Genomic DNA, 56,461 nt, shown 5'->3' on the forward strand with positions numbered 1-56,461 from the left:
CGTTGAAGGCCGGACTGGGGTCTCCCGAGATGGCCGCCGCCGCAGGCGATGTGCCCAACTTCGCCACCGGTGGGGTCACCATGTTCACCCACGCCGAGACCTCGGTGCGTCCGTGACGTCGGTTCCCGACGAGGTCACCGACCACGCGATCGCGCGGCGGATGTTCGCCGAGGACAACGCCTCTCGCGCGCTCGGCATCGAGCTCCTCGAGCTCGGTGCCGGGCGGGCGCGGATGTCGATGCGCATCGGAGCACAGATGGTCAATGGCCACGGCATCACCCACGGCGGTTACGTGTTCCTCCTCGCCGACACCGCGTTCGCACTCGCCTGCAACAGCGGTGACGACGCCGCGGTTGCCGCCCGCTGCGACATCCGCTTCCTACGTCCCACCCACGCCGGTGACCTGCTCGTCGCCGACGCCCGCGAGGTCGCGGGCTTCGGGCGCAACGGGATCTACGACGTCACCGTCACCAGCGGTGAGCAGGTGGTCGCCGAATTCCGCGGTGACAGCCGCACCATCGCCCGCCCCTGAGCCACGCGCCGGCCGGTCTCAGACGCGGACGACGATCTTCCCGCGCACGTGGCCGGACTCGCTGCGCTCGTGCGCGGCGGCGGCATCGGCCAGGTCGAACACCTCGGCGATCTCGGGAGTCAGGGCACCCGTCTCGCCGAGTCGGGCGAGTTCTGCGAGATCGGTGGCGTCGGGCCGCACCCAGACGTACTGGCCACCGAATTCGTCGCGCGCCCGCGCATCGGTGATGGAGGCGACGGTGCCGCCCGCGCGCAACACCTCCGGTACCGAGTCCAGCGCGTCACCGCCGACATAGTCGAGAACCGCGTCCACACCTCGGGGTTCGAGCGCGCGTACGCGCTCGGCCAGCCCGTCTCCGTAGGTCACGGGTTCGGCGCCGAGGCGTCGGAGGAAGTCGTGATTGGCGGCCGACGCCGTGCCGATCACCCTGGCGCCCATCGACCGCGCGATCTGCACGGCAAACGAGCCGACGCCACCGGCAGCGGCGTGGACGAGCACCGTGTGCCCCGATCGCACTCCCGCGCGCCGAATCGTCTGGTACGCGGTGAGCCCGGCGAGCGGAACGGCCGCGGCCTCCTCGAACGACCACCCGGCCGGCTTGCGGGCGAGGGTTCGAACCGGTGCCGCGACGAGTTCGGCGAGCGTTCCGCCCGCCACCTCCCCACCGACGACGTCTTTGCGGACGTAGCCGAACACCTCGTCGCCGACCTCGAATTCCGGTGTGTCCAAACCCACTTGCTCGACGACACCGGCGACATCCCATCCCGGGACGACCGGGAACACGGTGTCGAGCACCTCGGCGAGGTAACCCTGACGAACCTTCCAGTCCACGGGATTGACACTCGAGGCGCGCACGCGCACGAGAACGGAGTCGGGTCCGACGTGAGGTGTCGGCAGATCGCGCAGCGTCAGGACATCGGAGCCGCCGAAGCGGTCATAGGTGATTGCTCGCATGGTCGCTGCAACGGGCTCCCCGATCGATTGATTCCGTGGGTTGTCGACCGCTCTGACAGCATTCGGGAAAACCGATGCAATGCACCGATTAATACCGCTGTACAGATTCAACAGCTTCACGCGATCCTTGATCCGACGCACGAGACATTGGGCGAACGTTGGAGGTTGACAGTGGAGAACGAGCAGATCGACGTGGTCATCGTCGGTGCCGGGCAGGCCGGTATCGCCATGAGTGAACACCTCGGCGCGCAGGGAATCGAGCACCTGGTGCTCGAGCGTGATCGCGTCGCCGAGCGCTGGCGCTCGTGGCGGTGGGACTCCCTCGTCGCCAACGGGCCGGCGTGGCACGACCGCTTCCCGAACATGCAGTTCGATGCCGACCCCGATTCCTTCGTCGGAAAGGACGGCGTCGCCGACTATCTCGCAGCCTACGCCTCGATGATCTCCGCGCCCATCCGCACCGGTGTCGAGGTGATCTCGGTCCGACGACACAACGGCCGCTCGGGTTTTCGTGTCGAAACGAGCGAGGGCACCATCGACGCCCGCTTCGTCGTCTCGGCAACCGGGGCCTTCCAGAAGCCCGTCATCCCGCCGCTGGTACCCGCCGATTCGGCACTGCACCAGATCCATTCGAGTTCCTATCACCGGCCACAGCAGCTACCCGACGGCGCGGTACTCGTCGTCGGTGCCGGCTCGTCGGGTGTGCAGATCGCCGACGAGCTCCGCGAATCGGGGCGTACGGTTTATCTTGCGGTCGGACCGCACGACCGTCCCCCGCGCAACTATCGCGGCCGTGACTTCTGTTGGTGGCTCGGCGTTCTCGGCAAGTGGGACATGGCCGTTCCGCCCGCCGGGGCCGAGCATGTCACGATCGCCGTCAGCGGCGCTCACGGCGGACACACCGTCGATTTCCGCAGCCTCGCCGCCGATGGCATCACCCTGCTCGGACGTGCGGAGGCCGTCGTCGACGGAGTCATGACCTTTGCCGACGACCTGCGCGCCAACATCGAGGCCGGCGACGCCAATTACCTGTCGATGCTCGACGAGGCCGACGCCCACATCGCCCGTAACGGGCTCGATCTGCCCGAGGAACCGCAGGCCCGGGTCATCGGACCCGATCCGGCCTGCGTCACCACACCGGTCCGATCACTCGACCTGGCGGCCCATTCGGTGACCTCCATCGTGTGGGCCACCGGCTTCGCCTACGACTACGACTGGCTACAGGTCGCGGCCCTCGACGAACTTGGTCGGCCGCGGCATCAGCGCGGTGTCTCCAGCGAGCCCGGCGTGTATTTCCTCGGGCTGCCATGGCTGTCGCGACGCGGATCGAGCTTCATCTGGGGTGTCTGGCACGACGCCAAGTATCTCGCCGATCAGATCGCCATCCAGCGCGGTTACCTCGCCTACGAAGCGCCCGCTCTCGCCGCACGCTGAGCCCCGACACCTGACAGCCGAAAGGATTCCCTCCATGAGCGCCGCACCCTCCCGCGGGGTCACCCACACCCGGATCCGTCCGTTCAACACCCGCGACACCTATCCCGAGCAGAACCTCGACAACGATCTGTGCCAGGCCGTCGTCGCAGGCGGCGTGGTGTACCTGCGCGGTCAGATCGGACAAGACCTCGACACGCGCGAGTCGATCGGCATCGGCGATGTCGAGGCACAGGCCGACAAGGCCATGGCCAACATCGCGATGCTGCTCGACGAGTCGGGGAGTTCGCTGCGCGACATCGTCAAGGTCACCGTGTATCTCACCGACATCCGGTTTCGTGAGACCGTGTACCGCGTGATGGGCCGATGGCTCACGGGTGTCTTCCCCGTCTCCACCGGACTGGTCGTCGAGGCACTCGCCCGACCCGAGTGGCTCGTCGAGATCGATGCGACCGCCGTTGTCAGCGAACCCGTTCTCACCGAACCGAAGTCCGACGATCGATGACACTCTCACTGATCGCCCACGAACCGGCAACGGGTGCCTTCGGCATCGTGATCTGCTCGTCGAGCCCGGCAGTCGCCGCGCGCTGCGCGCACCTGCGGCCAGGTGTCGGTGTGGTCGCCTCGCAGAACATCACCAATCCGGCGCTGGGCACCGCCGTGCTCGACGAGATGGCTGTTGGCGCCAACGCGGCGGATGCTCTGGCAAATGCACTGTCGCGGGAGCGCTTTCCGGACCATCGACAGGTCACCGCGGTCGGGGCCGACGGCACGACAGCAGTGCACTCGGGCTCGCAGAGCCTCGGTGTGTACGGTCACATCGAGGCCGAGAACGTGGTCGCCGCCGGCAATCTCCTGGCCGACGAGAGCGTTCTCACCGAACTGGTGACCGGCTACACCCGCAGTAGGGCAGAACATCTCGAGGAGCGACTACTCGACGGGCTACGTGATGCGCTCGCTGCCGGCGGTGAGGCCGGCCCGGTACATTCGGCCGGACTGCTCGTCGTGGCCGACGTCGACTGGCCGGTCACCGATCTGCGGGTCGATTTCGCCGACGACCCAGTGGGCGAACTGAGTGCCCTCTGGCAGATCTGGGCACCACAGAAGGACGACTACCGGGTGCGCGGTATCGACCCGACGCGCGCCCCCTCGTACGGTGTTCCGGGGGATCTGTGAGCACCCTTGACTCGGCGCTCGCCGATAAGATCGCCGCCGACCACTCGCTGCTGACCACGCTGTCCCGGGAGCTGTACGATGATCCCGAGATTGCCTGGGAGGAAGTACGTTCGGCGCGGCGGGTGGCCGATCGCCTGTCCGACGCCGGCTTCGAGATCACGGAGAAATACTGCGGGCTCGACACCGCCTTTGCCGCGACGATCGGGACCGGCGACCTCCATTTCGCGCTGTGCGCCGAGTATGACGCACTTCCTGGCCTCGGTCACGCCTGCGGCCACAATCTGATCTCGGCGATCACCGTCGGTGCGGCGCTCGCTCTCGCGCCGCTCACCGACGATCTCGGGTTGCGTCTGACCGTCATCGGCACACCGGCCGAAGAGGGCGGCGGGGGCAAGATCGAGATGCTCGAACGCAATGGTTTCGATGGTCAACACGCTGCCGCAATGGTGCATCCAGGACCAGTCGATGTGGCGCGGGCCCGGCCATTTGCTGTGTCGCACAACCATATCGAGTATCACGGCAAGGCTGCGCACGCCGCCGCCTACCCCGAGCGTGGGGTCAACGCCGCCGATGCGTTCACTGTCGCGCAGGTTGCGATCGGGCTGCTTCGGCAACAGCTGCCGTCGTCGGTGCGCGTGCACGGGATGATGACCCGTGGCGGGGAGGCGCCCAACGCCATCGCCGAGCACACCGAGGGCCGCTGGTATGTGCGGGCCGAGACGCTCGCCGAACTCGCCGAGGTGACGCCCCGGGTACTGCGCTGCTTCGAGGCCGGCGCCCTGGCGTCCGGGGCTCGGCTCACTGTGACACCCGAATCCCGTCCGTACGCCGAATTCCGCACCGACGAGCAACTTCTCGGACTGTACGAACGTCGTGCCACCGCACTCGGCCGGCGTTTCGAGACCGGACCGGACTCGATGATGGCACGGGCATCGACCGACATGGGCAATGTGTCGCAGCTACTCCCCGCGATCCATCCCTACATCGGTATCGATTCGATGCCGGCGGTCAATCACCAGGCCGAGTTCGCCGCGGCCACCCTGAGCCCGGCCGCCGAGACTGCGATCGCGCACGGTGCGCTCGCGATGGCGGGAACCGTTGTCGACGCCGCGATGCAGTCGACTGTTCGGACTCGTCTGCTGGGCGCCCACTGACCCACCGTCCCCCACCGACCCAACGGAGGAGAACATCGTGTCCACCGAGCCTCATGCCGCCTTCCGTATCGAACACGACCTGCTCGGCGACCGGGAGATCCCCGCCGGGGCCTACTACGGTGTGCACACCGCCCGTGCACTCGAGAACTTCCCGATCAGCGGGGTTCCGATCGCCGTCCACCGCGATCTGGTGATTGCACTGGCCTCGGTCAAACAAGCAGCAGCGCAGACCAATCGCGAACTCGGGCTCCTCGACCCAGTCATCGCCGGGGCGATCACGGACGCCTGTACCGAGATTCGCGGGGGCGCGCTACACAATCAGTTCGTTGTCGACCAGATCCAGGGCGGCGCGGGAACGTCGACGAACATGAACGCCAACGAGGTCATCGCCAACCGTGCACTCGAGATCCTCGGTCACCCGCGAGGCACCTACACCGTCGTGCACCCGCTCGAGCACGTCAATCTCGGGCAGAGCACCAACGACGTCTACCCGACGGCGGTCAAGGTGGCCCTCGGATTCGCCGCTCGCGCCCTGGAGACCTCGCTGCGCGAACTGGCGGCGCGCTGTGTGGCCAAGTCGCAAGAATTCGGCGACATGCTCAAGCTCGGACGCACCCAATTGCAGGACGCGGTGCCGATGACCCTGGGCCAGGAGTTCGGCGCGTACGCGGTGGCCATCGTCGAGGACGCCGACCGGATCGCCGAGGCTGCCCTGCTGATCGCCGAGATCAACTTGGGCGGCACTGCCATCGGAACCGGTCTCAACACCGATCCGGAGTACGCCGCACGGGCCTGCGAACATCTGCGCACCATCACCGGTTTGCCGCTGAGCACCGCCGGCGATCTCGTGGAGGCAACCTCCGACGTCGGCGCATTCGTGCAGCTGTCCGGGGTCACCAAACGGACCGCGGTGAAGCTGTCCAAGATCTGTAATGATCTGCGGCTCTTGTCCTCCGGACCCCGCGCAGGCTTCAACGAGATCAATCTCCCGCCGGTGCAGGCGGGGTCGAGCATCATGCCGGGCAAGGTCAATCCGGTGATCCCGGAAGCGGTCAACCAGGTGGCCTTCGAGGTGGTCGGCAATGATCTGACGATCACCATGGCCGCCGAGGCCGGACAGTTACAGCTCAACGCATTCGAGCCCATCATGGCTCGTGCACTGCTGTCGTCGCTGACCCACCTGACCGCCGCCGTGGACGTTCTCGGCGAACGCTGCATCGCAGGCATCACCGCCAATCCCGATCGTATGCGCGAGGCCGTCATGGGATCGGCGAGCCTGGCCACTGTCCTGAATCCGCTGCTCGGTTACGAGGTGGCCACCGCCCTGGTGGCCGAGGCGATCGCCACCGGCGCTTCGATTCCCGATCTGGTCCGGCGCTCCCGACTCGTCGACGACGACGTCCTGGCACGCATATTCAGTCCTGCACTCCTGTCGCGTCCACACTCGGCGGTCGAGGTCGCGCGCGACCGCCGATGATGTCGGCGCAGGCGAGTACCGCAGCGAGGTAGCCACGGAGTGCGGTACGCGCGGCGTCGGCATCCACCTCGCGGTTACGGGCGACGAGGTGGATGCCGTAGCCATCCTCGAGAGCCACCGCCGTGGCCGCGATCCGTTCGGCGTCATCGCCGAGGTCGAAGACACCGGACTCCACCCCGGCGGAGATGACGTCGCGGTAGAGCGAGACCTCGAGTTCGAACAGTCTCGACATCAGTTCGGCATGACGCGGTTCGCGCGCGCTGTGCAGATGCAACTCGTACAGTGCGGGCCACATCGGATCGTCAGGGTCGCAGACACCGAGGTCCACCAGCATCCGCAACCGGCCCACCGGATTGTCCTGGGTGGTCATGGCCGTTCGCCGACCCCCGTGGAACCGTTCGACGGCCCGCTCGTGGACGGCGAGCAGGAGGTCGTCGAGTTCTGGGTAGTAATAGGCGACCGAGCCCGCCGACATCGCCGCGGCCTCGGCGATGTCCTTGAGCCGCAGCCCGATCAATCCTCGCTCGGCGATGGCAACCGTTGCGGCGGTGATGATCTCGGAGCGCCTGGCATCCTGTCTTCGAGGTCTGGCCATGTGTGCCGATCCTGCCTTGCACCGCCGGGTGATGCAACATGCCCCGGCTGCATCGATCCAGCCGATGTCACGGATCGGATCTTCGCACGACGAGATCCCGCTGACAGCTGTGCGCGGTGGCCGAGCTCGCGATACCGTCGATTCATTCTTTGAGATTGAACCCAAAGAATGAGGTGCTCCCTCACAGTCCAGCCCCCGGAGTGTTCCCATGCGCGATCCCCGCTACGACGTCCTCTTCGAACCGGTCACCATCGGACCGGTCACCGCCCGCAACCGCTTCTTCCAGGTGCCGCACTGCAACGGCATGGGGTACCGCGATCCCTCCGGCGAGGCCGCGATGCGCCGCACCAAGGCCGAGGGAGGCTGGGCCGTGGTCTGCACCGAGCAGGTGGAGATACACCCCACCTCCGACATCGGCCCGTTCATCGAGCTACGCCTCTGGGACGACAAGGACATGCCGGCGATCGCCCGCATCGCCGAGCAGATCCACGAGGGCGGCGCACTCGCCGGCATCGAGCTGGCACACAACGGCCTCAACAGCCCCAATCTCATCAGCCGCGAAACCCCCTTGGCGCCACAACATCTGCCCGTCGTCTCGTGGAACTTCGATCCGGTTCAGGCACGCGCGATGAGCAAGTCCGACATCGTCGACCTGCGCAAGTGGCACGCCGATTCGGTGCACCGATCACTGCGAGCGGGCTACGACATCGTCTACGTCTACGCCGGGCACGCCATCGGCGGCCTACACCACTTCCTCTCGCCCCGCTACAACAACCGCACCGACGAGTACGGCGGGAGCCTGGAGAATCGGGTGCGGTTGATCCGCGAGATCCTCGAGGACACCCGGGAGATCGCCGACGGCAAAGCGGCTGTCGCCTGCCGCATCTCGGTGGATGAACTCCTCGGTGACGACGGCATCACCCGCGCGGAGATGGAGGACGTGTTCGGCCTCATCGGCGAGCACCCCGACCTCTGGGACCTGGTGCTCGGCAGCTGGGAGGACGATTCGGTGACCTCGCGGTTCGGCCCCGAGGCCGAACAGGAACCGTTCGTCACCGGACTCAAGCAGCTCACCACGAAACCCGTTGTCGGCGTGGGCCGCTTCACCTCCCCGGACACCATGGTCCGCCACGTCCGCGGCGGCATCCTCGATCTCATCGGCGCCGCCCGGCCCTCCATCGCGGATCCGTTCATGCCCAACAAGATCGAACGTGGAGATCTCGCGGACATCCGCGAATGCATCGGCTGCAACATCTGCGTGTCCGGCGACTTCACCATGTCGCCCATCCGCTGCACCCAGAACCCGACCATGGGTGAGGAGTTCCGTCGCGGCTGGCATCCCGAACGCATCGCCCCGGCCACCTCGACGTCGTCGGTGCTCGTGGTCGGAGCCGGGCCGGCGGGCTTGGAAGCCGCGCGCTCGCTGGGCAACCGCGGCTATCCGGTGACCCTCACCGAGGCGAGCCGCGTACTCGGCGGGCGCGTGGCCAAGGAGTCCACGCTCCCCGGCCTGTCCGCATGGATTCGGGTCGTCGACTACCGGCTGCAACAGCTCGATCGTCTCGACAACGTGGAGGTCTATCGCGAGTCACCGATGACCGAGCAGGACATCCTCGAGTACGGCTTCGACCACGTGGTGGTCGCCACCGGCTCGTCGTGGCGTCGTGATGGGGTGGGCCGCTGGCACACCCACCCCATCGAGATCGCCCCCACCCCCGAAGTCCTCACCCCCGACGACATCATCGCCGGGCGTCGTCCCGCCGGAAAGCGCGTCGTGCTCTTCGACGACGACCACTACTACCTCGGCGCCGTCATCGCGGAGTTGCTCGCCAAGGAGGGGTATGCGGTCACCCTGGTCACCCCCGCGCCGCAGGTGTCGCAATGGACGGTGAACACCATGGAGGCCCACCGCATCCGGGCTCGGATCATCGAGGCCGGCGTGGAGGTCCGCACCGACACCGCGCTCACCGCGATCGGTGCCGGCGGCGTCGGCACCGCCTGCCGATTCACCGGGCGCACCGGAGAACTCGACGCCGACGCCGTCGTCCTCGTCACCGCCCGACTCCCCCACGACGAGCTGTACACGGCCCTGCACGCACGTGCCGACGAGTGGTCTGCCGCAGGCGTGCGCTCGGTACGCGGCATCGGCGACGCGTGGGCACCCTCGACGATCGCCGCCGCGGTGTGGGCGGGCCATCGGTACGCCGAGGAACTCGATGTCGAGAAGTCCGATGACCCGGTGCCGTTCCGGCGCGAGGTCACCCAGTTGTCCATCGAACCGGTGTTCCGGACACCGGTGACGGCCTCGTGACCAGCCCGAAGGAGTAACCATGTACGCCTCTCATGTCTTCACCAATGCCGCACTCTGGCGGCCGGATGACGTGAGCGGTGCCGATACCCTCGCCGTGGCCGACGGAGTGATCATCTCCGTCGGCCGCGGCGTCGATCGGGCACTGCTCGGACCTGCCACCGAGGTCCACGACCTCGGTGGCGCAAGCCTCCTGCCGGGCTTCATCGACGCCCACGTGCATCCGGTGGCCGGCGGGCTCGCCGCCCTCCGGTGCGACCTGTCCGAGCTGCCGCACACCCGACGCGGCTACCTCGACGCGATCGCCGCATATGCGCGCGCCCATCCGGACGAGCCGGTGATCAGTGGAAGCGGTTGGTACGGAGATGCTTTCGTCGGTGGTCTACCCACCTGCGGCGATCTCGACGAGGTCATCGCCGACCGCCCGGTGGTGCTCTCGAGCCATGACGGTCACGGCGTGTGGGTCAACAGCGAGGCTCTCCGCAGGGTCGGCATCGACGCGTCGACACCCGACCCCAGCGGCGGCCGCATCGAGCGGGACGCGCACGGCACACCGACCGGAATCCTCTTCGAGCGCGCCGGCGATCCGGCGAATGCGTTGATCCCCGACTACGACGAGGCCTTCCTACGGCGCGCACTGCTGATCGCACAGCAGCGCCTGCATGCGGCGGGTGTCACCGGCTGGCAAGATGCCGGCGTCGACATCCCGGCGTTCGGGCTGTCGGATACCCTCGCCACCTACCTCGCCGCCGATGCCGCGGGCGAGCTGACCGCCCGCGTCTGCGGCGCCCTGTGGTGGGCCGCCGACGAGGGCGTCGGGCAGCTCGACACCCTGCGGGAGCGTCGAGCACAGGGCCGGGGACACCGCTTTCACGTCGACACCGTGAAGGTGATGCAGGACGGCATCTGCGAGAACTGCACCGCCGCGATGTTGGCGCCGTACTCGGACCTGCCGGCCGGAGCATCTCCGACAGGACTGTCCTTCATCGATCCTGCCGAGCTCGCGCAGGTGTGTGCACTATTGGTGCGCAACGACTTTCACATCCACATGCACGCCGTCGGCGATCGGGCGGTCCGCGAATGCCTCGATGCGCTGGGCGCCGCGTGGTCGGCACGCCCCGGCTTCGATGCCCGGCATCAGATCGCTCACCTCGACGTGGTCGACCCGGCCGACATCCCGCGGTTCGCGCAACTCGGCGTCATCGCCAACATCCAGGCACTCTGGGCGCGACGCGATACCGAGATCGTCGAACGCAAGCTCCCGCTACTGGGACCCGATCGCGAACCCTTCCACTTCCCGTTCGGGTCGATCCGGGCCGAGGGCGGGGCGCTCGCAATGGGCAGCGACTGGCCGGTGACCGATCCTAATCCGTTGTGGGCCATCCACACCGCGGTGCACCGAACGGGGTCGATCGCCGATCCGCACGCCATCGGAGACGACGCCCGGACGGTACCGCTCGTCGCCGGGGAGGCCATCACCTTGCGCGCGGCCGTCGACGCCTACACGGTCGGCTCCGCCCGCGCCATGCACGCCGAGGATCGCGCGGGCTCGCTGTCCGTCGGCAAGGACGCCGACCTCGTCGTGCTCGATGAAGACATCCGCACGGCCGTCGACATCGGGGCTCTGACCTCGACGATGACGATGGTGGGCGGCACCGTGGTGCACGCCATCTGAGTGCCGTCGTCGGCGAGAGACATCTTCCGACGAGCACGAAACCCGGGGAGGAATGTTGCTCCCCGGGTTTCGGCAGTGGCCGGGCGCGGGCCGACGGCGTGACGCCGCGTCAGCCCAGATACAGCGCGAACTGCTTGAGCAGCGGCTGGGTCACGCGGTACTCGCCACGCCAGCCACGTCGCAGGGTGAACGCCTCGCCGGCGGAGATCGTATGCGCCACACCGTCGTCACCGGTGAGCGTGACCGATCCCTCGAGGACCCGCGCGTACTCGTCACCCGGATAGGACTCGATGAACTCGGTGTATGGCTGTGCCGACCACGAGCCGACGACGAATTTCTCGTCCGCGCTGACGAGGTGGGTGGCCTCGCGCTCGGCGGGGTCGCCGGCACGCAGGGTCTCCGAGGTGACGTAGGCGCTCGGCGTCATCGCGGTGCGGGCGGCGTCGTCGGTGGAGATGATCTGCGGGGTGGTCGATTGCAGGGTGCTCATGGGTACTCCTTCAGGGGTGATCGATCGGTGACAGGTGATCCGGCGAATGCCGGCTACGAGATCTGTGCGGCGACAGCCGGGGTGTCGGTACCGACCGGCGTCGAGGGGGTCACGCGTCCTCGGAGGTAGCCGACGATCGCGATCAGGGCGAGCACTGCGAGCGTGCCCAGGGTGAACACCTCGAACCGCAGCCGACCCACTCCCCAGGTCTCGACGAAGTCGTAGTGCACACCCATGAGGTTCTCCAGGGTCCCGGGGAACACCGCCACCCAGACACCGAGCGCGGCCCAGAACGTGGTCAGGGCGACAGCCACCGCCAGGCCCGCGCGACCCCCGGGGATCGCATAGGGGCGCTTGATGTCGGCGTGGGTGAATCGCAGCCGCAGTGCTGCCGGGAACACGAACAGATAGGCGACCAGGGACGTCGAGATGGTGATGGTCAGGACGACGGTGAAGGTGGCGGCGCTGTCGCCCCGCGAGAAGAGGACGCCGACGATCATGAACAGCAGCGCGATGACGCCGGTGAAGACGTTGACACGCACCGGCGAATTGCGCTTCTCGTCGAAGCGCGCGAAGTACGGGAAGAAGCCTCCGTCGGAGGCCGCCACTGCCAGAGCGCGATTGGCCGCCACCGCCCACGTGGCGCCGGTGATCCCGAGTCCGATGATGAAGGCGACGACCGCGATCTTGACCAGGATCGACGCGGCCGGACCGTAGACACCGAAGACAGTGTCCACCGCGGCCATGAATCCGCCGATTCCGGTGATCGCCTCGGCCGGGAGGACCAGCAGCAGCGCCAGGACGGGCAGCGCATAGACCGCCAGTCCGACGAACCCGCCGAGCGCGATGCCGCGCGGTACGTCGCGCTGCGGGTTGGCCATCTCGCCGCCCGCCTGACTCGGTACCTCGAACCCGACGAGCGAGAACAGCAGCAGCGGAACGAGTCCCAGGAATCCGGCCATCGTGGGCGACCAGCTGACCGCACCGATGCCGTGAAAACCGTGGTCGATGCCGTAGACGACGGTGGTGATCAGGAAGACCGCGGCGAGGCCGAGCTTGAGATAGGTACCGATCCGGAAGATCACGCGTGCTCGTCGCATCGACAGGAGCGTCACCCCCACCGAGGCGCACACGAAAACGATCTTGAAGGCGAAGTCGCCGAGCGTTCCCGAACCCACCGGATGAATGAAGCCGCTCCACGCCTGGGTACTGATGAACGCAAGCGAGCCGCCGATCCACAGCGGATTGATCGACCAGTACATGACGGTGGCGATCGATCCGGGTAGGCGGCCGAAGGCGCGCTTGACCCATTCGTAGAGGCCGCCCTCGTCGGGGAAAGCGCTGCCCAACTCGGCCGTCACCAGCCCGTACGGGATCATCCAGAGCAGTGCCAGGACGAGCAACCAGGTGAACGTCTCGCCGCCGAACGACGAGATCTCACCGACCATGTCGAGGCTGATCAGCGCCGACAAGATCATGATCGGGACGTCGAGGCGCCGGAGCGACCGTTTCAGATGCAGATCCGGACCGTCCTGGCCTACTGGATGAGTTCCCATGAAACAACTCCTGATTGCGAGAAAAAGTATGACGTGCACTACAAGACTGAGTCTGGCGATCACATCTGTACAGTCGTTGTTTTCTTGGTTTAATATCGGTTCAGTCGAATCAACGGAGGCGGGACATGGCCGACTACACCCTGCGGCAACTCGAGTACTTCGTTGCGGTCGCCGAGGCCGGCAGTATCACCAAAGCCGCCGCCGCCGTCCATCTTTCACAGTCGGCGATGTCGACGGCCCTGACCGACCTCGAGGGCGCCCTCGGCGTGCAGCTGTTGGTACGTCATCACGCGAAGGGCATCACCCTGACCCCGTCGGGTCGGGAGCTCCTCGTGGCGAGCAGGCAACTGCTGACCTCCGCGGCCGATCTGCGGTCCATCGCGCACGGACTGGGCGGCTCACTGACCGGATCGCTGTCGATCGGCTGCTTCGAGGTGATGGCGCCGTACCTGTTACCCGAATTGCTCAGCACCGCTGCGGAAAAGCTTCCGCGTCTACATCTGCAGACCACCGAGGTCGACCTCGCCGATCTCGCCGAGGGCGTCGCCGACGGCACCTTCGAACTCGGTATCGGATACGACCTCGTCGACGACGCCCGTCTCAAGCGGTGGCCGCTGCGTACCGTACCGCCGTACGTGCTCGTGTCGGGGACCCACCGGTTGGCAAAGCGAAAGTCGTTGCGGCTGCGTGAACTCGCCGACGAGCCGATGGCCCTGCTCGATCTACCGCACAGTCGCGACTACTTCGGACGTGTCTTCGGCGACGCCGGGGTGGAGCCCGCGATCCGCTACCGCTCCACGACGGTCGAGACATGTCGGGCGCTCGTCGGACGGGGACTGGCCTACACAGTGCTCAACCTGCAGTCGGCGGTGCCGGTGGCGCTCGACGGACACGCGGTCGCGGCGATCCCGATCGCCGACGACGCCCCGGCACTCACGATGGTGCTGCTCAGCGCGGTCGCCGCCCGTCCCACGCGCCGCGCGGCCGTGGTGGCCGAACTCTGCCGGGATCTGTTCGGGAGTTAAGACGCGGACGCCCCGACCGGCGCAATGAGTTCGGCGGCAATGAGTTCGGCGGCACGTTCGGCGACGCTCATGATGGTGCCGACCGGATTGACCGAGGTCAGCGTCGGCAGCACCGACGCATCCACCACCCGCACACCGCTCACGCCACGCACCCTCAGATCGCTGTCGAGGACGGCGAGCGGGTCACCATCGCGACCCATGCGGCACGTGCCGGACACGTGATAGACCGTCTGGTGCGTCGCTCGCAGCGCGGCCGAGAGCTCCTCGTCGCCGACCACCTCCGGGCCCGGGAATACCTCTCGGACAATCCACTTCGCCATCGGCTCGGTCTCGGCGATGCGACGGGCCGCACGAACACCGGCCAGCAACACGGCCTCGTCCGCCCCGGACTGATCGGTGAAATACCGGTAGTCGATGGCCGGCGGCGTCGCCGGATCGGCATCGGTGATCCACACCCGCCCGCGGCTGCGGGGCTTGGCCACATTGGGTGCGATCGAGACGATGTGCTCGGGCAGTTCGGCACCGGCGGCGACGGCATGATCGGCGACGGCCTCGACCGGAAAGTGCATCAGCACGTCCGGCCGTGCCGGGCTGTCGGCCGAGATCCGCAGCGCCGCACCGGCGTCCCAGCCGGTCGCGCAGGTCGACGGCACGTCGCGATCGGTCTCCCAGACGATCAGCCCCTCGGCATGATCCATCAGGTTCTCGCCCACCCCGGGCAGGTCGAGCAACACCGGCACCCCGGCGGCGCCCACCACGTCCGCGGGACCGATCCCCGATCGCTGCAGGATAGCCGGCGATCCGAGAGCACCGGCGCACACGATCACCTCCACTGCGGCGCGCACCTCGTACTCGGCCCCGTTCTCGTCGACGGCCACCACACCCACCGCGCGTGTCCCGTCGAACAGGATTCGAGAAACCGAACTATTCTGCAGCAGAGTCAGATTGGCGCGCGACCGGACGTCATGGAGATAGTGCACCGACGTCGATGACCGGAGATTGGTGTCCGGGGCGTAACCGATCTCGAAGAAGCCGGCGCCCTCTCCCGTCGAGGCGAAGTCGTCGTCGCTGTTCCACGCCGTCCGCAAAGGCAGGCCGAGCGCCTCCCCGGCCGCGGCGACGACGTCGGCCACGTAGGGGTTGCGATCCTGCTCGGCGACCGGCGTGATGGGGGTGGCCAGTCGATCGAAGCATCGTCCGAGGGTGTGCACATCCCAGCCGACGACGCCGAGGTCGGCCCACTCCTCGAGGTCAGCGGCCAGCGGCCGCCAGGTGATCATCGTATTGGCGGTCGAGCATCCACCGAGAATGTGCATGCGCGACTGGCGGATTCCCGAGTTCCCGCGCTCCTGCGGGATGCTACGGTAATCCTGGTCGTACTCGCTCTCGATCATCTCCGCCCACCGGCGGATCGATCGGGCACGAGGCTCGTGCTCGTCGTCGGGACCGGCCTCGAGCACCGTCACCGTGACGTCGGGGCGTTCGCTGAGCCGTGCGGCGACGATACAGCCTGCGGTGCCACCGCCAACCACCACGTAGTCGCTCATCACGCGACCGACCCCGACACCAGCGAGGCCGACGGCACAGGCATCTTCGCGCGCATCAGCACGTAGTAGAGGGGGCAGATCACCGCGAGCCCCACCAGCCACGAAATATCCACGCCGCCAAGCGATGTAGCAATAGGACCGACCCACAGGGTGGTCGAGAGGAAAGGGATCTGCAACGCGATGCCGAGGACGTAACAGGCGATGGCCGTCCAGTTGAAGCGACCATAGACTCCGCCGTCCTTGGCGAACAGCGAGTCGATGTCGTAGTCACCGTGGCGCAACAGGTAGTAGTCGACGAGGTTGACCGCGGTCCACGGGATCAGCACGCACAGCAGCAGGGAAAGGAAATTGGCGTAGTTGGCCAGGAAGTCGTCGGCGCTGAGAAGGGCAGGCGCCATGGCGATGGCGAAGAGCACGACGGCGATCACCGCGCGGCTCGTTGCCTGCGGACGCCACCACGCAAAGATGTTCTGCCCGATGGTGATCGTCGACAATGCACCACAGTAGAGGTTCATCCCGTTGGTGACGCTGATGCCCACCGCGAAGATCACGAAGAGCCCGGTCGAGATGCCGTGGGTCAGCGTCGACAGGCCGTCGAGGGTGTCGGCGGCGGGCAGAGCAGCACCGACGACCACACCGAGGAGCATCGGCAGCACCGATCCGAGTACACAGCCGGAGTAGGTGGCCCAGAACGCGGTGGTCACCCCGGTGTCCTTGGGTAGATACCGCGTGTAGTCGGAAACGTAGGGCGCATAAGCGATCTGCCATAGTGCCGCGGCCGAGAAGGTGGCCATGAAACCGGCCCAGCCGAATCCGCCGCCATGCCACGTGCCGCTGGGCAGGCCCTGCACCCCGACCATCCACACGAACGCGATGATCAATGCCACACCCGCCACCACCGACAACACCGCGGCCATCGAGTGGATCAACCGGTAGCCGATGATGGTGACACCGACGCTGATCGCACCGATGATCACGATCGCCCAGTTGGTCGGCAGGCCGGTCACCGCCGCGAAGGCCTTGCCACCGAGGACCGCGTTGGAGGCGAAGAACCCCAGGTACATGAAGACGACGAGCACCACCACCAGAAGGCTTCCCAGCGAGCCGAACTGGGCGCGGGTCTGCAGCATCTGAGGCACGCCCATCTGCGGACCCTGCGCGGCGTGCAACGCCATCACAACACCACCGACGACGTTGCCGGCGATCACCGCGAGCGCCCCGGCCCACAACGGCAGACCGAACACGGTGGTCGCGAGCGCGCCGGTGATGATGGTCAGGAGCATGATGTTGGAGCCGAACCACACGGTGAAGATGTCGCGGGCGCGACCGTGCCGTTCGTCATGCGGAATGTGATCGATGGTGCGGCGTTCGAGTGCCGGCGCGGCGCCCGGGGCGCCGGATTCTGGTGTGCTCGTCATGGGTTGGTCGGCTCCTGGCTGGGATCGTGATCGCTGTTCGGCCAGTATTCGACACCGGCCATCCCAGAGAAAACAGAATCTTTCTGGCTTCTGTATCACCGGAGTCGATGCAATACCCACCCCGCTATCTTCGGCTGAACCGATGCAGATCATCCAATAATTCGGCTCAACTGGATCTATCGACCGGCGCGGACATCGGCCATCCTGGGTCCATGCCCGCACCGTCCACACCCACCCCGATCGACTGGCACGCGCGAGCGGCCGGCCTGAAGCCGCCCACCGACGCACTCATCGACGGTCGCCCGGTACCCGCGATCTCAGGCTCCACCTTCGACGTCGTCAACCCGGCGACCGAAGAGGTGCTGGTGAGCGTGTCCGCGTGCGACGCGGCCGACGTCGACGCCGCGGTGGTGGCGGCTCGCCGGGCCTTCGACGACGGCCGGTGGTCCCGCCTGTCGGCCGCCGAGCGTGGCGCGATACTCAACCGCTTCGCCGATCTTCTGCTCGACCACAGCGCCGAACTCGCGCTGCTCGTCACCCTGGAGATGGGGAAGGCCATCACCGATTCGCTCGACGTGGAGATACCCGGCGCGGCTGCGGTCTTTCGCTACTACGGCGAGGTCATCGACAAGATCCCCGGTGAGCTTCCGCCGACCGCCGACGGAAGCGTCGCCATGGTGCGGCGCGTCCCCCTGGGCGTGATCGGCGCGGTGGTGCCGTGGAACTTCCCGCTCGACATCGCCGCCTGGAAACTCGCTCCAGCCCTGGCCGCAGGCAACTCCGTGGTCCTCAAACCCGCCGAGGAGTCACCTCTGTCGGCACTGCGGATGGCCGAGATCGCCCTGGATGCAGGCATACCCGCCGGAGTGTTCAACGTGGTACCGGGCCTCGGGGCCACCGCCGGAGCAGCTCTTGGACGACACCCCGACGTCGACTGCCTCACCTTCACCGGGTCGACGGAGGTGGGCAAGAAGTTCCTGGCCTACAGCGCCGAGTCCAACATGAAACAGGTGTGGCTCGAATGCGGCGGCAAGAGCCCCAACATCGTCTTCGCCGATTGCGCAGATCTCGAGCAGGCAGCGGAGATGGCGTGTTTCGGGATCTTCGGCAACCAGGGAGAGGTGTGCTCGGCCAACAGTCGTCTACTGATCCAGCGTGACATCGTCGACGAGTTCGCCGCCGCACTGATCGACAAGGCGGCGGCCTACCTGCCGGGCGACCCTCTCGATCCGGCATCGAGCGCCGGTGCGATGGTCTCGCGCAAGCAACTCGACCTCGTCCTGCGCTACATCGACCGCGCCCACACCGACGGACGGATCATCCTCGGCGGCAACCGGATCGGCGATACCGGCTTCTTCCTGGAACCGACCGTCGTCACCGACCTGCCGGTCGACTCGCCGGTGGTGACCGACGAGATCTTCGGCCCGCTGCTCGCGATGATCCCCTTCGACACCGAGGAAGAAGCCGTCGCACTGGCCAACGACACCCCGTATGGGCTGGCCGCGTCGGTGTGGACGGCGAGCCTCGACCGAGCCCTGCGTGTGTCCGAGGCGCTGCATGCCGGCACCGTGTCGATCAACACCGTCGACGCGTTGTCGCCGGGCACACCGTTCGGCGGCTTCAAGGGGTCAGGCTTCGGCGCGGACCTGTCAATCCACGCGATCGACAAATTCACCGGCCTCAAAACCACCTGGATCGCCCGGCGCTGAATGCTCGCGCGCCCAATGCTGTTGGCAGGTCAGGAGTTGGCCGCAGCACCCGCCACCGCGGACTCGACGAGATTGCCCTTGTCCAGTGCCGCACCGGCGTTCACCGCCGCAAGCCAGTCGTCCGTCGTGGCCACGGCCGCGAAGTTCGAGTGGTAGAGCACCATCAGCGTGTTGTGCAATTGCTCCGCCGACACCTTGCCCGCGTCGTTGGCGAGGTGGATGGCGCCGGTCGCGTCGGAGAGGATCTCCGCGCTCAGACCCCGCGTCTCGGATTCGGCGGCGGTCGCGAGATCACAGTTGTTGGTCATGTACCCGACGATCGTGATGGTGTCGACGCCCCGCTCGGCGAGCCACTCGCCGACCCCGGTGCCGGCGAACACGGTGCCGAACTGTTTGTCGGCCACCTTCCAGTCCGCCCCGATGCGCCGCTCGATGTCGGGATGCAACTGCCAGCCATGCGAGCCCTCCGCGTACACCGGGAAGTCGGCCGGAAGGGTGTGTCGCAGAGCCACTATGGGTAATCCGGCCTCGGTCGCGGCGTCGATCGCGCGGGTGATGTTGGCCAGCGAGCCCTCGCGCGGCGGGTACTGGATCTGCATCGGACCGTCGAAGTACTCGTTCTGGACGTCGACGACGACGAGTGCGCGGGTGGGTGCGGTCATGTCGGGCCTTCCTTCTGGCTCGGCGGACGGTCATCCTCGCCGTCCCCGACCCACTTTGCTGCGTTACGCTGACCCACGACAGTGGCGCGAATGCCGATTTCCGATGAGATCGTGCCACGGAGTAGGTGCACCGATGCGGGTCGCGATTCATGTGTTCGACGGCGTCAGTCTCTTTCATGTCGCTGCACCCCAAATGGTCTTCCGGGAGGCCGCGGTGGTGGCGCGAGATCCGGCGCTCTGGTCGATCACCTTGTGGGCCGCCCACTCCGGAGATGTCGAGCTCGAGATGGGCCAACGCCTCAGCGGGATCAGTGGTCCCGAGGCGACCACTGCTGCGGACATCGTCATCGTGCCGTCGTGGCCCGAGTCGGCACCGGAGATCGACGACGTGGTGCGCTCGGCTCTGCTCGATGCCCACGGGCGGGGTGCGATCATTGCCGGACTGTGCCTCGGGGCCATCGCCGTCGCCGACACCGGCCTCCTCGAAGGCCGTGGAGCGGTGACGCATTGGCTGGGCACCCGCGAACTGGAGCGTCGTGGGCGCTGCGGCTGGGTCGACGATTCGGTTCTCTACATCGACCACGGCGACGTGATCACCTCGGCCGGCACGGTCTCATCGGTGGATGCCTGCCTGCACCTGCTGCGACGATTGTGCGGCGCCGACCTGGCCAACCGCGTCGCCCGACGCATGGTGGTGGCCCCGCACCGCGACGGTGGCCAAGCGCAATACATCGAACATCCGCTCGCCACAAGCGAATCCGACACCTCGGTCAGCGCGGTGCTGGAATGGGTGATCGGCCATCTGGATTCCGACCTGTCGGTGTCGGGGCTGGCGGCCCGGGCCCGGATGAGCCGACGAAGCTTCCTGCGCCACTTCCGCGACGCCACGGGTACCACCCCCGCGCGATGGGTGACCACCCAGCGAGTCGCCCATGCCCGCACCCTGCTCGAGACCACCGATCTCGACATCGGGCTGATTGCACACCGGTGCGGATTCGGCAGCGAGGTCACCCTCCGCCAGAACTTCGTCGCCCGGTTCGGCGTGTCACCATCGGTGCACCGCAACCAGTTCCGGCCCGGCTGACCTCGCCGCCGACGCTCAGTCCACCAGATCCTCGTACCGGTATTCGGTGGTGATCGTCTCCTTGTCCCGATGCGCAGCGGCCTCCCGCTGCTGCAGTTCGACGCGGCGGATCTTGCCGGAGATGGTCTTGGGCAGTTCGAAGAACTCGACGCGGCGCACCTTGAGATAGGGCGCGAGGTGATCTCGGGAATACTCCAGGATCGAGCGTGCGGTCTGTTCGTCGGGTTCCCACCCGGAGGCCAGTGCCACATAGGCTTTCGGCACGGCCAGACGGGTGTCGTCGGGCTGCGGGACGACCGCCGCCTCCACCACGGCGGGGTGCTCGATGAGCACGCTCTCCAACTCGAAGGGCGAGACCTTGTAGTCCGAGGACTTGAAGACGTCGTCGGTGCGCCCGATGTAGGTGATGTAGCCGTCGGAATCACGTTGCGCCACATCGCCGGTGTGGTAGTAGCCGCCGGCCGTGACGAGTGCGTTGCGTTCCGGGTCGCCGAGGTATCCGGTCATGAGATTGACCGGATGCTGGGCAAGGTCCAGACAGATCTCGCCCTCGTCGGCGAGTTCGCCGCTGATCGGATCGATCAGCACCACCGGGACGCCGGGCATCGGTCGGCCCATCGACCCCGCCTTGACCGGCGCGCCCGGCGTGTTCCCGACCTGCAGGGTGGTCTCGGTCTGCCCGAAACCGTCGCGGATGGTCAGACCCCACGCCTTCTCGACCTGCCGGATGACATCGGGATTGAGCGGCTCCCCGGCACCGAGGAGCTCTCGCATACCCTCGGGTCGCTCGCCGAGGTCGGCCTGGATCAGCATGCGCCACACCGTCGGTGGCGCACAGAAGGTGGTGACACGCGCCCGCCGCAGCTGCATCATCAGGGCCTGCGCGTCGAAGCGCGCATAGTTGTAGACGAAGATCGTCGCCTCGGCGATCCACGGTGCGAAGAAACAGCTCCAGGCATGTTTGGCCCAACCCGGCGAGCTGATCGCCAGGTGAATGTCGCCGGGGCGCACCCCGATCCACGCCATGGTGGTGAAATGGCCGACGGCGTAACTGGTCTGGGAATGCTCGACGAGCTTGGGACGACTGGTGGTGCCGGAGGTGAAGTAGATGAGCATCGGATCGCCGACCTCGGTGACGACGTCGAACGGCCCGGCGGAGGTGACCGTGGCCGAGTCGCCGTAGGAGTGCCAGCCCGGCACCGCGTCGCCGACCGCGATGCGCAGATAGTCGCCGTCGATCTCGGCGAACTTGGCGGTGTCGGCGGCGTTGACGATGACGCATCGAGCCGCACCACGGTCGATCCGGTCCCGCAGGTCGGCCGGCCCCAGCGCTGCGGTGGTGGGTATGACGATCGCCCCGAGCTTGCACACCGCGAGCATCGCCTCCCACAACTCGACCTGATTGCCGAGCATCAGGATCACGCGATCGCCCTTGCCGATGCCCAGCTCGGCCAGCCAGGTCGCCACCCGATCCGAGCGCGTGGCCATCTCGTCGAACGACACCTTGGTTTCGGTGCCGTCCTGCTCGCACAACCAGAGCGCGGTGCGGTCGTTGCCGCGAGCGATGACGTCGAACCAGTCGATCGCCCAGTTGAACCGGCCGGTGATGGCCGGCCACCGGAACTCACGAACGGCGGTCTCGTAGTCGCCGATGAGACGGACCATCTGATCTCGCGCGACGCGGTATCGCTCGGTGTTGGTCGTCGAGGGGCTGTCGGTGGCGGTGGTGCTGGTCATGAGTGCATGATCCACGTCACACCAGCGCCGTCAACACCCCCCGAAGTGGGGGCGGGGCACCGGCCCATCCACCAACTCTATAGACTATGTTTCATAGTGTGGAATGTCGTTGTGCAGGCGGAGAAGCGGAGGAGCGCAAATGGCCGGGACCACCGGATCGAGTCTGAGCGACCATGTCGCCGGTTGGCGTCCCGAACCGATCACCGAGGTGGACACCCTCGACGCGGCGCAGGCGACGCGGTTGGCCGCCACGCTCGGACTGTCGGAAACCTTCGCCGACGGCGATCCCCTGCCGTTGCCCTGGCACTGGATCTTCTTCTCCGAGTGGCCGCAGACCGCGGAACTGGGCGCCGACGGTCACCCCGCCCACGGCCATTTCCTGCCACCGATCCCGGACCGCCGTCGGATGTTCGCCGGTGCGCGGATCTCGTCCACGGCCCCGTTGGCTCTCGGCACGCGCACCGAGAAGGTGTCGTCGGTGGCCTCGATGACCGAGAAGCACGGGCGTACCGGCGACATGCTCTTCGTCACGGTCCGCAGTGAATACCGCCAGGGCGGAACCGTTGTGCTCACCGAGGACCAGGATCTGGTGTATCGCAGCGATTCCGGCAACGCGCGGCCCTTCGATCGGCCGAGTCCCGACCTCGCCGACGCGACCGCACCATGGACCGCGGAGCCGACACCCGACACGCCGCTGCTCTTCCGGTACTCGGCACTGACCTCCAACGCCCACCGCATCCACTACGACCGCCCGTATGCGACGGGCGTCGAGGGCTACCCCGATCTCGTCGTCCACGGACCGTTGCTGGCCACCTACATGGCCGAGCTAGCCCGCGCACATCATCACGGTAAATCGCTGCGCACCTTCGACTTCCGGCTTCGCAGCCCACTGTTCCTCGGTGACCGCTTCCGGGTCGAGGCCACCCCGGACGACGACGGTGACGCGGTAGAGCTCGCCGTCGTCACCGGACAGGGCACCGTTCACGTCTCGGGCAAGGGAGAATTCGCATGACCGACACCACCGATCCCATCGCATCGCTGCGCGTCGCGCGCAGCTTCCTGTTCGTCCCGGGTAATCGGCCCGAGCGTTTCGACAAGGCCGCCGCGGCCGGTGCCGACGTGGTGATCATCGACCTCGAGGACGCGGTCGCCCCGGAGGACAAGGGCGCGGCCCGCGAGCACATCGCCGGCTGGCTTGCAGCCGGCAAGCACGCCGTCCTGCGCATCAATGCCGCCGCAACGCCGTGGCACACAGCCGATGTGGAACTCGCGGCCCGACACGGCGCACCGGTGATGCTCGCCAAGGCGACCAGCGCCGACGAGGTGATACGCGTGGCGCAGACGACCGCGGCGCCGGTCCTGCCGCTCATCGAGACCGCGCGGGGCATTCTTGCGGCGCCGGCCATCGCGCAGGTACCCGGTGTCGCTCGACTGGGCTTCGGCGCCATCGACTTCGCCGTCGAGATCGGTGCCGACCCCGATGACCACGAGGCACTGCTGTTTGCGCGTTCGATGCTCGTCACGGCATCGGCCGCGGCGGGTGTCGCCGACCCCATCGACGGGGTGACCACGGCGCTGCGCGACGTCGAGAAACTCGTCGCCGACGTCGGCTACGCCGCGCGGATCGGCCTGACCGGCAAGCTCTGCATCCATCCCGCCCAGGTGGCAACGGTCCACGCGTGCCTGGCGCCGTCGGACACCGAGATCACCTGGGCGCGTTCGATCGTGGCGGCGGCCGGTACCGACTCCTCGGCGGTCGCGGTCGACGGACACATGGTGGACCCGCCGGTTGTCGCACGCGCACAACGGATTCTGGCGTCTGCTCCCCTCACCGAAAGCCCTGGGCCGGAGGACTCAGCGTGAGTCGCGCCGATGCTCGGCGAGCAGACGCCCGGCCTTGCCGATGTGCGCCGACATCGCCGCCCGCGCGCCGGCCGCATCGCGTCGGCGCAGGGCGTCGATGATGTCGCGATGATCGTCGGCCGATGCCTGCGGCCAGCCGTCGACCGACGAAAAGAAACGTCGGGGAGCATAATTGAGCGACGACTTGATCATCCACGACAACTTGGGCGATCCCGCCGCGGCATAGATCAGTCGGTGGAATTCGTGATTGAGCCGCTCGACCTCGTCGTTGTCCTCCGCGTCGGCGGCCGCCTCGAGTTCGACCTGCAGACGGTCGAGAGTGGCCAGGTCCGCGTCGTCGAGACGGGTGGTGGCGCGGGCGGCGAGTTCGCCGGCCAGCAGGGCCTGCCCGGCGAAGACGTCCTCGATGTCGGTGCTGCTCAGGGGTGCGACGACGAATCCGCGCCGCGGTTCGACCCGCAGTAGCCCCTCGCTCTGCAAGGACAGCAATCCCTCCCGTGCGGGCGTGGCCGAGACCCCGAGTTCATCGGCAACGGTTTCCGGGCGGATGAACTCGCCGGGTTGCAGTTGTCCGGAGACGATGAGCTCGCGGACATACTCCGAGACCTCGTCGGACAACCGGGGACGGCGTCGGCGTCGCGCCGCCGGAGCGGGAGCGGCAGGATCAACCATAGAATATAGAATACAGTCGCGGCCTGGTCCTGTGCCGACCTCCCGGGTTGACCTCCCAGGAAGCGGTCAGTGGCGGGTTCTACAGTGGATGAAATGACTGTGGGTGACATGGCGCAGGAGCGCGAGGGCATGTTCGCCTCGCTGCACATCCACAACTATCGCCTGTACTTCGGTGGGCAGGCGCTCTCGCTGGTCGGTACCTGGATGCAGGCCACCGCCCAGGCCTGGCTGGTCCTGACCCTCAGCAATTCATCGACCGTGCTCGGCGTGATCGTCGCGCTGCAGGCCGTACCGATCCTGATCCTCGGCCCGTACGCGGGGGTGATCGCCGATCGCGTGGATCGTCGCAAGCTGATGATCATCCTGCAGTCGGTGATGGGGCTGCTGGCGGCGGCACTGGCGATCCTCACCTTCGGCGGTTGGGTGCAGGTGTGGCAGGTCGGGGTCCTCGCCGTGCTGCTCGGACTGAACAACGCCTTCGAGAACCCCTCCCGCCAGGCGTTCATCCACCAGATCGTCGGCGAATCCCGGATCCGCAATGCGGTCACCTTGAACTCGGTGATGGTCAACGCGGCGCGGGCGGTCGGCCCGGCCGTGGCCGGTCTGGTCCTCGCCGCGGTCGGCGCGGGCTGGTGTTTCGCGATCAACGCGGCCAGCTTCGTCGCGGTGGTGGTGTCACTGCTGATGATGCGGACCGCCGAGATCGCCGAGGAGACACCGGTCAAACGCGGCAAAGGCCAACTGCGCGAAGGACTCCGCTACGTCGCCGGACGCCCCGTGCTGTGGGTTCCGCTGACGATGATGGCGCTGGTCGGCACCCTCGCCTACGAGTTCCAGGTGTCGCTGCCTGCCGCCGCCAAGGACGCCTTTCACGGCGGCCCCCAGGCCTTCGGCTTCATGACGGCGGCGATGGGGGTGGGCGCGGTCGTCGGCGGTCTGCTGGTGGCCGCGCGCGGCACCACCGGTTTGCGCACGTTGATCCTGGCCGCCATCGGGTTCGGCATCACCATCGCGGTGACCGCTGCGGTCCCGCACCTGTGGATGGCGATCGTCGCCCTGTTCTTCGTCGGCTGGCTCAGCGTGTCGTTCATGTCGACCGGAAACGCGACGCTGCAACTGAATTCGGACCCGCAGATGCGTGGCCGGGTGATGTCGTTGTGGTCGGTGGCGTTCATGGGGTCGACGCCGATCGGCGGACCGCTGATCGGGTGGATCAGCGAGGCGTCCGGGCCGCGGGCCGGCCTCGCCGTCGGCGCTGCCTCGTGTTTCGTCGCCGCGGCCATCGGCCTGGCCATCCATCGCCGCCGCGCGCCGCACCTACCGCGGATGGAATCGACGACCTGACGGCCACCCGCGACGCTCGGCGACGAAGGCGAGCACCGCGGGCACGGCACCGACGACGGCGACCACCCAGATGCGCGTACGCAGTGGTGCCACCACGGTGTCGAACACCGCGCGGGCCGCGTCCGGCGTGATGACGTCGGCGGGAACGGCATCGAGATACCGGCCGCGGGCCACCACCGATGCGACGGCGAGCAGCAGCATCACCGTGGTGATGCCCAGGCCCAGCCCCATCACCGCTCGCCACCGGCGGGTCGGAGCAGCGACACCGATCGTCGCGATGATCGCCAGCGCGGTCAGCCAGGGCAGGACCAGCGCCGCGGTGTTCAATGCGGACACCGCGCGTTGAGCGCGGCGCAGTGCGTCGGACTGCCACAGGACGACCTGATGATGAATCGCCGGAATCTGCTCGGCGGCGGTGAATCCGTCGTCGATCAATCGCTGTCGGATCCGGGCGACCATCGGGGCCAGATCGATCGCGACGATTCCGGTGTCGCCGGCGAGAAGCCGATCGAGGGTGGCGTGCGCGGCACGATTGGCGGTCGTCCACGCGGTCGCGAACGCCGACGAGGACACGAAGCGCTCGACCGTGTCGTGGAGGTAGGACTGGAGTTGCGCCGCGATCAGCGGTGAGAGCACCTGCGCCGCTCGCGTACCGGTGCCGGGCGTCAGCGCCGAGAACGCCTCGGCGCTCAGTGCCGCGATGTCGACGTGATCGTCGATCACCGTCACGAGGGCATCGGTGACCTCGGCCCGGATCGCCGGGTCGGATGCCAGCGGAGCCACCATCGCCACGTAGCCGTCGGTGTCGAGCAGATCGGACCGCAGATAGCCCGCAAGCAGGGTCAACACCACCAGCACCACCGACACCACGGTCAGCAGCGCCGCGCCGACCGACCGGAGGCGACTGCGTCCCCCGCCGACAGTGGGATATGTCACGTCCACCGGGGAGGGTGTCGCCGCTCGATCCGCGGCATCACCTCCGGAGGAAACACCCGCATCGAGGTCCCCGTCTTCCTGCGGTTTTGGTGCCACGATGACATCCAAGCACGTGACATCGGCCACCACGCGGCATCCGCAGCGCCCCTGAGCAGTCGGTGTGAACGCCTCCAATGGCGTCACGGGCCGACTTCGGAACTTTCAGCAACAGGGAGTAGCCTCACCCTCTGCGACGTGCGAAGAATTGGACGGAGGTCTTCCGATCGTTACCGAACAGCCATCGACCGGTACCCCGGCGTCCGCGAAACGTCCGGAGACCGATCCGGTGACCGTCCCCGACCCCGTCGCAGGCGACGTCACCCCGACGGACTCCGGCGCCGAACCGGCCGCCAAGCCCGCGAAACGCGACAAGCACCTCTACCAGATCGACTTCGTCCGACTGGTGACCTTCGGTGCGGTGATCCTCGACCACGTGATGCTCAGCGTCACCGCCCCGACCAGTGTGGCCGCAGGCGCCGTCGAGGTCTTCCTCCGCTACACCCGCTACAGCTTCTTCGCCCTGACCGGCTTCGTCCTCGGCTACCAGTACCGCAACCGCGAGCTCAAGGCGATTCCGTTCTGGAAGCGGCGTTACAAACTGATCGGCCTGCCCTTCCTCGTGTGGAGCCTGTTCTACTGGTTCTACGTCCGCTATCACTTCGGTGGCGTCGACGCGATCGCCAACGCGTGGAACAGTCTCGACGCCGCCGAGCGTTCGGTGAAATCGATCGTCTACGACCTCATCACCGGAAACGCCGCCTACCACCTGTACTTCCTGTCGGTGAGCATGCAGATCTATCTGGTGTTCCCACTGATGCTGTGGATTCTTCGGCGCACCTGGGGTTTTCACCGCTACCTGCTCGCGGTGAGCTTCATCTTCCAGATGGTGATGATGTACGCGATGGTGCGCTCACCCATCTCGTTCTTCACCTGGGGTATCCAGGGTGAGATCTGGAGCCACCTGGTGGTGACGATCTTCCCCTACCAGTTCTTCATCCTCGCGGGCTGTGTGTCGGCCATGCACTACGAGGCATTCCAGGCCTTCATCAAACGGTGGCGCTGGCAGCTCATCGGTGTCGGCGTCGTGGTGATCATCGCGACATGGCTCTACTACCTCTACATCGTCGACCGCGGCGAGGACCTGTTCCGGGCGACCAACGTCTTCATGCTCCACAACATGTGGGCATTCATCGCGATCATCGTGATCCTGTACGGCCTCGGCACGCTCTGGCAGGAACGCCGCCACCCCGGCTCGATCCCCGACCGGTTCATGAAGACCGCCGCCGATCGCTCCTTCGCCATCTATCTCGCACATGTCCTCGCGATCTATGCACTGCTGCCACAGATCGCCGACGAACGCATCCACGCCCTGCCGCGCGTGATCCTGGCCTACCTCGCCACCGTCGTGTTGACCGTGTTCGTGGTGGAAACGTTGCGCCGCAGCCCGATCAGCCTCATCACCACCGGACGCAATCGCATCGACTGGCGTTCCCAGAACGCCGGACGGTCCGCGCTCGTCGGACTCGCCGCCATCATCGTCGGCCTGATCGTCCGCCTCGGCTTCGGCTGGTGGGCGGGCAATCTGATCGCCGCGACCGGCGCCTTCCTGGTGTTCTCGATGGCGATCGTCTACTGGCACCAGATCCGCCACCGCGACGCGGAGTACGTCGAAGAAGCGGTGTGACGCCGCGTGTCAGCGCTGTCACCGACGCCGCGCGTCAGCGCATCACCGACGCAGAGCGTCAACACATCACCGACGCAGAGCGTCAACAATGAGGCGGGCGACGCCGGCCTTGCCGGAGGCGTTCGGGTGATACGGCACCGGGAGCTCGAATCCGCGCAGCCACGGGTCGGGTGAGCACACGGTGTGCTCGGCACCGAGCGGACCGGTGGTGACGAGCTCGGCACCCGAGATCTGCGCGGCTTCGGCGGTCACCTGGGCAAGCGCGTCATATACCCGGATGGTCGACTCGATCTCCTCCGGCGTGAGTGCGAGTTTGGGGCAGATCGGGCCGCCTGCGACCACCACCGGTGGATAGTCGACGAGGACGATCCGCGCCGCGGGGGCGCGCATCCGGACGGCGAACACCGTTTCGATCATTTTCTGCTCGACGGCTGCATACCGTTCGAATCCGGGTTCGGGAGAGATCGGTCGGCCGTGTCCACACACCCGCTCGGCGATGTTCTTGACCGGGTCGGCGACAGAGTTCTTGCAGCCCATGGCGATCAGGCGCTGCACGTACCCGATGTCGTTGCCGCCAGTGGTGATCGTCACCAATGCCGTGCCGGGCGTGACGGCGTCGATCTGGGGTTGCTTCACGAACCGCTGCGGACGGTCCAGGATGTTCTCGGTCGTCGCCCCCGAACACGTCGCGTCGACCAGGCTCATGTTCATGGCCTGGGCGACCTGGTGCGGATAGTTGTCCATGGTGCGCAGGCACCGGTTGCCGATCGAGTCCAGCCCGCCCGGGCCTGCGGCATAGGAGCTCCCCAACGCCACATACTTCTGCGGCGCGGCGGCAGACGAGAGGGCGGTCTCGGGCTGGCGCTGCGCGGCGGTCTGCACCGTCGTCGACTCAGCCGCCGACGGCACGCTCGCACTCCCGGGGAGTACGACGACGGCGGCGGCGACCAACGCGGCGACGGCCGTGGCGACACGGCCGAAAAGTGCTCGAGACATCGTCGTACAGTTTCACACACCGCGATGACGGGAAGCGTCAACGCCCCGTGTTGAATTGCCCACGTGGCCTGCGAAAAAGCCGCTTTCGGGCGATTTCAGGAGAAGATCTCGGGCAGATCGGTCGCCACCGAATCGGTGAAGGTCGGTTCACGCTTCTCCAGAAACGACGTCACCCCCTCGGCGACGTCGGGCATCCGACCCCGCGCGTAGATCGCCGCGGAGTCCGCGTGATGGGCGTCGAGCGGGCTCGGCGCCCCGGCCATGCGCCACAGCAACTGCCGGGTCAGCGCGACCGATACCGGCGCGGTGCCCGACGTCATCTCCCTGGCGGCGGCGATCGCCGCGTCGAGGACCTCGTCGGGAGCGACGACCTGCTGCACCAGACCGGCCTCGAGCGCCTCTGCGGCGCCGACCATCTGCGCCCCCAACGTCCAGCGCAGCGCGGTCGGCAGCCCGACCAGGCGCGGCAGGAACCAGGTGGACGCCGCCTCGGGCACCAGTCCGCGCTTGGTGAACACGAACCCGAAGCGGGCGTTCTCCGAGGCGATGCGGGCATCGGCGGGCAGCGTCATGGTGACGCCGACGCCTGCGGACGGGCCGTTGATCGCCATCACCACGGGCTTGAGCGAGGCGAAGATCCGCAGCGTCAGCCGGCCACCGGAATCCGGCGGCACCTCACCGGGCTCCTTCTCCTCGAGCTCGAATGTGGTTGCGCCACCGGCGAGGTCGGCGCCGGCGCAGAACGCCCGGCCGGCGCCGGTGATGACCACCGCGCGCACCGAGTCGTCGGCGTCGGTCTCGTCGAAGGCCGCCTGGATCTGCTCACCCATCTCGAAGGTGAACGCGTTGAGCCGGTCCGGGCGGTTCAGGGTGATGACGGCGATCTCGTCGTGCCGGGTGACCGTGATGACCGGTTCGGGGGCCGCTTCGGCCAGGCCCTGCGTTGCTGATTCGGTGCTCACGGTGTGACGCCTCCACTCGGTGATATATGACGGCGCACCTGATGTTGCGCCGATCACCATTGTGGCGGTGTCCTCATGATGCCCACACTTCGGGGTCGGCCCCGGCGCCGACAGCCATCGGCGGTGATGCCGACGCCCACGACGCCCGCCGCTCCAGAGAAGGAGTCGACGGGCGTCGTGGGTGTTCGCGGTCGGGCCGATCAGCTCTCGCTGCCGGCGTCACCTGCCTTGCTCAGCTCGACCGGGGCGTCGGGCAACTCACGCGGCTTCTCCGAGCCGGTGAAGGTGAACTTGGCGTCCTCGCCCTCACCTTCGCCATCCCAGTTGGCGACGTCGACCAGCACGATCTGACCCGGGGTCAGTTCGTTGAACAGGATCTTCTCGCTCAACTGATCCTCGATCTCGCGCTGGATCGTGCGGCGCAGCGGCCGGGCGCCGAGCACCGGGTCGAAGCCGCGCTTGGCCAGCAACGACTTGGCCCGATCGGTGAGCTCGATCGCCATGTCCTTGTTCTTGAGCTGCGTCTCGACGCGATTGATCATCAGATCGACCATCTGGATGATCTCGTCCTTCGTCAGCTGGTGGAAGACGATGACGTCGTCGATACGGTTCAGGAACTCCGGGCGGAAGTGCTTCTTCAGCTCGTCGTTGACCTTCAGCTTCATCCGCTCGTAGTTCGACTTCGAGTCGTCACCCTTGCTGAAGCCCAGTCCCACGGCCTTCGAGATGTCGGCGGTACCGAGGTTCGAGGTGAAGATCAGCACCGTGTTCTTGAAGTCGACCGTGCGACCCTGGCCGTCGGTGAGACGACCGTCCTCGAGAACCTGCAACAGGGTGTTGTAGATCTCCGAGTGGGCCTTCTCGATCTCGTCGAACAGGACCACCGAGAACGGCTTGCGGCGCACCTTCTCGGTGAGCTGGCCGCCCTCTTCGTAGCCGACGTAGCCGGGAGGGGCACCGAACAGGCGCGACGCGGTGAAGCGGTCGTGGAATTCGCCCATGTCGATCTGGATCAGGGCGTCGTCCTCGCCGAACAGGAAGTTCGCGAGCGCCTTGGACAGCTCGGTCTTACCCACACCGGACGGGCCGGCGAAGATGAACGAGCCGGACGGGCGCTTGGGGTCCTTGAGACCCGCGCGGGTACGACGGATCGCCTTGGAGACGGCCTTGACCGCGTCCTCCTGGCCGATGATCCGCTTGTGCAGCTCGTCCTCCATGCGGAGCAGACGCGTGGTCTCCTCCTCGGTGAGCTTGAACACCGGGATACCGGTCCAGTTGCCCAGCACCTCGGCGATCTGCTCGTCGTCGACCTCGGCCACGACGTCCAGATCACCACTGCGCCATTGCTTTTCACGCTCGGCACGCTCGGCGACGAGTTGCTTCTCCTTGTCCCGCAGGCCGGCGGCCTTCTCGAAGTCCTGCGCGTCGATGGCGCTTTCCTTCTCCTTGCGGGCGTCGGCGATGCGCTCGTCGAACTCGCGCAGGTCCGGCGGTGCGGTCATCCGGCGGATGCGCATCCGCGCACCGGCCTCGTCGATGAGGTCGATCGCCTTGTCCGGCAGGAACCGGTCGTTGATGTAGCGGTCGGCCAGGGTGGCCGCGGCGACGAGCGCACCGTCGGTGATGGACACGCGGTGGTGGCTCTCGTAGCGGTCGCGCAGACCCTTGAGGATCTCGATGGTGTGCTCCACCGACGGCTCGCCGACCTGCACCGGCTGGAACCGGCGCTCGAGTGCGGCGTCCTTCTCGATGTACTTGCGGTACTCGTCGAGGGTGGTGGCACCGATGGTCTGCAGCTCACCGCGGGCCAGCTTCGGCTTGAGGATGCTGGCGGCGTCGATCGCGCCCTCGGCGGCACCGGCACCGACGAGCGTGTGCAGCTCGTCGATGAACAGGATGATGTCACCGCGGGTGTTGATCTCCTTGAGGACCTTCTTGAGGCGTTCCTCGAAGTCACCGCGGTAGCGGCTGCCCGCCACCAGCGATCCGAGGTCGAGGGTGTAGAGCTGCTTGTCCTTGAGCGTCTCGGGCACCTTGCCGTTGACGATCGCCTGCGCGAGGCCCTCGACGACGGCGGTCTTGCCGACGCCGGGCTCGCCGATCAGCACCGGGTTGTTCTTGGTGCGGCGGGACAGCACCTGCATGACCCGCTCGATCTCTTTCTCGCGGCCGATGACGGGGTCGAGTTTGCCCTCGGCGGCCGCGGCGGTCAGGTTTCTGCCGAACTGGTCGAGGACCAGCGACGTCGACGGGGTGCCGGACTCGCTGGACCGGCCACCCGTGCCGGCCTCCTGCGGCTCCTTGCCCTGGTAACCCGACAGCAGCTGGATGACCTGCTGGCGCACCCGGTTGAGGTCGGCGCCCAGCTTGACGAGCACCTGTGCGGCGACGCCCTCACCCTCGCGGATGAGGCCGAGCAGGATGTGCTCGGTGCCGATGTAGTTGTGGCCGAGCTGCAGCGCCTCACGCAGCGAGAGCTCGAGGACCTTCTTGGCGCGCGGGGTGAACGGGATGTGCCCCGACGGCGCCTGCTGGCCCTGACCGATGATCTCCTCGACCTGACTGCGGACCCCTTCCAGGGAGATGCCGAGCGATTCGAGGGCCTTGGCGGCGACGCCTTCGCCCTCGTGGATCAGGCCGAGCAGGATGTGCTCGGTGCCGATGTAGTTGTGGTTGAGCATCCGCGCCTCTTCTTGGGCGAGCACGACAACCCGCCGAGCGCGGTCGGTGAACCGTTCGAACATTGTTCTCCCTCATTTCGCTTTCGCCCCGGCCGTCGTGGTTGTCCCGGTGATCGGAAACCGCGGGCGGCGACCGATGCGAGGCGACAACTGCGATGGTGTCGGGGTACACGACGACCAGCTTGCTTCCACTCTAGAGGTCGTGCGGTGTGCACCTGCAGTTAACGCCCACCAGAAGTCAACGTCATGCACACGTCAACGGGGGTCTGCGCGGTACAACCGCCCTGCACATCAGCATGTTCCGAGCAGCCCGGGATAGCGCTACGCCCAGAGCGAACGGCCCCGGGGTCGGCCTACGACCCGAACGGCAAAGCCGTGATGTCGCCGGTGGACGGGCACCACAGCTGGAACTTGATCAACGGTCGGCCGGCTCCGCGCCGGTCCACCAGATTCGTGTACCACTGCTTGTCACCGGTGTGCTTGCCGTACGTCGCAAGCAAACACTGGACGGTGTTGTCGCCGAATCGAACGGTCAACGGAACGTTCTGCGCGAGATGACGGCCCGGCAACTGGTTCACGTCCACGATCTGCAGGCCCCACCGCTGTTCGAGGATGGCGGCTTCCACCTTCTGATCCCGATGTCCCGTCCCATGCGTCAGGAGCGACCCGGCCGTGGTCACCACGAACAGGACGATGACAAGCCACCGGGCGATCCGGGTGACACGCTCGGATTTGACCCCGTGGCGCTTGGCGATACGTCGGTTGATCACAGTCGCAGCGATCATGACGGCAATCATGGAGGCGTATCCGCCGAAGAACAGTGCGTTGGTCAGCACGGTCTCCGACCCCTGGTAGGTCCACACGGTCTCGTAGGTCGAGTGCGGCGCCAAGCCGTCGGGCGCTGCCAGCGGAAGGACGTGGACCACGCGAGCACGCTACGCGCCATCGCCACGTGCGGCCCGACACCGCCGGAGCAGGTATCGCACCCGAATGACAACAGCTACGCCTGGCTAACGAGAGCGGCGAAACACGCGAACAGGCCACTACGGGACATCGCTCCCGAGGTCGGGACCTGACACCACCACCAGGAAGGCCACATCATGACCTCTGCTCGACGCTCTCCGTCCACCCGACCACCGACCGAACTCCGGCGACTGCTCGTCCTGTGCCTCGCGGTGACCGGCGTGCTCGCCGGCTCACTCTCGGCCACCGCCCTCGGAGCCGGCGACGCCGCGGCCGCCCCGCCCGGCAGCGGGCACGGGCTGTGTTTCGATCTCAACTCGGCCCTCGCCCGTGACTCGCTCACCAAGATCGGCCGAGACGTCAACGGCGGAAGTTGGGAGCCTCGCAGCGCGAGCACCAATCCCCTCTCCCGCGGCTGCAACCTGGATTGGATGCTGGTCACCGGCAACGGGATCGGCGACGCCACCTACCAGTCGCGCGTCCTGCTCTTCCACAACGGCCGTTTCCTCGGCACCGTCGATCCGAAGCCGTACTCCTACACCTCCATCGCCGGCTGGACGCGTGACCACGTCACCGTGAAGTATCGCTGGCTGCGCGCCGACGACCCGTTCTGCTGCGCGAGCGGCGGACCGACCTACGTCACCGCATTCCAATTCGGCGGCAGGGTGATTCGTCTGGGGTTCTTCCCGCCGGCCTGATCGGCGGGCGCGAGTGTCGCCGGTCGTGCCGTACGGGCACGGCCGGCGACACATTTTTTCTGCCCAACACGCGTCGGGTTTGCGCCCCGGGCGACGACGATGAGGGTGTGAGTGGCGAACACACCGGCCCCGAGGCCCTCCTCGAGGTCTACGACACGGCTCTACCCGCGGTGTACGGGTTCGTCGTGCGACGGTGCTCGGACCGACGGGTCGCCGAGGACGTCACATCGGAGACCTTTCTCGCCGCGATGGATTCGGTTCGTCGCGACGCCGACCTGACCCCGACGGTGCCCTGGCTGATCGGGGTCGCCCGGCACAAGCTCGCCGACCACTGGCGACGGGCGCAACGGACGCCCGAGCCCGTGCCGGACGTGCCCGATCCGCCGGGCGAGGATCTCGCCGAGGTCCATCTGGACCGGATGATCGCCCACCACACCCTGGCGCAGCTCACGCCGATCCACCGGTCGGTGCTCACGCTGCGCTACGTCGACGACCTCCCGGTCGCCGAATGCGCCGAGATCATGGGCCGCACCGTCGGTGCCACCGAGGCGCTGTTGACCCGGGCCAAGCGCGCCTTCCGCGCGGCCTACCCCGACCAACCGGCCCGATCCACCCGGAAAGGAGGACGCGCATGAGCCACGACGACGCCGAATTCGATTCGGCCCCCAACTCCCCCATCGGCGACCCGTTCGCCGTGTTGCGCGCCTCGGACACCCCCGGGTGGGACGCACCGGTGGCCCCCGATCCCGCCTTCGCCGCCCGTCTCCGTGATCGACTCGAACGCGGCGTCACCCTTCCGAAGGGAATCCTCATGGCCGATGCTTCCCGGCCCGCTCGCTTCGCTCCCGGCGCCGACACCACTATTGACAACGCCGTGAACGCAGCGGCCGTCTCAGCACCCGCCGCATCTCCCGTCGAACGCCCCGGCGCCCTGCCGTATCTCACGGTCCGCGGTGCGCGGCAAGCGATCGATTGGTACCGCGACAACCTGGGCGCGCGTCTACGCGGTGAACCGATTGTCATGGACGACAACCGAATCGGGCACGCCGAACTCGAGATCGGCGACGGTGTGCTCTACCTCGCCGACGAATCCCCCGACCTGGGTCTACACGCTCCGCAACCCGGGCACGTCTCGGTGAGCCTCATGCTTCCCGTCACCGACACCGATGAGGCCCTGGCCCACGCACAGCGCGGTGGCGCCGCCGTCACCCGCGAACCCTACGACGCCTACGGCACGCGCTCGGCGACCATCATCGATCCCTTCGGACACCGGTGGATGCTGACCGGTCCCGCACGGACTGCAGTGACGGCCGAACGTGTCCGGGTCGGCGACATCGTCTACCTGTCGCTGCAGACGCCCGACCGTGAGCGGGCCGCCCGCTTCTACGGCGCGGTTCTCGGCTGGGAGTACGACCCGGAAACCCGGCAGGTCACCAACATCGGCCACCGGCTCGGGATCTTCGACGGCGACGGCTACGGAACGGCCGGGACCCTCTACTGCGTGTACGCCGTGGAGGATTTCGATCGAGCCCGCGCAGCCATCCTCGCCGCCGGTGGTCGCGTCGGCGAGATCAGCACCGTCGCACGCGACGGATACCTCGTGATGGACGCCGTGGACGACCAGGGCGTCGCCTTCTCGGTCCACGTACCCGACCCCGGCGAGACCCGCGGGGAACAGCACCCTCGCACGCTCGGCGCGTTGTCGTATCTCACCGTGCACACCCCGGACTCGGCCCGGTACCGCGATTTCTATGGCACAGTGATGAATTGGCGGTTCACACCCGGTCGTATCGACGACGGTTGGGAGGTCGACGGGGTGCATCCGCAGATCGGGATCTCCGGGGGCGCGGATCGGTCCTTGGCCGAACCGATGTGGAACGTGGCCGATATCGACGAGGCCGTCGACCGGGTGCGCGCTGCCGGCGGAGCCGTGATCGAGGAGCCCAACCGTCAGGTCTACGGCGCGGTGGCGCGATGCACCGACGACCAGGGCGCGCGGTTCTACCTCGGTCAGTTGTTCTGACGGGTCGCGTCGTAGGCCTCGCGTGCCCGCTCGACCGCCGCGAGATTGCCTTGGACGAGGTGTATCAGGGCGCGCAATTGGGTCGCGGCGTCGGCACCCAGGTCGGTCAGCGAGTACTCGACCTTCGGTGGGATCGATTGCAGCACAGTACGTGTGACGAAGCCATCGCGTTCGAGGTTGTGCAGCGTCTGCGAGAGCATCCGCTCGCTGACCCCGTCGACGCGGCGCCGTAACGCGCTGAACCGCAGGTCCCCCTCGGCCAGCGCCGCGAGCGCCAGCACACCCCACCGACTGGTCACGTTCTGCAACACATCACGCGAACTGCAATCGCGGGCGAAGACGTCGGCCTCCAGAGTCGGATCGACGGCGTCCGGGTCGGAGGCTGCGGAGCCGGAGGCGGCGGGGGTCATGGGCGCCATTCTAGGCGTGCCGGGACGATCGTGCTAATCATCACACATGTACATGCAATTCAACATTGCACTGCACGAATAGTAAGTGCATGATGACTGGGCAGCCCTCACTCATCCCGCCACCCACCCAGGAGGAACCATGACCATCTACGCCGTCACCGGAGCGACCGGAGGACTCGGTAGTGCCGCCGTCGAGGCGTTGCTCGAGCGGGGCGTCGCGGCAGGCGACGTGGTCGCCGTCGTCCGCAACCCGGAGAAGGCCGACGCACTGCGGTCCGCAGGCGTCGACGTCCGGGTCGCCGATTACGGCGACCCGACCGCATTGCGCGCCGCCCTGACCGGCGTCGACCGCGTGCTGCTGGTCTCCGGCTCCGAGGTCGGGCAGCGAGTCCCGCAGCACCGCAACGTGATCGAGGCCGCGACCGATGCCGGCGTCTCCCTCATCGCCTACACCAGCATCCTGCGCGCCGACACCTCGCCGCTGGCTCTGGCGACCGAACACGTCGCCACCGAGCGCGTGCTCGCCGAGTCCGGCATCCCCACGGTGCTGCTGCGCAACGGCTGGTACTGGGAGAACTATCTGGCCGCCGCTCCGCAGGCCGTCGAGACCGGAGTGCTGTACGGCAGCGCCGGCAACGGGTCCGTCGCGGCGGCGTCGCGTCGTGACTACGCCGCTGCCGCGGCGACCGCACTCGTCGAGGCCGCAGGTGGTGAGGTCTACGAACTCGCCGGCGACGAGCACCCGACCTACGCACAGATCGCCGCAACCCTTGCCGAGGTGAGCGGAAAACCGGTGCGCTACACCGATATTCCCGAGGCCGACTACGCGGCGGCGCTCACCGACGCCGGCATCCCGGCACCGATGGCCGAGATCCTCGCCGACTCGGACGCCGGAGTCGCCCGGGGTGCGCTCGACTCCGACTCGACCGACCTCGCGACGCTCACCGGCCGGCCGTCCACGCCTCTGGTCGAGGTGTTGCGCGCGGGCCTGGCGGCCGTGACCGCCTGATCTGCATGTCAGCCTCCCCCACGCAGGGCATGAGTGATTGACTGTCGCCATGCGTGTGGGGAGCAAGCGGGGCCGTCGACTTCCGTTCGGTATCGGCACCGTCGTGGTCGTACTCGCCGCCGTGATGGTCGTGTGCGTGGGTGCAGTGCTGGCCATCGGCACACCCGATCGCCCGGCGACCGGCTACACCTACGGCCAGCTGCGGTCCTACCCCGACCAGCCCGCCGTCGCGTGGAGGGTGTCGAGCCAGACCCTGCCCGACTACACCTCCAGCGACCAGATCAAGGTGGTCGCCACCGGCACCGACCGCTGGCTGCTGAGCTACCCGTCGGGTATCGGTCGCGCCTATGTGATGGTCGATCGCAGCGACGGACATCTGCTGTGGAAACATCCGCTGCGCGCGGGCACCGGGAGCTGCGGGATGACCGACGACGGCGTGGTCGGCTGCGCGGTCAACGCCAGCAGCGATCTCGCACAAGGCTTTTACCTTCTCGACGACGACGGCACCCCGTCCGGCCCGACCGCCCTCGACGACACCGCATCGGTCCTCGGCGCCGGATCGGACTTCGTCCGTATCTCCTCCTCCGGCTACCGGGTGTCGATGGCCACCCCGGACGGCCACGAACTGTGGTCGCGCACCTTCGCCCGCGCGGCGAGCGCCGAGGTGCTCACCGATGGGCTGCTGCAGATCACCACCAGCGACGCCGGCCGGTTCATCGTCGATCCGCGCACCGGCGCCGACCGTCTCCACTGCACCGACTGCACGATCACCGCATTCCCGACCGGCATCACCGTCGAGTACACCGACCCCGACCACCGCATGTTCGAGACCTATGCCGTGACCGACGGTGTCCTCGATCCCCGTCGCATCGCGCATGTCGCGGGGATGCGGGTGCTGCCCGGCCCGTCCACCTTGCCGGTGCTGACCCAGACCGGCACTGCGCAGATGGAGGCGATGCAGGGCACCTACGTCGTCGTCGATCCGGCCAAGCCGGGAGCGCTGTGGCAGATCTCCGACGTGGAGCTGTCCAAGGCGAACACCCGACCGTGCGGTACCGCGGTGGCGTTCGCGTTGAAGAGCCGGTCGCGCTCGATCTACTCCCTCGCCGATGCCAAGCACCTCGGCTCATTGCCCGCGCCGGGCTTCGACGATCCCGACGCGAACCTCGACAACCTCACCTGCGTCGGGTCGAGCGGTGATCTCCTGGTGCTCGCCAGCAACAGCAGGATCAGCGCGGTCGACCCGTCGGCCGGCGGTTTCGCGTGGACGGTCGACGTGAACGGCCAGGTGGCGGACGTCGACGGATTCCTCGTCGCCTTCGAGGGCACCAGCATCCGGGTGTTCGCGCCGCACTGACCCCGCCGGCGCGGCATGTGGCCGGACTCACATCCGGGACTTTGGTCCCGGCATGACCTGCAACGGCAGCGATGACACTCAGCCGACTCCCAGGTTTCGGTAACGGCCAGATAACGGAACGGACACGGAAGTCGGTAGCCTCGTCCGCGGCCCACTGCCCCGTGAAGTCGACGAACACCGCAATCGACGAGCACCGCGGCAGTGGGTAAACGATGTACCCGAGTCTGTAGTGAGGTCCGAAAGTTGGGGAAGCACTCCAAAACGCGCTCACCGTTGCTGCCGCGTTCCCGTAAGCCGATGCTGGCCACCGCGCTGATCCCGATGGTCGGCGTCTGCGCCGCGGCCGCTGCTGCGGCCACCGACGACGCACAGGTCACCGCGGCTCCTGCCGCGTCGCCGACCACCGCGGCCGCACCCGAACCGGCCACGGCCGGCCATCCGGCACCGGCCCGCTCGAACACCCCGACGTCGCTGCCGACCCGTCCGGCTCACGACCTGACAGTGGCCCCCGTGCGCGCGACCCCGCCGCCGCCCATGCCGGCGAGCGTGACCGACGGCCAGGTCCCGGCCACCAACTACCGCGCCTACAAGCAGGCCGCCGACACCATCGCACGCACCGAACCGGTCTGCGGGATCGACTGGAAGCTCATCGCCGGAATCGGCAAGGTCGAATCCCACCACGCCGACAACGGCGACGTCGACCCGTCCGGCCGCCTGAAGACCCCGATCTACGGGCCCACCCTCGACGGCTCACTGGCCGGCAACCAGGTCATCACCGACACCGACGGTGGTGCCATTGACGGCGACCCGGTCCACGACCGGGCGGTCGGACCGATGCAGTTCATCCCGCAGACGTGGAAGAAATATGCCGCCGACGGCAACGGCGACGGCATCGCCGACCCGCAGAACATCTACGACGCCGCGCTGACCACCGCGCGCTACCTGTGCGACGGCGGGCTGAATCTGCGCGACATCGCCGGACAGACGGCCGCGGTGCTGCGCTACAACAACTCGATGACCTACGTCGACAACGTGCTCGGCTTCGCCCGCAGCTACTGAGGCGCTTCCACCGAGGTTGTTTGACCGGGCATCCGCGCCGGATAGGGTGGCGGAGCACCGAGGGCGGATTCGCTATCGCGAACTCTCCCGGACCTTTGTCACCACGATCGGAGAGCACCTTGCGTCGTACCCTGCGCATCCTGACCGTCCTCGTCGGACTCCTGCTCGCACTCGCGCCCGCCTATGCGGCGCAGGCAGCACCGCGAGCCACCGTCGGCGGCGGCAGTGCCATCGTGATCGACGGCCGATTCGGCTGCACGATGACCACGGTCGGGCACGATCGCGCCGGACGACTCATCGGCCTGACCGCCGGGCACTGCGGCCATGTCGGATCGAAGGTCTCCCTCGAGGACAACCCCGCCGCGGGTGTGGTCGGTCGTTTCGCGCGCAAGAGCGAACCGGGTGACTACGCGGTCATCACCCTCGACCCGAATCGGGTGAGCGCCGTACGCACCGCGGGCGGCGCGACCATCCGCAGCGTCGGGGCGTTCCCGCCGGCCGGCGCCAACGTCTGTAAGGCCGGACGCACCACCGGCTTCAGCTGTGGGCCGGTCCTGCAGACCAGCAGCACCGACAGCCTCAGTTATGTCTGCGCCAACCACGGCGACTCCGGCGGCCCGATCGTGATGGGTGATCGTGTCGTCGGCATGCTCAACGGCGGCCTCATCCTCGGCATCCCCGGCACCCCCGTCAAGGGTGCGATCGGGTGCGTGAATCCGGCGATCCCGATCTACAGCCCGCTCGTCGCCACCAAGATGACCGCGATCCTCGCCGACCTCAACGCCCAGGGCGGCGTCGGCGCGGGATTCCGGCCGGTCTGACCGACCGGCTCAGGCCACTGTCATCAGGCCTCTGCGCTCAGGCTTCGGTACTCAGGAAAGCTTGTAGCGCAGCGGAATACATCGGTACATCGGCGGCACCCATCAGCTCGCGGGCACTGTGCATCGCGAGTTGGGGTGCGCCCACGTCGATGGTCATCAGACCGGTACGCGCGGCGGTGATCGGCCCGATCGTCGAGCCGCAGGGCAGATCGGCGCGGTGGATGTAGCGCTGCATCGGGACCCCCGCGGTGTCGCAGGCCAGCGCGAAAACCGCCTCCCCGATGGCGTCCGAGGCGTAACGCAGGTTCTGGTTCACCTTGAGCACCGGACCGCCGTCGATGGCGATCTGGTGGGTGGGCTCGTGCCGCTCGGGATAGTTCGGGTGGGTGGCGTGGGCCATGTCGCCCGACACACAGATGCTCGACGCCATCGCCTGCAGGTAGTCGGCCCGGCTTCCCCCGCGGGACAACACGATTCGTTCGAGGACGGTGGACAGGAAGTCCGACGCCGCGCCGCGCTCGGAGCCGCTGCCGACCTCCTCGTGGTCGAACAGCGCGAGTACTCGGGTCGCGATGGCGGGCGAGCCGTCGAGCAACGCCCGCAGCCCGGCGTAACAGGTGCCCTGATTGTCCAGACGCGGTGCGCTGAGCAGGCTTTCGTCGGTTCCGATCAGCCGCGACGGTGCCACGTCGTGGGTCATCAACTCCCAGCCGAGCACCGAATCCGGTGCGATACCGGCATATTCGGCCACCCAGTCCAGCACGTCGGGCACGTCGGCACCGATCCCCCACACCCCGTCGAGGTGTCGTTGCGGGTCCAGGGTGACGCCCTTGCGGTCGGCGGAGAGGTGAATCGCCAACTGCGGCACCCGGACCACCGGCTCGGTCACATGCACCAGCACGTGCTCGACGGCGTTGCCGGAGCGATAGGCGAGTCGGCCGGACAACCCGAGATCGCGGTCGAGCCAGGAGTTCAGCCAGGCGCCACCGTAGGGTTCGAGCGCGATCGTGCGGATACCGGCACTGACGCGATCCGGGCGTTGCTTGAGACGCAGGTTGGGACTGTCGGTGTGGCCACCGACGATCCGAAAGGCATTGCCGTCACCGAGATCCCACGCGATGATCGAACCGCCGCGGATGACGTAGAAGCGACGCGCGTCCAGTGACCACTCGCGCTCCTCGAACAGGCGCCGGAAACCGGCCTCCTCCAATTCCGCCGCCACCGTCGCACAGACGTGGAACGGAGAGGGCGAGGCGTCGATGAAGGCACCGAGCCCCCTCGCGGTGGCCGTGGTGGTCAGACGAGGAGCACTCATGCCGTGACCCGCCGCATCGTCACGCGTTGGCCAGGACGGCGTCGATCGCCGAGTAGAACAGGCCGAGGCCGTCGTCACTCGGACCGGTCAGGGCCTCGGTGGCGTGTTCGGGGTGCGGCATCAGTCCGACGATCCGGCCGTCAGGGCTGCTGATGCCGGCGATGTCGAGGGCCGAACCGTTGGGATTGCCACCGGCATAGGTGAACACGATCAGCCCCTCGCCCTCGAGTTCCTCGAGTTTGCGTTGCGGGGCGACGTAACGGCCCTCCCCCGACTTGAGGGGGATGAGGATCTCCGCGCCACGCTCGAACCGGGTGGTCCAGGCGGTCGTGGTCGACTCGACACGCAGCCACTGATCGCGGCAGATGAAGTGCAGTCCCTCGTTGCGGGTCAGCGCGCCGGGCAGCAGTCCGGCCTCGCACAGGACCTGAAAACCGTTGCAGATTCCCAAAACCGGCATACCCTTGCCGGCGGCCTCGATGACCGAACCCATGACGGGGGCGAACTTGGCGATCGCCCCGGCGCGCAGGTAGTCGCCGTAGGAGAACCCGCCGGGCACGACGATGGCGTCGACGCCCTGGAGATCGGCGTCGCCGTGCCACAACTCGACGGCCTCGGCCCCGGCGAGACGGACCGCGCGGGCGGCGTCGACGTCGTCGAGGGTGCCGGGAAAGGTGATGACCCCGATGCGTGCGTTGCTCACAGTCGTCTCCGCCGCCTACTCGGCAATCCGAGAGACGTTGAAGTTCTCGATCACCGTGTTGGTCAACAACTCCTCGGCGATGCGCTCCAACGTGACGTCGTCGACGGAGTCGTCGACCTCGAGTTCGAAACGCTTGCCCTGGCGGACATCGGCGATGCCGGAGAATCCCAGACGGCCCAGTGCCCCGACGATCGCCTGACCCTGGGGATCGAGGATCTCGGCCTTGGGCATCACGTCGACCACCACTCGTGCCATCGGCAATAGCTCCCTATCGAATATCTCCTGGCCGTCGGACGACGACCGGAGGAGGTTGGCTGAACACCGGTTACCTTACCGGCAGCGCCGCCTCGATCGCCGCGACGACCTCGGGTGCGGTCGGCTCGGTGCGCGGGCGGAAGCGGGCGACGGGCTCGCCGTCGGCGCCGACGAGGAACTTCTCGAAGTTCCACTGGATGTCACCGGCCTCGCCGTCGGCGTCGGCGAGTTTCGTCAGCTCGGCGTAGAGGGGATGCCGCCCATCACCGTTGACGTCGGTCTTCTCCAGCAGCGGGAACGTGACACCGTAATTGGTGGAACAGAAGGTCGCGATCTCCTCCGCGCTGCCCGGTTCCTGGCCCATGAACTGGTTGCACGGCACACCCACGACGGTCAGTCCGCGCTCACCGTAGGTCCGGGCCAGTTCTTCCAGGCCTGTGTACTGGGGCGTGAGGCCGCATTTGCTGGCGACGTTGACGACCAGCAACGGTCCGGTGAAAACGGACAGCGACAGCGCCGATCCGTCGAGTGCGGCCACGGGGATGTCCTTGACATTGCTCATGGCTCCCGACCCTAATCGCCCTGGCGCGGTGGTGCAGATCACCGACTTTTCTGCGCTATGACACATATCACCGATAATTGTGTTCGCGCGATAGTTGCGTCCCCGTTAGCATTTTCGGGTGTCCACTTCGATCGATTCCGCGTGCCGCGCACTGCACGAGTTCCTGGATCGACTGACCTGCCTGAGCAAGGCCGCCGCCGTCGACGACCTCGCCACCACCGACCTCACCTTCTCCCAGATCCGGGTGTTGTTCGTCGCCGGTGAGGCCCAGGTGCCGATGTCCGTCCACGAGATCGCCGAGGCCATCGGCTTGTCGCTGGCCGCGACCGGCAGGACCGTCGACCGCCTCGTGCGGCTCGGATTCGTCGATCGCCGCGAGGACCCCGCCGACCGGCGCGTCAAACGCGTCAGCCTCACCGCGGTCGGCCGGCACCTCGTCGACGAACAGCTCAGCGTGCGCCAGGAGATCATCAGCGACTTCGTCGCCGGCCTGCCCGCCGAACACCGTGACGCGTTGACCGATGCGCTGCGACCCATCGTCGACGCCGACACCGATTACTTCGACCTGACCCACCCCACTCTCGACACCCATCGGACCCACGACCAGAAAGTGCACTCATGACGAGTTCCACCTCCGCCGGCGGGACGGCCCACGCCGGCCCACCGGACACCAAACTCGACCGGCACGTGCTGACCGTTGCCGGCGTCGTCGTGCTCGGCGCCATCATGTCGATCCTCGACGTGACCGTGGTGTCGGTGGCGCAGAACACCTTCCAGGAGACCTTCAACACCAACGCCGCGGGCGCCGCGTGGACGATGACCGGCTACACGCTGGCGCTGGCCGCGGTCATCCCGCTCTCGAGCTGGGCCGCGGCACGATTCGGCACCAAGAAGGTCTACATGACCTCGCTGGTGCTGTTCCTCATCGGTTCCGCACTGTGTGCGGTCGCCTGGAACATCGGTTCGCTGGTGGCCTTCCGCGTCGTCCAGGGACTCGGCGGTGGCCTGCTGATGCCGATCGGCATGATGATCCTCACCAAGGCCGCCGGCCCCGAACGCGTCGGCTCGGTGATGGCCGTCCTCGGTATCCCGATGCTGTTGGGCCCCATCGCCGGACCCATCCTCGGCGGTCTGCTCATCGAGAAGGCCAGCTGGCACTGGGTGTTCCTGATCAACGTCCCGATCGGCCTGGTCGCCCTCGTCTACGCCTGGCTCGTGCTGCGCGACGACGAGGAGAAACAGCGCCCGACAATCGATTTCGTCGGATTGTTGATGCTCTCACCGGGTCTGGCGTTGTTCCTCTACGGCATCTCCTCGTCCACCGACGCCGGCACCTTCATGGACACGAAGGTGCTCGTCACCACGATCATCGGCGCCGTGCTGATCATCGCATTCATCTTCCACGCGCTGCGCGCGAAGAATCCGCTGCTGGATCTGCGCCTGTTCAAGAACAAGACGCTGGCCATCGCGGTGGTCACGATGACCACCTTCATGATCGCGTTCTTCGGTGCGGCACTGCTCTATCCGCAGTACTTCATCGGTGTTCGCGGCGAGTCCACCTTGATGGCCGGCCTGCTGCTCGCCCCGCAGGGTCTCGGCGCGATGCTCACCATGCCCATCGCCGGGCGCCTGACCGACAAGATGGGTCCGGGCAAGTTCGTCCTCGGCGGTATCGTGCTGATCTTCTGCGGCATGGGCTATTTCGTCTTCCTCGGCGCCGACACCCCCTACTGGGCGGTGTGCCTGGCGTTGTTCGTCCAGGGTCTGGGCATGGGTATGACGATGATGCCGATCATGTCCGCGGCGCTGGCCACCCTGAACAACAAGCAGGTTCCCGACGGTTCGACGCTGATGAACGTGGTGCAGCAGACCGCGTCGTCGATCGGTACCGCGGTGATCTCGGTGGTCCTGGCCAACATGTTCAAGTCGCATCCCGAGTCGCTGCTCGCGATCAGCTCCAATGCCGCACCGGAGAAGTACGCGCAGGCCGTGCAGGCGAGCGCCAACACCCCCGCCGCGCTTCCGGCGAACCCGCCGGATCAGTGGTTCTCCTGGGCGGCCGAAGCCTTCGGTACCACGTTCATCGTGGCGACGGTATTGGTCGCGGTGACCGTGATCCCCGCGATCTTCCTGCCCCGTAAGAAGATCGCCTCCCCGCTCGTCGAAGAGGACATGGATCGCACGCCGACGCTGCTGCACTGAGCGTCCACGGCACCAACGCACCAGGCCCGCACCCGATCATCTCGGGTGCGGGCCTCGTGCATTCGGCGGCCCGGGCCGCTGCAGCGATGAGTTCTGAACGCCGCGCCGGTCTGTCCCCGCATGAGCACACTGGTACTGAAGATGTCGATGTCGTTGGACGGTTTCATCGCCGGCCCCGACGGTGAGATGGACTGGGCCATGGCCGCACGCAGCGACGACTCGACCGCCTGGGTGCTGCGCACCCTGCAGGAGGCCGACGTACACCTGATCGGGCGGGGATTCCACGACGGGGTCGCCGCCTTCTGGTCGTCGGCGCAGGGGCCGATGGCCGCGGCGATGAACGACACCCCGAAGGTCGTCGCGTCGCACTCCCTGTCGGCAGAAGCGGCACCGCCACCGGGCGGTTTTCCGTTCGCGGGAGCGGGCACGTGGGAATCGCCCTACCTCGCCGGCGGCGACCTCATCACCGACGTCGAACGTCTGAAGGAACACACCGCAGGCGTCGTCCTCGTCAACGGTGGGGTGCGCTTCGCCCGCAGCCTCGTCTCGCTCGGACTCGTCGACGAATACCGGCTGGTGATCGCACCGATCGCATTGGGTCGCGGGCAGCCGCTGTTCAGCGACCTCACGCAACCACTCGACCTCGATCTCATCGACACCGCCGTCTTCGACGGTGGGATCGTCGCGCAGACCCTGGTGCCGAAGACTACGGCGTGACGGCTCCGGTCTGCTGGAGAATCCATGCGATCTCGAAGGCGACCTCTTCCCACTGCTTGTAGCGTCCGGAGACACCGCCGTGGCCCGCCGACATCTCGGTCTTCAGCAGGATCGGATTGTCCGAGGTACTCAACTCCTGCAGGCGGGCAACCCATTTCGCCGCCTCGGTGAACAGCACGCGGGTGTCGTTGAGCGAGGTCTGGGCGAGGATCGCGGGGTACGGGAGCGCCTCGACGTTCTCGTACGGCGAGTACGACTTCATGTACTCGTAGACCGTCGGATCGTGCAGCGGGTCGCCCCATTCGTCCCATTCGATGACCGTCAACGGCAGCGACGGGTCGAGGATCGAGTTGAGGGCATCGACGAACGGCACCGAGGCGAGGATCCCGTGGAAGAGCTCCGGGGCCAGATTGGCCACCGCACCCATGAGCAGTCCACCGGCCGAACCGCCCTCGGCGACCATCTGTTCCGACGTCGTCCAACCGCGTTCGACGAGATGGCGACCCGAGTCCACGAAGTCGGTGAAGGTGTTCTTCTTGGTGAGCGTCTTGCCGGTCTCGTACCAGTGCCGGCCCATCTCGCCGCCGCCGCGCACATGGGCGAGGACGAAGACCACACCGCGATCGAGCATCGACAGTCGTGACACCGAGAACGACGGGTCGAAACTCGCCTCGTAGGAGCCGTATCCGTAGAGCAGCAACGGGGCCGGCGCCGCACCCTCGTCGCCGGGTGCCGCCACCGACTTGTGGCGCACGATCGACAACGGGATCTCGGTACCGTCGGCGGCGGTGGCCCATTCGCGCGACTGCACGTAGTCCTCGGGGCGGAAGTCGCCGAGGACGGGCTGACGCTTGAGCAGGATGCGCTCGCCGGTGGTCACGTCGAGCTCGAAGAGTTCCGACGGTTCGATGAAGCTGCCGTACCCGAATCGCAGTCGTGGCGTGGCCCATTCGCGGTTGCCGCCGAGGCCGAGGGAGAACAGCTCCTGCGCGACGGCGACCTCGATGAAGTCCTCGGCGACCGGGATGCCGTCGATCCGCCGGAGATCGGCGATGGCCACCCGCGGCAGGGCGTCGGCGCGGTAGCTGAGCACGAGATAGTCGCGGAACGCATCGACGTCCTCGATCCGGAAGCCGCGCCGATGCCCGATGAACTCGGTTCGGGCGGCCGGATCGTCGACGGGGGCGATGTCGACGGCGAAGTCCTCGGCCTTCTCACCGTCACGAACATCGTTGTGCACGATCAGGAAATAGTCGGTGCCGGCGATCTCGGCGTGTTCGACGTTGTATTCCACGCCGTCGACCCGGGGTGCGACGCTGCGGAATTCGCCGGTGGGGTCGTCGGCGGACAGGACGAAACACTCGGAGGTGATCTTGGAGCCGACGGCGATCACCAGGTACTTGTCACTGCGGGTCGATCCCATGCCGACCCAGTAGCGTTCGTCGGGCTCGTGGAAGACCTTGACGTCAGGGGTGCCGGCGCCGATGTCGTGGCGCCACACCGTGTCCGGACGCCACGCGGCGTCGACGGTCTGGTAGAAGACGTGTTTGGTGTCGGTCGACCACACGGCCCCGCCCGCGGTGTCGGCGATGACGTCGGGCAACAGCTCCCCGGTCCGAAGGTCCTTGAATCGCAACGTGTACCGCTCGTCGCCGACCACGTCGGTGCTGTAGGCCAACCAGTTGCCGTCGTGACTGACCGTCAGCGCACCGACGCTGAAGAAGTCGTGACCCTCGGCCTCGTCGTTGGCGTCGAAGAGCACCTCCTCACCCGGCAGCGGCGCATCCTCGGACACCGTCGGCGGTGTCCAGTCGTCGGGATCGACGATGGGGCAACGGCATTGCATCGCATACTGTTTGCCCTCAAGGGTGCGCGCGTAGTACCAGTACTCACCGCGCCGCGACGGCACCGACATGTCGGTTTCCTTGGTGCGCGAGCGGATCTCGTCGAAGATCGTCGCCCGCAGATCCGCCAGCGCGGCGGTGTGGGCCTCGGTGTAGGCGTTCTGCGCCTCGAGGTAGGCGATCACCTCGGGGTCGTCCTTGTCGCGCAACCACTCGTAGTTGTCGATGACGGTGTCGCCGTGATGGATTCGCTCGAGGGGAACCTTCTTCGCCACCGGCGCGGCGATGGTGGCGGCCACCTCGCCGGTGTTGCCCACGGCGTCGGTGTCGGCTGCTGCTGCGTCGGTCACGTGACTCCTATCCTTGCGGCCAGTCGGCGAAGGATTTCTGCGAAATCCATTCGTAGGCCTCGATGTATCGTTGCCGGGTGCGTGTCACCACGTCGGCGGGAAGGGCGGGTGGGGTCGCATCGGAGGCGCGATCCCAGCCGGATTCCGGTGAGGTCAGCCAGTTGCGGACGATCTGCTTGTCGAAGCTCGGCTGCACCCGACCCGGGGTATAGCCGGCGGCCTCCCAGTAGCGCGAGGAGTCCGGCGTGAGCACCTCGTCGGCGAGGACCAGTGACCCGTCGGTCTCGCGTCCGAACTCGAACTTGGTGTCGGCCAGGATGATTCCGCGTTGTGCGGCGAGTTCGGCGCCGCGCCGGTAGATGTCGAGGGTCGTGCGGCGAAGATCGTCGGCCAACTCGGCCCCGACCTGCGCGGCGACGGCCTCGAAGCTGATGTTCTCGTCGTGGTCGCCCTGTTCGGCCTTGGTGGCCGGGGTGAAGATCGGTTCCGGCAGCTTGTCGGCCTCCTCGAGGCCGTCGGGCAATGCCACCCCGCACACCGCGCCGGTGGCTCGATAGTCGATCAGCCCGGAGCCGGTGAGGTAGCCGCGGGCCACACATTCCACCGGCACCATCGGCAGCTTGCGCACCACCATCGAGCGGCCCACACACCCGTCGGGGATGCGCTCGTCGGTCGGTCCGCCCGCCAGGTGATTCGGCACGCCGAGCGCATCGAACCAGTAGAAGCTCATGGCGGTCAGGATGGCACCCTTGTCCGGTATCGCCGGGCTCAGGATGTGGTCGTAGGCCGAGATGCGATCGCTGGCCACCATCAGCAGGGTGTCGTCGTCGATCTGATAGATCTCGCGGACCTTGCCGGAGGCGAGAAAGGTGTACGAGTCGAGAGCCGGACGCATGCCCTCGACCATAGTGTGCGCAGGTCGGTAGGGGCAGTCTGGGTGGCCGGCAGTCTGGGTGGCCCCGCAGCTCGGGGGGGATCCGGCTCGGGGTGATCTGGCAGTCTGGGTCGTCATGGGCGCACCGCAGATCACCATCACCTACTGCACGCAATGCAATTGGTTGTTGCGGGCCAACTGGATGGCGGCGGAACTGCTGTCGACCTTCGGCACCGACCTCGGCTCGGTCACCCTGCGCCCGGGCACCGGCGGTGTCTTCGTCATCGAGGCCGACGGCGAGCGGATCTGGGAACGCAAGCGCGACGGCGGTTTTCCCGACGCCGCCGAACTCAAACGCCGCGTCCGTGATTCGGTGCTGCCCGACTGGTCGTTGGGGCACGCCGACCGTACGCCCGCCGATCCCGACGCGGGCTAGCCACAATACCGTTCAGTTAAGCGGGTCGGTTGTGTAGATCGGTGACTGTGTCGGTTGCGGCCAGGAGGCGTGGTGAGCGCGTTTGACGTGCCATTTCACGTATTTGCGTTTGACGACGCGTGGGTTGGCTCGTCGTCGACGTGCGGGGTTGAGTCTGCGTGTGAGGCGAGTGAGGAAGGTGAGCCAGCTGCGGCTGGTGGTGTCAGGGTCGTGAGGGGGGAAAGTCGCCCTGGTGGGCGACCGATTGGCGGGTAATCCTCAGTGCGGCAACGAAACTGACCCTGTCGGGGTCGTGGCCGGCGTGACCGGCGGCCTCGACCATCAACGACCGGATCGCATAGTGACAACACAGATGCCCCCAAATCTCCTGCAGCACAAGATCAGGAGACTTCGAACGCAGCACGGTACGGGGCCCGCGCTGGTGGGTTTTCAGCTCATCGAAGGCAATCTCGATCTCCCACCGCTCGGTATAGGCCGCAGCCAACTCGACCGCACCGACTTCGTCAGGGTCCAGGATCGTGGTCAGCAACCGATAGTGGTCGGCGTTCTCCCGGCCGTCATCGATGGTGTAGTCGATCACCCGCACCAGCATCGGCTCAGCGCGCCGCGCCGCGGCCGAATGTGTCTGGTGCAATTCGGCCAGCCACGAGCCATCCGGAAAGTCCTTCACATGTCGTGGTAACGGCCCTGTACCTGAGGTCTTCACCCGCCACAACAGATCCGCGTTGGTCGCTATAGCTTTGCGCCACAACGCATACGAGAACACTCCACGATCAGCCGTGACCAGCATCCCCGGTGTCAGATGCGGTAGCAACGACTCGATCAGCACCGCCTCGGACTGGGCGTAGGTGCCCACCGCGGCGGCGAAAATGGCGTGCGTGCCGCACTCGGCGAGCGCCACCACCCGCGCCATCGGGAACGCCGCCCGCTCACCCTTGTTCACCCCGGGCCGCCCGAAATACTCATCGTTGACCGGCGTGTCGGCGACATCAAGACACGTCCCATCCACAGCAACCAGCCGCCGCCCCGCCAACCACACCCCAGGCGTCGATTCCCGCCCCAACGGCACTGCGACCCGCTCAAACAACGCCTTCATCGGCGCCGACCCCAGACGAGACCGCGCCTGAAAGATCGCCGACTTCCCCGGAACGCGATAGGACTCCTCCCACCCCGACGCCCACGACAAACCATCCGTGAGCTGGGATAACACATCCTCATACGAGCCCTCGGCATACAACGCCATCCCGATCGAGAAATACGCCATCACCCGCGCCGGCAACGCCCGATGACGCACCTCGGTCCGGCCCGCCGCTGCGATCACCTCGTCCACCACATCCGGCGGAAACGTCCGCGTCAACACGCCCACCGACACCACATCCGACAACCGACGATCCGACTCAGGCTTCACCCACCCAGCACGAAGCATACCCTACAAACTACACCCATGTAACCTTAACTGAACGGTATTGGGGCTAGCCACGGGCTGCTCACCCGGACCGGCGAGTCAGTCGAGACAAAACTCGTTGCCCTCCGGATCGGCCATCACGAGGTGCCCGCCCGCCAGCGGCGGCGCCGGTTCGTGCCGGGCGAGCCGCCGGGCGCCCAGGTCGATCAGTTCGGCACATCGACGCTCGAGCGCGGCCATCCGCTCCTCGCCCGACAAGCCGGGGGCCGCCCGAACACAGAGGTGGACGCGGTTCTTGACGGTCTTGCCCTCGGGCACCTTCTGGAAGAAGACGCGCGGCCCCGCGCCTGCCGGATCGACCAGCGCCGAGGCGTCGTTGCGCTGATCCTCGGCGATGCCCATCGCCGAGAGCGCGTCGTCCCACGTGGCGAAGCCCGGCGGCGGGGGCGCGAGCCGATAGCCGAGGACCTCGGCCCAGAACGCGGACAGCGCTGCCGGGTCCGCACAGTCGAAGGTCACCTGGAAGTCGATACTCATGCCGACATGGTTCCCCACACCGCGGACAGCCAGTGTCCTCGTTACAGAATCGGCGCCGGGGTGTAGGCCGCTGCCTGCGGGTTCTCGGCGATGATCTTCTCGGCGGCGGCGATGACGTCGGCGACCTGGCGGCCCGCCGCACCGACGAAGGCTTCCTTGTCGTCGAGCAATGCGTCGAGCTGTGCCCGGTCGAGCGGGATGCGGTCGTCGGCGGCGAGCCGGTCGAGCAGATCGGGTTCGCGCCCCTCCTCGCGCATGGCCAGTGCCACGGCGACGGCGTTCTCCTTGATCGCCTCGTGCGCGGTCTCACGCCCGACGCCCGCGCGTACCGACGCCATCAACACCTTGGTGGTGGCCAGGAACGGCAGGTAGCGGTCGAGTTCGTTGGCGATCACGGCCGGATAGGCGCCGAATTCGGCGAGCACGGTCAAGAACGTCTCCATCAGGCCGTCGATGGCGAAGAAGGCGTCGGGCAGCGCCACGCGACGCACCACCGAGCAGAAGACGTCGCCCTCGTTCCACTGCGCGCCGGCGAGCTCGGCGGTCATCGACGCGTAGCCGCGCAGCACCACGGCCAGGCCGTTGACCCGCTCGCAGGAGCGGGTGTTCATCTTGTGCGGCATCGCCGACGACCCGACCTGGCCGGGCTGGAAACCCTCGGTGACCAGCTCGTGTCCGGCCATCAGCCGGATCGTGTGGGCCAGCGACGACGGTGCCGCGGCCACCTGGACGAGTGCGGAGACGACGTCGTGATCGAGGGAGCGCGGGTATATCTGCCCGACCGAGGTGAACGACCGGGAGAACCCGAGATGCCCGGCGACCCGCGACTCGAGGTCGGCGAGCTTGCCGGCGTCCCCGCCGAGCAGGTCGAGCATGTCCTGGCTGGTACCCATCGGCCCCTTGATGCCGCGCAGCGGATAGCGGTCGATGAGTTCGGTGAGTCGGGTCAGCGCGATCATCAACTCGTCGGCGGCCGACGCGAATCGCTTGCCCAGCGTCGTCGCCTGCGCGGCCACGTTGTGGCTGCGTCCGGCCATCACCAGCGACGAATACTGCGCGGCGCGTTCGACGAGCCGCGCGAGCACGGCGACACCATGGGCGTGGACGTGACGCAGCGACTGCAGGATCTGCAGCTGCTCGACGTTCTCGGTGAGGTCGCGGCTGGTCATCCCCTTGTGGATCTGCTCGTGACCGGCGAGCGCGTTGAACTCCTCGATCCGCGCCTTGACGTCGTGGCGGGTGATGCGTTCACGCTCGGCGATGGACCCGAGGTCGATGTCGTCGACGACCCGTTCGTAGTCGTCGATGGCGTTGTCGGGCACGTCGATCCCGAGGTCGCGCTGGGCCCGCAGGACCGCGATCCAGAGTCCGCGTTCGGCGGCGATCTTGTTGGTCGCCGACCAGATCTCGACCAGATCGGTCGACGCATAGCGGCTCGCGAGGACGTTGCTGATGACAGGTTTCGACACGTCAACAGTGTAGTTTGCGGGCCGCCGGCGTCTTTACAGGGCGAAGCACAGGCCCCCGGAGCCGTACCCCTGGTGCACCCGGGCGATGGTGATCGGCGACGTGACGCCGTTCTGCACCGCATAGAGCATCCGGTCGCCGAGTCGGCGCGGCGTCCAGTTGACCGTCGCGATCAGTTGATACGCGGGCGCTCTGCCGATGAAGATCGGGGCGAATCCCTGGCGCTGCTCGTAGAAGGAGACCATGCCCACGGAGTTGACCGGCACCGTCAGGTTGTACGTGCAGCCGGTGCCGTAGACCACCGAGGAGAACGGCACACCCGCGTCGACCGGCCCGGTCGGTGCCGCCGACGCCGACCCGGTCCCCGCCAGTACCCCGGCGACCACCGCCGTACCCGCCACCAGCGATGCAGCCCACCGGCGTATCGCACCCTTACGCTCCCCCATGACTCACCTTTCTCTCCCCGACCCCTGATTTCGGTTGCAGGTCTTCACATTTGCGGTGCCAGGATGTCGACTACACCGTTCAGCGCCGCGCGTGCGGCTTCGAACGGCGAGGTCTCGGCACAGCCCAGGGTGCCCACGACGGCACCGTCCTCGACCGCGATCAACCAACCGACGTGATGCGGGTCGGAGCGACGGCCGGATTTCTCGAGAACCTCTGCGTGCATCGCCGAGACGTGGTGCCTGCGCTCCTCGACGACGTCGCGCAGTAGCGGATACCGGGGCGCGAGCGCGATCAGTTCGTAGCGTGCGGCGAGATCCTCGATGGGGGTCTGCGCCCCGATGAAGACCTCCGACAGCGCTTCCGCGGTCGCCCCGACACCGCGCCGACGCCGGGTCAACGCCGCTCCTCGGGCCGCGATCGCCTCGTCGGCACTACGGGTGACATACATGGCGGCCTCGGCCATCAGGTCTTCCAGCGAGGCGAAGTAGTAGGTCGTCGAGGCCAGTGGCAGGTTGGCCCGGTCGGCGACCGCACGATGCCGGACGGCGTCGAAACCCCCTTCGAGCAGGAGCGCACCGGCGGCCTCGATGAGTCGAGTCCGCCGCCTCGTTCCCTTCGGGGTGGCGGCCGATGTCATGGCGACCATGCTGCCAGGGTGACCTGGGTCACCACCCCTTTTTCGGCGGATCAGCCACCGCGAAGGACCGGTCGTTCGATCACCTGACAGATGGGGCAACAGTGCCGATTCCGGCACTAGCGTGACCCGCATGGATCTCGACGGTTTGCGCGCTGTCGCCAATTGCGGCGCCTGGTATGCCGGACTGCGCCGCGTCGCGCTGGATACCTACCTCACCCAGCACCTCGGCAGCTACACATCTGCCGTCGAGGGCACCACGGTGGTCTTCGCCGCAACCACCGAGCCGCGCCGGCGGATCTGCGCCCACCGATCACCGGTGGCCTCGGTACGCCGTGCCGGAGCGTCGGGCTGGGTGATCCGGTGGGCCTGGGCCGGCACCTCCCCCGACCTGCCGACCGATCTCCGTCTGGCCGAGCTGCGCCGCGCGGGCGAACGCCTCGGCGTTGCCGCACTGATCTCCCCGGAACTGAGCGTGCCCGGCACCGGCGGCCCGGATTCGGAGCGCGCGGATCTGATCGCCGCGACCCTCGGTGCCGTTGCCGCCCAACTGAGCGGCGCGGGACCGGTCGTGCGCATCGACGACGCCGACGGCGGGTTCGAGATCGTCCAGGTGACCGGCCTGCCACTTGCCGAACCGACCTTCTCCGACCTCGTCGCGACGCT

At 67.3% G+C, this 56,461-nt stretch carries 54 protein-coding genes (2 of these 54 running past the window's edge); 28 read left to right on the top strand and 26 right to left on the bottom strand.

What is annotated here, in order from left to right:
* Window positions 1-116, top strand: partial view of an EthD family reductase gene (locus tag AC5ZH6_RS22200; RefSeq protein WP_288336387.1) — the 3' portion only. Its footprint begins 199 nt before the window's first position; 116 of the gene's 315 nt are visible here — the last part of the coding sequence; the start codon falls outside the window, past its left edge; it ends in the stop codon at window positions 114-116.
* Window positions 117-160: 44 nt separating this feature from the next.
* Window positions 161-532, top strand: coding sequence for a hydroxyphenylacetyl-CoA thioesterase PaaI (gene paaI, locus AC5ZH6_RS22205; protein WP_170320195.1), 372 nt, complete (start codon window positions 161-163; stop codon window positions 530-532).
* Window positions 533-550: 18 nt separating this feature from the next.
* Here paaI and AC5ZH6_RS22210 read toward each other — a convergent pair whose 3' ends face one another.
* A complete protein-coding gene (locus AC5ZH6_RS22210; protein ID WP_020170069.1) occupies window positions 551-1,486 on the bottom strand; it encodes an NADP-dependent oxidoreductase in 936 nt (311 codons plus the stop codon).
* Window positions 1,487-1,657: 171 nt separating this feature from the next.
* Here AC5ZH6_RS22210 and AC5ZH6_RS22215 point away from each other — a divergent pair, with 171 nt between their 5' ends.
* From AC5ZH6_RS22215 to AC5ZH6_RS22235, 5 genes are read left to right on the top strand one after another with little or no spacing between them, the layout of a single operon-like run.
* Window positions 1,658-2,920 carry a flavin-containing monooxygenase gene (locus AC5ZH6_RS22215; RefSeq protein WP_006369745.1) on the top strand — a complete coding sequence of 421 codons (1,263 nt, stop codon included), beginning with the start codon at window positions 1,658-1,660 and terminating at the stop codon, window positions 2,918-2,920.
* Window positions 2,921-2,954: 34 nt separating this feature from the next.
* A complete protein-coding gene (locus AC5ZH6_RS22220) occupies window positions 2,955-3,422 on the top strand; it encodes a RidA family protein (RefSeq protein ID WP_006369744.1) in 468 nt (155 codons plus the stop codon).
* Window positions 3,419-4,093, top strand: a complete 675-nt coding sequence (locus AC5ZH6_RS22225) for a DUF1028 domain-containing protein (RefSeq protein ID WP_006369743.1) — start codon at window positions 3,419-3,421, stop codon at window positions 4,091-4,093. Before AC5ZH6_RS22220 ends, AC5ZH6_RS22225 begins: the two co-directional genes overlap by 4 nt.
* The gene (locus tag AC5ZH6_RS22230) at window positions 4,090-5,247 is read left to right on the top strand and encodes a M20 family metallopeptidase (protein ID WP_006369742.1); all 1,158 of its coding nucleotides are present in this window, start codon (window positions 4,090-4,092) and stop codon (window positions 5,245-5,247) included. The genes AC5ZH6_RS22225 and AC5ZH6_RS22230 overlap by 4 nt, the downstream gene beginning before the upstream one ends.
* Before the next feature lie 37 nt (window positions 5,248-5,284).
* Complete coding sequence (locus tag AC5ZH6_RS22235; RefSeq protein ID WP_288337750.1) at window positions 5,285-6,724, top strand: aspartate ammonia-lyase; 1,440 nt, start codon at window positions 5,285-5,287, stop codon at window positions 6,722-6,724.
* Here the strand turns inward: AC5ZH6_RS22235 and AC5ZH6_RS22240 are convergent.
* Window positions 6,663-7,319 carry a TetR/AcrR family transcriptional regulator gene (locus AC5ZH6_RS22240; protein ID WP_006369740.1) on the bottom strand — a complete coding sequence of 219 codons (657 nt, stop codon included), beginning with the start codon at window positions 7,317-7,319 and terminating at the stop codon, window positions 6,663-6,665. The genes AC5ZH6_RS22235 and AC5ZH6_RS22240 overlap by 62 nt on opposite strands.
* A 208-nt stretch (window positions 7,320-7,527) precedes the next feature.
* On the opposite strand from AC5ZH6_RS22240, the gene AC5ZH6_RS22245 reads away from it, so the two are divergent.
* Window positions 7,528-9,630 (top strand): oxidoreductase, encoded by a 2,103-nt coding sequence (locus AC5ZH6_RS22245; protein ID WP_265076985.1) that lies wholly within the window; start codon window positions 7,528-7,530, stop codon window positions 9,628-9,630.
* 19 nt (window positions 9,631-9,649) lie between these two features.
* Window positions 9,650-11,302 carry an amidohydrolase gene (locus tag AC5ZH6_RS22250; protein ID WP_288337751.1) on the top strand — a complete coding sequence of 551 codons (1,653 nt, stop codon included), beginning with the start codon at window positions 9,650-9,652 and terminating at the stop codon, window positions 11,300-11,302.
* A gap of 109 nt (window positions 11,303-11,411) precedes the next feature.
* Here the strand turns inward: AC5ZH6_RS22250 and AC5ZH6_RS22255 are convergent, their stop codons facing one another.
* Together AC5ZH6_RS22255 and AC5ZH6_RS22260 are read right to left on the bottom strand one after the other, a co-directional pair.
* Entirely contained in the window at window positions 11,412-11,792 is a 381-nt protein-coding gene (locus AC5ZH6_RS22255) for a cupin domain-containing protein (protein WP_006369737.1), read from the bottom strand.
* A gap of 53 nt (window positions 11,793-11,845) precedes the next feature.
* The gene (locus tag AC5ZH6_RS22260; RefSeq protein ID WP_208792602.1) at window positions 11,846-13,348 is read right to left on the bottom strand and encodes an APC family permease; all 1,503 of its coding nucleotides are present in this window, start codon (window positions 13,346-13,348) and stop codon (window positions 11,846-11,848) included.
* A gap of 125 nt (window positions 13,349-13,473) precedes the next feature.
* Here AC5ZH6_RS22260 and AC5ZH6_RS22265 point away from each other — a divergent pair, with 125 nt between their 5' ends.
* Window positions 13,474-14,373, top strand: coding sequence for a LysR substrate-binding domain-containing protein (locus AC5ZH6_RS22265; RefSeq protein ID WP_006369735.1), 900 nt, complete (start codon window positions 13,474-13,476; stop codon window positions 14,371-14,373).
* On the opposite strand, the gene AC5ZH6_RS22270 is transcribed toward AC5ZH6_RS22265, so the two are convergent.
* Together AC5ZH6_RS22270 and AC5ZH6_RS22275 are read right to left on the bottom strand one after the other, a co-directional pair.
* Complete coding sequence (locus AC5ZH6_RS22270) at window positions 14,370-15,920, bottom strand: GMC family oxidoreductase (protein ID WP_265076987.1); 1,551 nt, start codon at window positions 15,918-15,920, stop codon at window positions 14,370-14,372. The two genes, AC5ZH6_RS22265 and AC5ZH6_RS22270, sit on opposite strands and share 4 nt — an antisense overlap.
* The gene (locus AC5ZH6_RS22275) at window positions 15,920-17,338 is read right to left on the bottom strand and encodes a purine-cytosine permease family protein (protein ID WP_006369733.1); all 1,419 of its coding nucleotides are present in this window, start codon (window positions 17,336-17,338) and stop codon (window positions 15,920-15,922) included. The genes AC5ZH6_RS22270 and AC5ZH6_RS22275 overlap by 1 nt, the downstream gene beginning before the upstream one ends.
* Before the next feature lie 212 nt (window positions 17,339-17,550).
* Here AC5ZH6_RS22275 and AC5ZH6_RS22280 point away from each other — a divergent pair, with 212 nt between their 5' ends.
* Window positions 17,551-19,047 (top strand): aldehyde dehydrogenase family protein, encoded by a 1,497-nt coding sequence (locus AC5ZH6_RS22280; protein WP_006369732.1) that lies wholly within the window; start codon window positions 17,551-17,553, stop codon window positions 19,045-19,047.
* Window positions 19,048-19,076: 29 nt separating this feature from the next.
* Here AC5ZH6_RS22280 and AC5ZH6_RS22285 read toward each other — a convergent pair whose 3' ends face one another.
* Entirely contained in the window at window positions 19,077-19,709 is a 633-nt protein-coding gene (locus tag AC5ZH6_RS22285; RefSeq protein ID WP_006369731.1) for an isochorismatase family protein, read from the bottom strand.
* Between the two features lie 133 nt (window positions 19,710-19,842).
* Here AC5ZH6_RS22285 and AC5ZH6_RS22290 point away from each other — a divergent pair, with 133 nt between their 5' ends.
* Window positions 19,843-20,793, top strand: a complete 951-nt coding sequence (locus tag AC5ZH6_RS22290; RefSeq protein ID WP_288337752.1) for a GlxA family transcriptional regulator — start codon at window positions 19,843-19,845, stop codon at window positions 20,791-20,793.
* Between the two features lie 15 nt (window positions 20,794-20,808).
* Here AC5ZH6_RS22290 and AC5ZH6_RS22295 read toward each other — a convergent pair whose 3' ends face one another.
* Window positions 20,809-22,530 (bottom strand): AMP-binding protein, encoded by a 1,722-nt coding sequence (locus AC5ZH6_RS22295; RefSeq protein ID WP_288337753.1) that lies wholly within the window; start codon window positions 22,528-22,530, stop codon window positions 20,809-20,811.
* 139 nt (window positions 22,531-22,669) lie between these two features.
* On the opposite strand from AC5ZH6_RS22295, the gene AC5ZH6_RS22300 reads away from it, so the two are divergent.
* Complete coding sequence (locus tag AC5ZH6_RS22300; protein ID WP_288337754.1) at window positions 22,670-23,542, top strand: HTD2 family dehydratase; 873 nt, start codon at window positions 22,670-22,672, stop codon at window positions 23,540-23,542.
* Window positions 23,539-24,393 carry an HpcH/HpaI aldolase/citrate lyase family protein gene (locus AC5ZH6_RS22305; RefSeq protein WP_288337755.1) on the top strand — a complete coding sequence of 285 codons (855 nt, stop codon included), beginning with the start codon at window positions 23,539-23,541 and terminating at the stop codon, window positions 24,391-24,393. The genes AC5ZH6_RS22300 and AC5ZH6_RS22305 overlap by 4 nt, the downstream gene beginning before the upstream one ends.
* On the opposite strand, the gene AC5ZH6_RS22310 is transcribed toward AC5ZH6_RS22305, so the two are convergent.
* Window positions 24,385-25,065: a GntR family transcriptional regulator gene (locus tag AC5ZH6_RS22310; protein ID WP_014361440.1), complete on the bottom strand. Its 681-nt coding sequence runs from the start codon at window positions 25,063-25,065 to the stop codon at window positions 24,385-24,387. The genes AC5ZH6_RS22305 and AC5ZH6_RS22310 overlap by 9 nt on opposite strands.
* Window positions 25,066-25,158: 93 nt before the next feature.
* Between AC5ZH6_RS22310 and AC5ZH6_RS22315 the strand changes: the two genes are divergently transcribed.
* Window positions 25,159-26,409 carry an MFS transporter gene (locus tag AC5ZH6_RS22315; RefSeq protein ID WP_288337757.1) on the top strand — a complete coding sequence of 417 codons (1,251 nt, stop codon included), beginning with the start codon at window positions 25,159-25,161 and terminating at the stop codon, window positions 26,407-26,409.
* Here AC5ZH6_RS22315 and AC5ZH6_RS22320 read toward each other — a convergent pair.
* Complete coding sequence (locus AC5ZH6_RS22320; protein WP_288337758.1) at window positions 26,383-27,345, bottom strand: hypothetical protein; 963 nt, start codon at window positions 27,343-27,345, stop codon at window positions 26,383-26,385. The two genes, AC5ZH6_RS22315 and AC5ZH6_RS22320, sit on opposite strands and share 27 nt — an antisense overlap.
* Window positions 27,346-27,670: 325 nt before the next feature.
* Here AC5ZH6_RS22320 and AC5ZH6_RS22325 point away from each other — a divergent pair, with 325 nt between their 5' ends.
* Window positions 27,671-29,068 carry an acyltransferase gene (locus tag AC5ZH6_RS22325; protein WP_006369723.1) on the top strand — a complete coding sequence of 466 codons (1,398 nt, stop codon included), beginning with the start codon at window positions 27,671-27,673 and terminating at the stop codon, window positions 29,066-29,068.
* Between the two features lie 66 nt (window positions 29,069-29,134).
* Here the strand turns inward: AC5ZH6_RS22325 and AC5ZH6_RS22330 are convergent, their stop codons facing one another.
* From AC5ZH6_RS22330 to AC5ZH6_RS22345, 4 genes are all read right to left on the bottom strand, one after another.
* The gene (locus AC5ZH6_RS22330) at window positions 29,135-30,064 is read right to left on the bottom strand and encodes an SGNH/GDSL hydrolase family protein (protein ID WP_006369722.1); all 930 of its coding nucleotides are present in this window, start codon (window positions 30,062-30,064) and stop codon (window positions 29,135-29,137) included.
* A 95-nt stretch (window positions 30,065-30,159) separates the two neighbouring features.
* On the bottom strand, window positions 30,160-31,026 hold the full coding sequence (locus AC5ZH6_RS22335) for an enoyl-CoA hydratase-related protein (protein ID WP_006369721.1): 867 nt from the start codon (window positions 31,024-31,026) through the stop codon (window positions 30,160-30,162).
* A gap of 200 nt (window positions 31,027-31,226) precedes the next feature.
* Complete coding sequence (locus AC5ZH6_RS22340) at window positions 31,227-33,770, bottom strand: ATP-dependent Clp protease ATP-binding subunit (RefSeq protein WP_288337759.1); 2,544 nt, start codon at window positions 33,768-33,770, stop codon at window positions 31,227-31,229.
* Between the two features lie 290 nt (window positions 33,771-34,060).
* On the bottom strand, window positions 34,061-34,633 hold the full coding sequence (locus AC5ZH6_RS22345; protein WP_265076990.1) for a hypothetical protein: 573 nt from the start codon (window positions 34,631-34,633) through the stop codon (window positions 34,061-34,063).
* Window positions 34,634-34,807: 174 nt separating this feature from the next.
* On the opposite strand from AC5ZH6_RS22345, the gene AC5ZH6_RS22350 reads away from it, so the two are divergent.
* The 3 genes from AC5ZH6_RS22350 (at window position 34,808) to AC5ZH6_RS22360 (ending at window position 37,391) form a co-directional block, all read left to right on the top strand.
* On the top strand, window positions 34,808-35,368 hold the full coding sequence (locus AC5ZH6_RS22350) for an LppP/LprE family lipoprotein (protein WP_006369718.1): 561 nt from the start codon (window positions 34,808-34,810) through the stop codon (window positions 35,366-35,368).
* A 107-nt stretch (window positions 35,369-35,475) separates the two neighbouring features.
* Window positions 35,476-36,003 (top strand): RNA polymerase sigma factor, encoded by a 528-nt coding sequence (locus tag AC5ZH6_RS22355; RefSeq protein WP_014361446.1) that lies wholly within the window; start codon window positions 35,476-35,478, stop codon window positions 36,001-36,003.
* Window positions 36,000-37,391 (top strand): VOC family protein, encoded by a 1,392-nt coding sequence (locus tag AC5ZH6_RS22360; protein ID WP_288337760.1) that lies wholly within the window; start codon window positions 36,000-36,002, stop codon window positions 37,389-37,391. The genes AC5ZH6_RS22355 and AC5ZH6_RS22360 overlap by 4 nt, the downstream gene beginning before the upstream one ends.
* Here the strand turns inward: AC5ZH6_RS22360 and AC5ZH6_RS22365 are convergent.
* Entirely contained in the window at window positions 37,379-37,801 is a 423-nt protein-coding gene (locus tag AC5ZH6_RS22365; protein WP_271354115.1) for a winged helix-turn-helix transcriptional regulator, read from the bottom strand. The two genes, AC5ZH6_RS22360 and AC5ZH6_RS22365, sit on opposite strands and share 13 nt — an antisense overlap.
* A gap of 139 nt (window positions 37,802-37,940) precedes the next feature.
* Between AC5ZH6_RS22365 and AC5ZH6_RS22370 the strand changes: the two genes are divergently transcribed.
* From AC5ZH6_RS22370 to AC5ZH6_RS22385, 4 genes are all read left to right on the top strand, one after another.
* Window positions 37,941-38,810 carry an SDR family oxidoreductase gene (locus AC5ZH6_RS22370; RefSeq protein ID WP_288437227.1) on the top strand — a complete coding sequence of 290 codons (870 nt, stop codon included), beginning with the start codon at window positions 37,941-37,943 and terminating at the stop codon, window positions 38,808-38,810.
* A 49-nt stretch (window positions 38,811-38,859) separates the two neighbouring features.
* A complete protein-coding gene (locus AC5ZH6_RS22375) occupies window positions 38,860-40,167 on the top strand; it encodes a hypothetical protein (RefSeq protein WP_496167839.1) in 1,308 nt (435 codons plus the stop codon).
* 243 nt (window positions 40,168-40,410) lie between these two features.
* A complete protein-coding gene (locus tag AC5ZH6_RS22380) occupies window positions 40,411-41,226 on the top strand; it encodes a lytic transglycosylase domain-containing protein (protein WP_014361450.1) in 816 nt (271 codons plus the stop codon).
* 119 nt (window positions 41,227-41,345) lie between these two features.
* Window positions 41,346-42,047 carry a S1 family peptidase gene (locus AC5ZH6_RS22385; RefSeq protein ID WP_288337682.1) on the top strand — a complete coding sequence of 234 codons (702 nt, stop codon included), beginning with the start codon at window positions 41,346-41,348 and terminating at the stop codon, window positions 42,045-42,047.
* 37 nt (window positions 42,048-42,084) lie between these two features.
* Here AC5ZH6_RS22385 and AC5ZH6_RS22390 read toward each other — a convergent pair whose 3' ends face one another.
* From AC5ZH6_RS22390 to AC5ZH6_RS22405, 4 genes are all read right to left on the bottom strand, one after another.
* Complete coding sequence (locus tag AC5ZH6_RS22390) at window positions 42,085-43,362, bottom strand: M18 family aminopeptidase (protein ID WP_288337681.1); 1,278 nt, start codon at window positions 43,360-43,362, stop codon at window positions 42,085-42,087.
* Window positions 43,363-43,381: 19 nt separating this feature from the next.
* The gene (gene purQ / locus AC5ZH6_RS22395) at window positions 43,382-44,065 is read right to left on the bottom strand and encodes a phosphoribosylformylglycinamidine synthase subunit PurQ (RefSeq protein WP_006369709.1); all 684 of its coding nucleotides are present in this window, start codon (window positions 44,063-44,065) and stop codon (window positions 43,382-43,384) included.
* A gap of 15 nt (window positions 44,066-44,080) precedes the next feature.
* The gene (purS, locus tag AC5ZH6_RS22400) at window positions 44,081-44,320 is read right to left on the bottom strand and encodes a phosphoribosylformylglycinamidine synthase subunit PurS (protein WP_006369708.1); all 240 of its coding nucleotides are present in this window, start codon (window positions 44,318-44,320) and stop codon (window positions 44,081-44,083) included.
* Between the two features lie 70 nt (window positions 44,321-44,390).
* Window positions 44,391-44,882 carry a glutathione peroxidase gene (locus AC5ZH6_RS22405; protein ID WP_288337680.1) on the bottom strand — a complete coding sequence of 164 codons (492 nt, stop codon included), beginning with the start codon at window positions 44,880-44,882 and terminating at the stop codon, window positions 44,391-44,393.
* Between the two features lie 118 nt (window positions 44,883-45,000).
* Here AC5ZH6_RS22405 and AC5ZH6_RS22410 point away from each other — a divergent pair, with 118 nt between their 5' ends.
* The 3 genes from AC5ZH6_RS22410 to AC5ZH6_RS22420 all read left to right on the top strand — a co-directional run bounded on the left by AC5ZH6_RS22410 (window position 45,001) and on the right by AC5ZH6_RS22420 (window position 47,801).
* The gene (locus AC5ZH6_RS22410) at window positions 45,001-45,504 is read left to right on the top strand and encodes a MarR family winged helix-turn-helix transcriptional regulator (protein WP_288337679.1); all 504 of its coding nucleotides are present in this window, start codon (window positions 45,001-45,003) and stop codon (window positions 45,502-45,504) included.
* The gene (locus tag AC5ZH6_RS22415) at window positions 45,501-47,084 is read left to right on the top strand and encodes a DHA2 family efflux MFS transporter permease subunit (protein ID WP_288337678.1); all 1,584 of its coding nucleotides are present in this window, start codon (window positions 45,501-45,503) and stop codon (window positions 47,082-47,084) included. Before AC5ZH6_RS22410 ends, AC5ZH6_RS22415 begins: the two co-directional genes overlap by 4 nt.
* A 120-nt stretch (window positions 47,085-47,204) precedes the next feature.
* Window positions 47,205-47,801, top strand: coding sequence for a dihydrofolate reductase family protein (locus tag AC5ZH6_RS22420; protein WP_288337677.1), 597 nt, complete (start codon window positions 47,205-47,207; stop codon window positions 47,799-47,801).
* On the opposite strand, the gene AC5ZH6_RS22425 is transcribed toward AC5ZH6_RS22420, so the two are convergent.
* Both AC5ZH6_RS22425 and AC5ZH6_RS22430 read right to left on the bottom strand, forming a co-directional pair.
* The gene (locus AC5ZH6_RS22425) at window positions 47,791-49,995 is read right to left on the bottom strand and encodes a S9 family peptidase (RefSeq protein ID WP_288337676.1); all 2,205 of its coding nucleotides are present in this window, start codon (window positions 49,993-49,995) and stop codon (window positions 47,791-47,793) included. The genes AC5ZH6_RS22420 and AC5ZH6_RS22425 overlap by 11 nt on opposite strands.
* Window positions 49,996-50,002: 7 nt before the next feature.
* The gene (locus tag AC5ZH6_RS22430; RefSeq protein WP_288337675.1) at window positions 50,003-50,890 is read right to left on the bottom strand and encodes a phosphoribosylaminoimidazolesuccinocarboxamide synthase; all 888 of its coding nucleotides are present in this window, start codon (window positions 50,888-50,890) and stop codon (window positions 50,003-50,005) included.
* A 115-nt stretch (window positions 50,891-51,005) separates the two neighbouring features.
* Between AC5ZH6_RS22430 and AC5ZH6_RS22435 the strand changes: the two genes are divergently transcribed.
* Window positions 51,006-51,305, top strand: coding sequence for an Rdx family protein (locus AC5ZH6_RS22435; RefSeq protein ID WP_288337674.1), 300 nt, complete (start codon window positions 51,006-51,008; stop codon window positions 51,303-51,305).
* Window positions 51,306-51,507: 202 nt separating this feature from the next.
* Here AC5ZH6_RS22435 and AC5ZH6_RS22440 read toward each other — a convergent pair whose 3' ends face one another.
* From AC5ZH6_RS22440 to AC5ZH6_RS22460, 5 genes are all read right to left on the bottom strand, one after another.
* Window positions 51,508-52,731, bottom strand: a complete 1,224-nt coding sequence (locus AC5ZH6_RS22440; RefSeq protein WP_496167491.1) for an IS4 family transposase — start codon at window positions 52,729-52,731, stop codon at window positions 51,508-51,510.
* Window positions 52,732-52,809: 78 nt separating this feature from the next.
* Window positions 52,810-53,247 (bottom strand): VOC family protein, encoded by a 438-nt coding sequence (locus tag AC5ZH6_RS22445; RefSeq protein ID WP_288336494.1) that lies wholly within the window; start codon window positions 53,245-53,247, stop codon window positions 52,810-52,812.
* A gap of 41 nt (window positions 53,248-53,288) precedes the next feature.
* Window positions 53,289-54,716, bottom strand: coding sequence for an adenylosuccinate lyase (gene purB, locus AC5ZH6_RS22450; RefSeq protein ID WP_014361461.1), 1,428 nt, complete (start codon window positions 54,714-54,716; stop codon window positions 53,289-53,291).
* A 33-nt stretch (window positions 54,717-54,749) separates the two neighbouring features.
* Entirely contained in the window at window positions 54,750-55,160 is a 411-nt protein-coding gene (locus AC5ZH6_RS22455; RefSeq protein ID WP_006369698.1) for a hypothetical protein, read from the bottom strand.
* 44 nt (window positions 55,161-55,204) lie between these two features.
* A complete protein-coding gene (locus tag AC5ZH6_RS22460) occupies window positions 55,205-55,807 on the bottom strand; it encodes a TetR/AcrR family transcriptional regulator (RefSeq protein ID WP_006369697.1) in 603 nt (200 codons plus the stop codon).
* A gap of 121 nt (window positions 55,808-55,928) precedes the next feature.
* On the opposite strand from AC5ZH6_RS22460, the gene AC5ZH6_RS22465 reads away from it, so the two are divergent.
* A protein-coding gene (locus AC5ZH6_RS22465; protein ID WP_006369696.1) for a DUF6882 domain-containing protein crosses the window boundary here: on the top strand, window positions 55,929-56,461 show its 5' portion. The gene runs 226 nt beyond the window's last position; only the first 533 of its 759 coding nucleotides appear in the window; it begins with the start codon at window positions 55,929-55,931; its stop codon lies off the right edge, out of view.

This window comes from Gordonia sp. YC-XJ4 (genome assembly GCF_059511865.1).

Coding starts and splice junctions, on each gene's coding strand:
- AC5ZH6_RS22370 (WP_288437227.1), top strand. CDS start 37,941: ATGACCATCTACGCCGTCACCGGAGCGACCGGAGGACTCGGTAGTGCC.
- AC5ZH6_RS22255 (WP_006369737.1), bottom strand. CDS start 11,792: ATGAGCACCCTGCAATCGACCACCCCGCAGATCATCTCCACCGACGAC.
- purS (WP_006369708.1), bottom strand. CDS start 44,320: ATGGCACGAGTGGTGGTCGACGTGATGCCCAAGGCCGAGATCCTCGAT.
- AC5ZH6_RS22305 (WP_288337755.1), top strand. CDS start 23,539: ATGACCGACACCACCGATCCCATCGCATCGCTGCGCGTCGCGCGCAGC.
- AC5ZH6_RS22405 (WP_288337680.1), bottom strand. CDS start 44,882: ATGAGCAATGTCAAGGACATCCCCGTGGCCGCACTCGACGGATCGGCG.
- AC5ZH6_RS22435 (WP_288337674.1), top strand. CDS start 51,006: ATGGGCGCACCGCAGATCACCATCACCTACTGCACGCAATGCAATTGG.
- AC5ZH6_RS22280 (WP_006369732.1), top strand. CDS start 17,551: ATGCCCGCACCGTCCACACCCACCCCGATCGACTGGCACGCGCGAGCG.
- AC5ZH6_RS22415 (WP_288337678.1), top strand. CDS start 45,501: ATGACGAGTTCCACCTCCGCCGGCGGGACGGCCCACGCCGGCCCACCG.
- AC5ZH6_RS22340 (WP_288337759.1), bottom strand. CDS start 33,770: ATGTTCGAACGGTTCACCGACCGCGCTCGGCGGGTTGTCGTGCTCGCC.
- AC5ZH6_RS22440 (WP_496167491.1), bottom strand. CDS start 52,731: ATGCTTCGTGCTGGGTGGGTGAAGCCTGAGTCGGATCGTCGGTTGTCG.
- AC5ZH6_RS22270 (WP_265076987.1), bottom strand. CDS start 15,920: ATGAGCGACTACGTGGTGGTTGGCGGTGGCACCGCAGGCTGTATCGTC.
- AC5ZH6_RS22330 (WP_006369722.1), bottom strand. CDS start 30,064: ATGTCTCGAGCACTTTTCGGCCGTGTCGCCACGGCCGTCGCCGCGTTG.
- AC5ZH6_RS22350 (WP_006369718.1), top strand. CDS start 34,808: ATGACCTCTGCTCGACGCTCTCCGTCCACCCGACCACCGACCGAACTC.
- AC5ZH6_RS22250 (WP_288337751.1), top strand. CDS start 9,650: ATGTACGCCTCTCATGTCTTCACCAATGCCGCACTCTGGCGGCCGGAT.
- AC5ZH6_RS22220 (WP_006369744.1), top strand. CDS start 2,955: ATGAGCGCCGCACCCTCCCGCGGGGTCACCCACACCCGGATCCGTCCG.
- AC5ZH6_RS22295 (WP_288337753.1), bottom strand. CDS start 22,530: ATGACCAGCACCACCGCCACCGACAGCCCCTCGACGACCAACACCGAG.
- AC5ZH6_RS22285 (WP_006369731.1), bottom strand. CDS start 19,709: ATGACCGCACCCACCCGCGCACTCGTCGTCGTCGACGTCCAGAACGAG.
- AC5ZH6_RS22360 (WP_288337760.1), top strand. CDS start 36,000: ATGAGCCACGACGACGCCGAATTCGATTCGGCCCCCAACTCCCCCATC.
- AC5ZH6_RS22365 (WP_271354115.1), bottom strand. CDS start 37,801: ATGACCCCCGCCGCCTCCGGCTCCGCAGCCTCCGACCCGGACGCCGTC.
- AC5ZH6_RS22210 (WP_020170069.1), bottom strand. CDS start 1,486: ATGCGAGCAATCACCTATGACCGCTTCGGCGGCTCCGATGTCCTGACG.
- AC5ZH6_RS22240 (WP_006369740.1), bottom strand. CDS start 7,319: ATGGCCAGACCTCGAAGACAGGATGCCAGGCGCTCCGAGATCATCACC.
- AC5ZH6_RS22390 (WP_288337681.1), bottom strand. CDS start 43,362: ATGAGTGCTCCTCGTCTGACCACCACGGCCACCGCGAGGGGGCTCGGT.
- AC5ZH6_RS22455 (WP_006369698.1), bottom strand. CDS start 55,160: ATGGGGGAGCGTAAGGGTGCGATACGCCGGTGGGCTGCATCGCTGGTG.
- AC5ZH6_RS22275 (WP_006369733.1), bottom strand. CDS start 17,338: ATGACGAGCACACCAGAATCCGGCGCCCCGGGCGCCGCGCCGGCACTC.
- AC5ZH6_RS22265 (WP_006369735.1), top strand. CDS start 13,474: ATGGCCGACTACACCCTGCGGCAACTCGAGTACTTCGTTGCGGTCGCC.
- AC5ZH6_RS22445 (WP_288336494.1), bottom strand. CDS start 53,247: ATGAGTATCGACTTCCAGGTGACCTTCGACTGTGCGGACCCGGCAGCG.
- AC5ZH6_RS22225 (WP_006369743.1), top strand. CDS start 3,419: ATGACACTCTCACTGATCGCCCACGAACCGGCAACGGGTGCCTTCGGC.
- paaI (WP_170320195.1), top strand. CDS start 161: ATGTTCGCCGAGGACAACGCCTCTCGCGCGCTCGGCATCGAGCTCCTC.
- AC5ZH6_RS22260 (WP_208792602.1), bottom strand. CDS start 13,348: ATGGGAACTCATCCAGTAGGCCAGGACGGTCCGGATCTGCATCTGAAA.
- AC5ZH6_RS22245 (WP_265076985.1), top strand. CDS start 7,528: ATGCGCGATCCCCGCTACGACGTCCTCTTCGAACCGGTCACCATCGGA.
- AC5ZH6_RS22460 (WP_006369697.1), bottom strand. CDS start 55,807: ATGGTCGCCATGACATCGGCCGCCACCCCGAAGGGAACGAGGCGGCGG.
- AC5ZH6_RS22430 (WP_288337675.1), bottom strand. CDS start 50,890: ATGCGTCCGGCTCTCGACTCGTACACCTTTCTCGCCTCCGGCAAGGTC.
- AC5ZH6_RS22315 (WP_288337757.1), top strand. CDS start 25,159: ATGACTGTGGGTGACATGGCGCAGGAGCGCGAGGGCATGTTCGCCTCG.
- AC5ZH6_RS22375 (WP_496167839.1), top strand. CDS start 38,860: ATGCGTGTGGGGAGCAAGCGGGGCCGTCGACTTCCGTTCGGTATCGGC.
- AC5ZH6_RS22420 (WP_288337677.1), top strand. CDS start 47,205: ATGAGCACACTGGTACTGAAGATGTCGATGTCGTTGGACGGTTTCATC.
- AC5ZH6_RS22290 (WP_288337752.1), top strand. CDS start 19,843: ATGCGGGTCGCGATTCATGTGTTCGACGGCGTCAGTCTCTTTCATGTC.
- AC5ZH6_RS22310 (WP_014361440.1), bottom strand. CDS start 25,065: ATGGTTGATCCTGCCGCTCCCGCTCCGGCGGCGCGACGCCGACGCCGT.
- AC5ZH6_RS22300 (WP_288337754.1), top strand. CDS start 22,670: ATGGCCGGGACCACCGGATCGAGTCTGAGCGACCATGTCGCCGGTTGG.